At 66.1% G+C, this 57,671-nt stretch carries 43 protein-coding genes and 1 tRNA gene (2 of these 44 only partly in view); 20 read left to right on the top strand and 24 right to left on the bottom strand.

The features are described 5' to 3' along the window. From BSF38_RS13810 to BSF38_RS13790, 5 genes are all read left to right on the top strand, one after another. Window positions 1-102, top strand: the final stretch of a protein-coding gene (locus BSF38_RS13810; RefSeq protein WP_076346484.1) for an SDR family NAD(P)-dependent oxidoreductase. Its footprint begins 687 nt before the window's first position; 102 of the gene's 789 nt are visible here — the last part of the coding sequence; the start codon falls outside the window, past its left edge; its stop codon occupies window positions 100-102. A gap of 57 nt (window positions 103-159) precedes the next feature. Then, entirely contained in the window at window positions 160-582 is a 423-nt protein-coding gene (locus BSF38_RS13805; protein ID WP_076346482.1) for a cupin domain-containing protein, read from the top strand. A 53-nt stretch (window positions 583-635) separates the two neighbouring features. Further along, complete coding sequence (locus tag BSF38_RS13800) at window positions 636-1,967, top strand: MFS transporter (RefSeq protein WP_076346480.1); 1,332 nt, start codon at window positions 636-638, stop codon at window positions 1,965-1,967. A gap of 220 nt (window positions 1,968-2,187) precedes the next feature. Continuing rightward, window positions 2,188-3,315, top strand: coding sequence for a DUF1559 domain-containing protein (locus BSF38_RS13795; protein WP_076346478.1), 1,128 nt, complete (start codon window positions 2,188-2,190; stop codon window positions 3,313-3,315). A gap of 356 nt (window positions 3,316-3,671) precedes the next feature. After that, on the top strand, window positions 3,672-4,748 hold the full coding sequence (locus BSF38_RS13790; RefSeq protein ID WP_076346476.1) for a DUF1559 domain-containing protein: 1,077 nt from the start codon (window positions 3,672-3,674) through the stop codon (window positions 4,746-4,748). A gap of 82 nt (window positions 4,749-4,830) precedes the next feature. Here the strand turns inward: BSF38_RS13790 and cheB are convergent, their stop codons facing one another. The 9 genes from cheB to BSF38_RS13745 form a co-directional block, all read right to left on the bottom strand. Further along, the gene (cheB, locus tag BSF38_RS13785; protein ID WP_076346474.1) at window positions 4,831-5,964 is read right to left on the bottom strand and encodes a chemotaxis-specific protein-glutamate methyltransferase CheB; all 1,134 of its coding nucleotides are present in this window, start codon (window positions 5,962-5,964) and stop codon (window positions 4,831-4,833) included. Between the two features lie 6 nt (window positions 5,965-5,970). Further along, window positions 5,971-6,801 (bottom strand): CheR family methyltransferase, encoded by an 831-nt coding sequence (locus BSF38_RS13780; RefSeq protein WP_076346473.1) that lies wholly within the window; start codon window positions 6,799-6,801, stop codon window positions 5,971-5,973. Window position 6,802: 1 nt separating this feature from the next. Further along, on the bottom strand, window positions 6,803-7,300 hold the full coding sequence (locus tag BSF38_RS13775; protein ID WP_237170876.1) for a chemotaxis protein CheW: 498 nt from the start codon (window positions 7,298-7,300) through the stop codon (window positions 6,803-6,805). Window positions 7,301-7,419: 119 nt separating this feature from the next. After that, window positions 7,420-9,312, bottom strand: coding sequence for a methyl-accepting chemotaxis protein (locus BSF38_RS13770; protein ID WP_076346469.1), 1,893 nt, complete (start codon window positions 9,310-9,312; stop codon window positions 7,420-7,422). Beyond that, window positions 9,309-11,693 carry a chemotaxis protein CheA gene (locus BSF38_RS13765; RefSeq protein WP_237170875.1) on the bottom strand — a complete coding sequence of 795 codons (2,385 nt, stop codon included), beginning with the start codon at window positions 11,691-11,693 and terminating at the stop codon, window positions 9,309-9,311. The genes BSF38_RS13770 and BSF38_RS13765 overlap by 4 nt, the downstream gene beginning before the upstream one ends. 686 nt (window positions 11,694-12,379) lie before the next feature. Further along, window positions 12,380-12,745, bottom strand: coding sequence for a response regulator (locus tag BSF38_RS13760; RefSeq protein ID WP_076350874.1), 366 nt, complete (start codon window positions 12,743-12,745; stop codon window positions 12,380-12,382). Window positions 12,746-12,889: 144 nt separating this feature from the next. Further along, window positions 12,890-13,186 carry an STAS domain-containing protein gene (locus BSF38_RS13755; RefSeq protein WP_076346465.1) on the bottom strand — a complete coding sequence of 99 codons (297 nt, stop codon included), beginning with the start codon at window positions 13,184-13,186 and terminating at the stop codon, window positions 12,890-12,892. 122 nt (window positions 13,187-13,308) lie between these two features. Beyond that, a complete protein-coding gene (locus BSF38_RS13750) occupies window positions 13,309-14,475 on the bottom strand; it encodes a PP2C family protein-serine/threonine phosphatase (protein ID WP_076346463.1) in 1,167 nt (388 codons plus the stop codon). Window positions 14,476-14,660: 185 nt separating this feature from the next. Continuing rightward, window positions 14,661-15,761, bottom strand: a complete 1,101-nt coding sequence (locus tag BSF38_RS13745) for a ferrochelatase (protein ID WP_083712928.1) — start codon at window positions 15,759-15,761, stop codon at window positions 14,661-14,663. A 736-nt stretch (window positions 15,762-16,497) separates the two neighbouring features. On the opposite strand from BSF38_RS13745, the gene BSF38_RS13740 reads away from it, so the two are divergent. The 3 genes from BSF38_RS13740 to BSF38_RS13730 all read left to right on the top strand — a co-directional run bounded on the left by BSF38_RS13740 (window position 16,498) and on the right by BSF38_RS13730 (window position 19,656). Beyond that, the gene (locus BSF38_RS13740; RefSeq protein ID WP_076346461.1) at window positions 16,498-17,673 is read left to right on the top strand and encodes a XylR family transcriptional regulator; all 1,176 of its coding nucleotides are present in this window, start codon (window positions 16,498-16,500) and stop codon (window positions 17,671-17,673) included. 552 nt (window positions 17,674-18,225) lie between these two features. Next, window positions 18,226-18,471: a hypothetical protein gene (locus BSF38_RS13735; RefSeq protein ID WP_076346459.1), complete on the top strand. Its 246-nt coding sequence runs from the start codon at window positions 18,226-18,228 to the stop codon at window positions 18,469-18,471. A gap of 150 nt (window positions 18,472-18,621) precedes the next feature. Next, window positions 18,622-19,656: a DUF1559 domain-containing protein gene (locus BSF38_RS13730; RefSeq protein WP_076346457.1), complete on the top strand. Its 1,035-nt coding sequence runs from the start codon at window positions 18,622-18,624 to the stop codon at window positions 19,654-19,656. 94 nt (window positions 19,657-19,750) lie between these two features. On the opposite strand, the gene BSF38_RS13725 is transcribed toward BSF38_RS13730, so the two are convergent. Continuing rightward, the gene (locus BSF38_RS13725) at window positions 19,751-20,959 is read right to left on the bottom strand and encodes an iron-containing alcohol dehydrogenase (RefSeq protein WP_237170874.1); all 1,209 of its coding nucleotides are present in this window, start codon (window positions 20,957-20,959) and stop codon (window positions 19,751-19,753) included. A 72-nt stretch (window positions 20,960-21,031) separates the two neighbouring features. After that, entirely contained in the window at window positions 21,032-21,355 is a 324-nt protein-coding gene (locus BSF38_RS13720) for a tetratricopeptide repeat protein (protein ID WP_076346455.1), read from the bottom strand. Between the two features lie 625 nt (window positions 21,356-21,980). On the opposite strand from BSF38_RS13720, the gene BSF38_RS13715 reads away from it, so the two are divergent. The 4 genes from BSF38_RS13715 to BSF38_RS13700 all read left to right on the top strand — a co-directional run bounded on the left by BSF38_RS13715 (window position 21,981) and on the right by BSF38_RS13700 (window position 26,615). Beyond that, entirely contained in the window at window positions 21,981-23,351 is a 1,371-nt protein-coding gene (locus BSF38_RS13715) for a trypsin-like peptidase domain-containing protein (RefSeq protein ID WP_237170873.1), read from the top strand. A gap of 259 nt (window positions 23,352-23,610) precedes the next feature. Next, on the top strand, window positions 23,611-24,300 hold the full coding sequence (locus tag BSF38_RS13710; RefSeq protein WP_099091978.1) for a CPBP family intramembrane glutamic endopeptidase: 690 nt from the start codon (window positions 23,611-23,613) through the stop codon (window positions 24,298-24,300). 245 nt (window positions 24,301-24,545) lie between these two features. After that, entirely contained in the window at window positions 24,546-25,523 is a 978-nt protein-coding gene (locus tag BSF38_RS13705; protein WP_083712927.1) for a DUF6263 family protein, read from the top strand. Window positions 25,524-25,622: 99 nt separating this feature from the next. After that, window positions 25,623-26,615 carry a DUF6263 family protein gene (locus tag BSF38_RS13700; RefSeq protein WP_076346453.1) on the top strand — a complete coding sequence of 331 codons (993 nt, stop codon included), beginning with the start codon at window positions 25,623-25,625 and terminating at the stop codon, window positions 26,613-26,615. A 33-nt stretch (window positions 26,616-26,648) separates the two neighbouring features. Here the strand turns inward: BSF38_RS13700 and BSF38_RS13695 are convergent, their stop codons facing one another. Then, complete coding sequence (locus BSF38_RS13695; RefSeq protein WP_237170872.1) at window positions 26,649-29,732, bottom strand: sigma 54-interacting transcriptional regulator; 3,084 nt, start codon at window positions 29,730-29,732, stop codon at window positions 26,649-26,651. 771 nt (window positions 29,733-30,503) lie between these two features. Here BSF38_RS13695 and BSF38_RS13690 point away from each other — a divergent pair. Then, complete coding sequence (locus BSF38_RS13690) at window positions 30,504-31,382, top strand: alpha/beta fold hydrolase (protein ID WP_076346451.1); 879 nt, start codon at window positions 30,504-30,506, stop codon at window positions 31,380-31,382. Window positions 31,383-31,545: 163 nt separating this feature from the next. Here BSF38_RS13690 and BSF38_RS13685 read toward each other — a convergent pair whose 3' ends face one another. Beyond that, a complete protein-coding gene (locus BSF38_RS13685; RefSeq protein ID WP_210405718.1) occupies window positions 31,546-32,673 on the bottom strand; it encodes a glycoside hydrolase family protein in 1,128 nt (375 codons plus the stop codon). A gap of 180 nt (window positions 32,674-32,853) precedes the next feature. On the opposite strand from BSF38_RS13685, the gene BSF38_RS13680 reads away from it, so the two are divergent. Next, window positions 32,854-33,453 (top strand): HD domain-containing protein, encoded by a 600-nt coding sequence (locus BSF38_RS13680; RefSeq protein ID WP_076346447.1) that lies wholly within the window; start codon window positions 32,854-32,856, stop codon window positions 33,451-33,453. 1,002 nt (window positions 33,454-34,455) lie between these two features. Here BSF38_RS13680 and BSF38_RS13675 read toward each other — a convergent pair. From BSF38_RS13675 to BSF38_RS13665, 3 genes are all read right to left on the bottom strand, one after another. Continuing rightward, window positions 34,456-35,604: an IS630 family transposase gene (locus tag BSF38_RS13675; protein WP_076346445.1), complete on the bottom strand. Its 1,149-nt coding sequence runs from the start codon at window positions 35,602-35,604 to the stop codon at window positions 34,456-34,458. Between the two features lie 66 nt (window positions 35,605-35,670). Continuing rightward, on the bottom strand, window positions 35,671-36,645 hold the full coding sequence (locus tag BSF38_RS13670; protein ID WP_076346443.1) for a hypothetical protein: 975 nt from the start codon (window positions 36,643-36,645) through the stop codon (window positions 35,671-35,673). A 404-nt stretch (window positions 36,646-37,049) separates the two neighbouring features. Then, entirely contained in the window at window positions 37,050-38,777 is a 1,728-nt protein-coding gene (locus BSF38_RS13665; RefSeq protein ID WP_083712925.1) for a gamma-glutamyltransferase, read from the bottom strand. 1,371 nt (window positions 38,778-40,148) lie between these two features. Between BSF38_RS13665 and aroF the strand changes: the two genes are divergently transcribed. From aroF to BSF38_RS13645, 4 genes are all read left to right on the top strand, one after another. Next, window positions 40,149-41,162 carry a 3-deoxy-7-phosphoheptulonate synthase gene (gene aroF, locus BSF38_RS13660; protein ID WP_076346439.1) on the top strand — a complete coding sequence of 338 codons (1,014 nt, stop codon included), beginning with the start codon at window positions 40,149-40,151 and terminating at the stop codon, window positions 41,160-41,162. 499 nt (window positions 41,163-41,661) lie between these two features. Next, a complete protein-coding gene (locus tag BSF38_RS31355; RefSeq protein WP_076346437.1) occupies window positions 41,662-42,165 on the top strand; it encodes a hypothetical protein in 504 nt (167 codons plus the stop codon). A gap of 234 nt (window positions 42,166-42,399) precedes the next feature. Continuing rightward, window positions 42,400-43,092 (top strand): bacillithiol biosynthesis deacetylase BshB1, encoded by a 693-nt coding sequence (gene bshB1, locus BSF38_RS13650; protein ID WP_076346435.1) that lies wholly within the window; start codon window positions 42,400-42,402, stop codon window positions 43,090-43,092. Between the two features lie 39 nt (window positions 43,093-43,131). After that, window positions 43,132-45,453 (top strand): glycoside hydrolase family 127 protein, encoded by a 2,322-nt coding sequence (locus tag BSF38_RS13645; RefSeq protein WP_076346433.1) that lies wholly within the window; start codon window positions 43,132-43,134, stop codon window positions 45,451-45,453. A gap of 570 nt (window positions 45,454-46,023) precedes the next feature. Here the strand turns inward: BSF38_RS13645 and purN are convergent. The 7 genes from purN to BSF38_RS13615 all read right to left on the bottom strand — a co-directional run bounded on the left by purN (window position 46,024) and on the right by BSF38_RS13615 (window position 53,424). After that, a complete protein-coding gene (purN, locus tag BSF38_RS13640; RefSeq protein ID WP_076346431.1) occupies window positions 46,024-46,677 on the bottom strand; it encodes a phosphoribosylglycinamide formyltransferase in 654 nt (217 codons plus the stop codon). Further along, entirely contained in the window at window positions 46,674-48,722 is a 2,049-nt protein-coding gene (locus tag BSF38_RS32515) for an isoleucine--tRNA ligase (RefSeq protein WP_338044267.1), read from the bottom strand. Before BSF38_RS32515 ends, purN begins: the two co-directional genes overlap by 4 nt. Continuing rightward, complete coding sequence (locus tag BSF38_RS32510; protein WP_338044266.1) at window positions 48,692-49,522, bottom strand: class I tRNA ligase family protein; 831 nt, start codon at window positions 49,520-49,522, stop codon at window positions 48,692-48,694. Before BSF38_RS32510 ends, BSF38_RS32515 begins: the two co-directional genes overlap by 31 nt. Before the next feature lie 231 nt (window positions 49,523-49,753). Then, on the bottom strand, window positions 49,754-50,584 hold the full coding sequence (locus BSF38_RS13630) for a purine-nucleoside phosphorylase (protein ID WP_076346429.1): 831 nt from the start codon (window positions 50,582-50,584) through the stop codon (window positions 49,754-49,756). A gap of 126 nt (window positions 50,585-50,710) precedes the next feature. Continuing rightward, window positions 50,711-51,151 carry a TPR end-of-group domain-containing protein gene (locus BSF38_RS13625; RefSeq protein WP_076346427.1) on the bottom strand — a complete coding sequence of 147 codons (441 nt, stop codon included), beginning with the start codon at window positions 51,149-51,151 and terminating at the stop codon, window positions 50,711-50,713. A gap of 521 nt (window positions 51,152-51,672) precedes the next feature. Beyond that, window positions 51,673-52,026, bottom strand: a complete 354-nt coding sequence (locus tag BSF38_RS31350) for a hypothetical protein (protein ID WP_076346425.1) — start codon at window positions 52,024-52,026, stop codon at window positions 51,673-51,675. 393 nt (window positions 52,027-52,419) lie between these two features. Further along, a complete protein-coding gene (locus tag BSF38_RS13615) occupies window positions 52,420-53,424 on the bottom strand; it encodes a Gfo/Idh/MocA family protein (protein ID WP_076346423.1) in 1,005 nt (334 codons plus the stop codon). A gap of 390 nt (window positions 53,425-53,814) precedes the next feature. Here BSF38_RS13615 and BSF38_RS13610 point away from each other — a divergent pair. After that, window positions 53,815-53,887 (top strand) — tRNA-His (locus BSF38_RS13610). Between the two features lie 128 nt (window positions 53,888-54,015). Here the strand turns inward: BSF38_RS13610 and BSF38_RS13605 are convergent. Continuing rightward, window positions 54,016-55,401: a TolC family protein gene (locus BSF38_RS13605; RefSeq protein WP_076346421.1), complete on the bottom strand. Its 1,386-nt coding sequence runs from the start codon at window positions 55,399-55,401 to the stop codon at window positions 54,016-54,018. A gap of 885 nt (window positions 55,402-56,286) precedes the next feature. Here BSF38_RS13605 and BSF38_RS13600 point away from each other — a divergent pair. Next, window positions 56,287-57,671, top strand: the 5' portion of a protein-coding gene (locus BSF38_RS13600; protein WP_237170871.1) for an efflux RND transporter periplasmic adaptor subunit. Its footprint extends 28 nt past the window's final position; 1,385 of the gene's 1,413 nt are visible here — the first part of the coding sequence; it begins with the start codon at window positions 56,287-56,289; its stop codon lies off the right edge, out of view.

The following is a 57,671-nucleotide window of genomic DNA, read 5'->3' as shown; positions in this document are numbered from 1 at the left end:
AACGCCGTGCTCTTCCTCGCGGCCCCGGAGAGCAGCTACGTCCACGGCCACATCCTCACCGTCGACGGCGGCTGGACCGCCGGGTACACCCGCGAGTTCTGAGCCGTCCGCATCGAGACCAACACTCCGCACTCAATCGAATCGAAGGGAACCGCCTCCATGGCCAAGATCACCGAGTTCAAGGGCTACCAGGGGGACAAGCCGCCGACGATCCCCAAGCCGTCCACCCCGGTCGATCCGATGATCGTGACGGTGCAGGACGGCGTGCCGGTCGTTTATCCCAACTGCCACGGCGTCGGGGTCCGCGTCGTCCACCCGGTCAACCCCAAGGCCCCGGCCAAGAACCTCGGCCTGGTCATGTTCTACGTCCCCCCGCACGTCGTCCTCGAACCCGGCTCGCACGAGACCGAGGAGACCTACGTCATCCTCGAAGGAAAAGGGTTGATGACCTTCGCGAACTTCCAGCGCGAGGTCAAAAAGGGCGACTTCGTCTACCTCCCTCCCTGGTGCAAGCACGGCATCGAGAACACGGGGACCGAGACCCTCGTGGTCCTGATCACCACGTCGCCCCCCAACCCATGAGGTAGCATCGCATGGGGTGCCGTCGCGCCCCCCCGCCGAGAGGGAGGCTCGACTTGTCGCAACTCATCGAGGGATTCGCCGGGACGACAGAGAAGACCGGCGAGCAGCCCACCCGGGTCCGGTTCGTCGTGCTGGCGTCGCTGTGCGCGGTCTCGCTGGTCACGTACATCGACCGGGTGGGATTCGCGACCGGCGCGCCCTATCTGAAGAAGGATCTCGGCCTCAGCGACGAGCAGATGGGCTATTTGCTCTCGACCTTCTTCTGGGCCTACGGGGGCTTCCAGATCCTCGGGGGCTGGCTCGGCGACCGCCTCGGATCGAGGCACCTGCTGACGATCCTGGTGCTCGGCTGGTCGTTGACGACCGGGGCCCTCGCGCTGGTGGTCTACGTGCCGGGCTTTCAGGCCCAGCTCTGGTATCTGATCGCCTTGCGCTTTCTGTTCGGCGTATTTCAGGCGGGAGGGTTCCCGGTCCTCTCCCGGATCAACGCCGACTGGATGCCGGTGACGACGCGGGGGATGTCGCAGGGGCTGATCTGGATGTCGAGCCGGATCGGCGGCGCCCTGATTCCCCTGGCGCTGGTGCCGATGTTCGCGGCCTTCGGCACCTGGCGGACTCCGTTCTGGATCTTGGCCGGCGTCGGTGTCGTCTGGTGCACGGCCTTCTGGCCCTGGTTCCGCGACACCCCCGAGGAGATGCCGCAGGCCAACGCGGCGGAGCGGAAGCTCATCACCGCCGGTCGGGCCCATCGGGCGGCGGGAGCTTATTCGGTCCCCTGGTCGCGGTTGTTCGCCTCCCGGAGCGCATGGTGCCTCTGCCTGGCTTACGGATTCGGCGGGTTCGCCTCAAACTTCTTCGTCGGCTGGCTGCCGACGTACCTGAGCGACCACCGGCATCTCTCGGATTCGGACACCAAGCTTTTGACAAGCCTGCCCCTGGCCTTCGGGGTGGTGGCGTGCATCTCGGGGGGCGTGCTGTCCGACTGGATCATCCGCCGGACCGGCAGCCGGAGCTGGGGCCGGCGGATCAACGGCTCGATCGGCATGGCGATGGCGGCGGCGGCTCTGGGTTCGACGGTCTGGGTCGAGAGCGTCCCCTTGCTGGCGTTCCTGCTCTGCCTGACGTTCGTCTGCAACGACGTCGCCATGGGGCCGGCCTGGGCCGCCTGCGCCGACATCGGAGAACAGGCCGCCGGCACTCTCGGCGGGGCCATGAACATGATGTCCAACATCGGCGGCGCCGTCTCCGCCCTGGTCGCCGGCTATCTGTTCGGGCACGGCCACCCCTCGTGGGTCTTCGTCATCTTCTCGTGCTGCTACGCGCTCGCGTCGCTGAGCTGGCTGGGCGTCGACGCCTCCAAGCCGCTGACGGCCGCGACCGAGTAGCGCGACGTCGCGTCGCTCACGATCCTCCCCGACGTTCGGCATCGACCGCGCGCCGATCGTGTTCCGCTTGATCGGCGATTTCACGATTTTTTCATCATGCTCTCGATGAGCGGTCCGATGCGTGATAACTTGATGACAACGCCTGTCTCCTGTCTCGCTCTCGCGGTTCGTTCGGTCGTTACGCTTTTCGACTGTCCGGTCACAGCAAGGGAGCCACGTCATGTTCCGCCGCCCCAGCGGGTTCACGTTGATCGAGCTCTTGGTGGTGATCGCGATCATCGCGGTCTTGATCGCGCTTCTGCTGCCGGCCGTGCAATCGGCCCGCGAGGCGGCCCGACGCATCCAGTGCGTCAACAACGTCAAGCAGCTCGGCCTGGCCATGCACAATTACCATGAGTCGAGCAATTCATTCCCCTCCTCGAAGATCTTCAACTCAAACCGCGCCCCCTGCTCCGACACCAATTTCGGCAACAACTGCCAGAACACGCCGTGGTTCGTCTTGATGCTCCCTCTGTTCGATCAGGGAGGCATGTACAACGCGTTCAATTTTTCCATCGGCACGGAAGGCCCGATGACCGGGGCGGGGCCGTTGGGCTTCCTGGCGAACTCGACGGTGCTGACCACCAAGATCGGCATCTTCCAGTGTCCCAGCGACAACCAGAACAGCATCGACCTGCCCACGGTGCTGGCGTCGCTGGGGTTGTCCTTACCGCCGTTCCAGGCGACCAAGGGGAACTACGCCGTGAACTGGGGCAACACCGATTTCGGCCAGGGGGTTCATGACAGTTATTTCACCGCATCGCTTCACCTGCCCTCGGCGTTCGGACTCAACAACAGCGGCAGCGGGCCGGCGATGGTGTCGGTGGCGTCGATCACCGACGGGCTGAGCAACTCGGTCTTCATGAGCGAGGTCCTGCAAGGGGCGATCGACGACATCCGCGGCACGCTCTGGGTCGACAACCCGGGCGCGGGGTCGTTCATGACGCGGTTCACCCCCAACGGATCGATCGATTACGTACCCCTCGTCGCCCCCTGGAGCACCGCCGGGATTCCGACGCAGGGAAACAACATGGACAACCTGCCGACCTTCGGCGGGTCCGCCCCCGGTACGAGCCCCGCTCAGCCGGGCAGCTTTTGCGACAGCCAGCCGGCGCAGCGCCTGGCCTGCTTCTCGCAGGGGAAAGACGGCGGCTGCTTCTCGGGCGCGCGGAGCCGGCACCCCGGGGGCGTCAACTGCCTGTTCGGCGACGGCTCGGTGCGGTTCGTCAAGAACAGCGTCAGCGCCATGACCTGGGTCCAGATCGGCTCCGTGAGCGGGGGCGAGGTCGTCAGCGCCGACGCGTACTGATCCATGCCGAGAACGGGGCGGGTCGGCGGCTTCGCAACCCGGCGAAACCCACGTCCACGCCCCCGTCGGCGACGCCTGGGATCAACACGACGCGCGGCGTCGCCGGAACGAATTCCTACGGACTGCCTGGCCGCGTCACGAGACTAAAAACGCCGCGTGTTTATAAGTAAGCGGGTTGGCCGAGTCGCTTCCATCGGCCGATGTTTCCGAATGTGAAATCTTGTAATGCATACTCGCCAGAATGCTCGCGGAGTGATACTGTCTGTGCTGCCTCCTCCCGACGCTGGGAGAGTGTTCGTGTCTGGACAACTCGCAATTCGCATCGTCTCATCTATTCAGTGAGGAGTCGTGCTTCCATGTCGAGAACTTCGAGAGTACGCGCGTTCACGCTGATCGAGCTTCTGGTGGTGATCGCGATCATCGCCGTTCTGATCGCCCTGTTGCTGCCGGCGGTGCAGTCGGCCCGCGAGGCGGCCCGCCGCGCCCAGTGCATCAACAACATGAAACAGCTTGGCCTGGCCATGCATAATTACCACTCGGCGAGCGAGAGCTTTCCGACCGGCGACATCCGCGGTGTCGGGTCGCCGATGATGCCCAGCGCGAGCAACTGCGGGACGAACATCTTCAGCAGTTGCCAGAACACGCCCTGGTTCGTGCTGATGCTCCCGTACTTCGAACAGGGGAACCTGGCGAACAGCTACAATTACGCGTTGGGCGCGGAAGGGCCGATGATGCCCCTGCCGCTCGGCTACTTCGCCAACAGCACCGTGGCCAGCACGAAGATCAGCACGTTCCAGTGCCCGAGTGATCGCCAGAACCAGTTCCAGATCACCCCTGCCTATGCGGGCGGCGCCCTCAGCGGTCCGGTCTTGAGCAAGGGGAACTACGGCGCGAGCTGGGGCAACACGTTCTGGGGCCAGGATACGTTGGCGGTGGCCTCTTTCCCCGCGCCGATGATCGACCCCATCACCAAGACGGCGCCTGTGTTCATGAAGTCGGTCTTCGGCTTTTATACGTCCGGCCTGAACACGATCACCGACGGCAGCAGCAATACGGTCGCGATGTCGGAGATCCTCCAGGGCGAGACTTACGACGTGCGCGGGATGATGTGGTCGACGATCCCCGGCGGCGCCTCATTCATGTCGCGGATGGCCCCCAACAGCCCGGTCGACTACTACCAGACCGGCATCTACGGCGACTTCCTCAACCAGACCATCTTCTGCGTCACGGAACCGGCCCAGGGGCTGCCTTGCACCGGCCTGGCGGGCGACAAGCCGGCGTACGCCGGCGCGCGGAGCCGACACGCGGGGGGCGTCAACTGCCTGTTCGGCGACGGCTCAGTGCGGTTCGTCAAGAACTCCCTCAGCATGCCCATCTGGCTGGCGCTCAACACATGCAGCGGCGGTGAAGTCATCAGCGCCGACGCGTACTGATCGACGCGTTCCTCGTCCAGACGAAGGCCGGCCGAACCGCGACGGTTCGGCCGGCCTCTCGCGCTTTCCAGGCTCGCTCAGCTTAGTGCCAGGTGCCCGCCTCGGGATTGACGACCCAGGCCATGATGGTGTTGGCGATCGAGTCGAGCGGGACGACGTACTTGGCGGCGCCCCGGCGGATGGCTTCGCGGGGCATACCGAAGACGACGCAGGACGCCTCGTTCTGCGCGATCGTCAGCGATCCGGCCTCGCGCATTTCGAGCAGCCCCCCCGCGCCGTCGTCGCCCATGCCGGTCATGATGACGCCCGCGGCCAGGGGCCCAGCGGCTTGGGCGGCCGATCGGAAGAGGACCTCGACGCTGGGGCGATGCAGGCAGACCGGGGGGCCTTCCTGCAGCTCGACGCGGTATCCCGACCCCGTGCGCTTGACGAGTCCGTGAGTGCCGCCAGGGATGATCAAGGCGTGGCCGGGTCGGACCGGGTCGTGATGCCTCGCCTCGGAGACGCCGATCTTGATCCGGCTGTCCTTGTCGAGGCGGTCGGCGAACGCACCGGTGAAGTCGGCTGGCATGTGCTGGACGATGACGATCCCCGGGACGGTGAGGGGGAAGCCGGCCAGCAACTGCTGGATCGCCTGCACGCCTCCGGTGCTCACGCCGACGACCACCAGCGGCTCGGTCGTCGACCCGCCTCGCGGTGAATACGGCGTGGGAGGGAGGATGACGTCCGCCGTGTACCGGGGGTCGGCGCCGCTGGGACCGCGGTCCTCGCGGAACGGCAGGCGGCCGGCGCGGGCGGCGTTGCGAATGCTCTCCAGAAAGCTTTCCGACCACTCGGAAAGGCGGGCGGCGTCGAGCCAGTTGGGCTTGGCGATGACCTCGATCGCCCCCATCTCAAGGGCCGTGACGGCCCGATCGGCGACCGACGTGCAAAGCACGACCGGCATCGGGTGCTGCCGCATCAGCTTGCGCAGGAACGTCAGCCCGTCCATCCGGGGCATCTCGACATCGAGGACGATCACGCCCGGCACCGACTTGCTCAGCATCGCGACCGCTTCGTACGGGTCGGCCGCGAGCGACACCCGGAATCGCGGGTCGGACTCGATGATCGATTTCAGACGCTGCCGGATGACGGCGCTGTCGTCCACCACCATCACCTCGATCGACGGGGGATGGGTCGGCGGAGTCGGCGGTTTCGAACGGTCTCGCAGCGCCATGAACGATCAACCCTCCTTCTGGAAGATCGACGGTGAATGCTTCCGGAGCATCGAGGGGACGTAGGGAAGGATCTCGCCGTTGCCCATCACGAGCCAGCCGTTGGGTCGCAGGTGCTGCGAGAGCCGATCGAGCAGCGCCAGCCGTTCGTCGTCGGAGAAGTAGATCGAGACGTTGCGGCAGAAAACGACGTGGAAGTCGGTCGGCACCGGCCAGATCGAATTGCGGAGGTCGAGGTGCCGGAACTTGACCAGGTCGCGGATCTCCGGCACGATCCGAAACGAGCCCTCGCGCGGACCCCGACCGAGCAGGAAGAAGCGGCGGAGTCGAGCCGGGGAGACCCCCTGGACGTCGCGGGTCGTGTAGATCGCCCCCGCGGCGACCTTGAGCATTTCCAGCGAGAGGTCGCTGCCCCAGATCTCCACCTTCGACAGCCCGTGATGCGGCAACGCCTCGGCCAGAGCCATCGCCATGCTGTAAGGCTCTTGGCCCGACGAACAACCCGCCGACCAGATCCGCACCGGGCTCGTGGGCGCTTCCTTCAACCAGGCCGAAACCTGCTCGATCAGGAAGGTGAAGTGGGCCGGCTCGCGGAAGAACGAGGTGTGGTTGACGGTGCTCAGGTCGATCAGGAGCTGGGTGCCCCAGCCGGTCGGGTCGGGTTTGAGCACCTGATCGTGGAACTGCGCGAAGCTGCCGAACCCCTTACTCTGAAGCCGGGACCGCAGCCGGGCCTGGAGCAGGCCCATCCGGTGCAACTCCAACGAGATCCCGATCTGGTTGCGCAGAAAAACGACGATGGAGCCGAAATCTTTCTCCGACCATGGCTCGGGGTCCACGTTAAGCTCCCTCGCCGTTTATCGAAGCCAAGGCCGAAAAAACTCGGTCAACATCTAATACGAGCAGGAAGGCGTCCTGGTGACGGATCAAGCCCCTCACGAACGGAGTCGTCTTGCCGAGCCCCAGTTGCGGCGACGGCTGGACGTCGTCGGGAGAGAATTCCAGCACGTCGGACACTCGGTCGACCAGCAATCCCGTGATCTCCGCGTCGTTCCCTTCCTCGGTCTCCACAATGAGGACGCTGGGCGCCCGCAAGGGTTTGGGATCGACCGGCAGGCCGAAGGGAATACGAAGATCATACACCGGGACGACGTGGCCGCGAAGATTGATCACTCCCAACAGGCATCGCGACGCCCCAGGCACCTCGGTCATCGACAGCATGTCCAGCACTTCCTGAACGCGCATCACCTCCAGCGCATAGCCCTCGCCCCCCAGTCGGAACACGACGAACGATTGAGCCCGATCCCGATTTGCGTCGGTTGCGGCGTCGGCGACCACATCAACCATCGGCCAGTCCTCTACGCGGTCGACATTCCCGCAATCATGCAGGGGGTTCGTTCGTCGTGCTTCGCGGCGCGTCGCCCGGTGAAACGGGCCGGGCGACGCATTGTCACGTCTTATGAGAATCGCTCGAAATTGTCGTCGTCGTCAAGGTTAACCACCACGCCGCCGCGAAGCGGGGGGTTGGCGCCGGTCGGCGGCGACGACGGCGGAGGGCTCGCGGCGGGGCCCGGCTGAGGGTGGCCGTGGCCGTGCGCCGGCGGAGCGAGCCCCGGCGTCGAGTTGCCGCCGGGGTGGTGCGAGTGGTCGGTCGCGTGGTGGGTGGTCCCTCGCGGGTGCGCCGGGCGGGACGAAAGGCTTGGGCGCGGCCGCGGCGCACTCTTTAGCGGCCGCGCCGGCGGCGGTTGGGACGGTCCGTGAAATCCGTCGCCGGCCGAATCCAGATGGAAGAAGTCGACTTCGCGCTGGAGGCTCGTCGACTGCGACGCCAGGTCGTTGGAGGTCGCCGCGAGCTGGTGGCTGGCGGCGGCGTTCTGCTGCACGACCTCTTCAAGCTGGGTGACGCCCACGTTGATCTCGCGGATCGCCTGCATCTGCTCCTGGCTGGCGGCGGCGATCTCCGAGATCAGGTCGGACGTGTCGCGGATCATCGGCACGGTCCGTTCGAGGAGCTGACCGGCGTTCTCGGCGACCGCCACGCTTTTCTTGGCCAGGTCGCTGATCTGCTGGGCGGCGGCCTGGCTCCGTTCGGCGAGCTTGCGGACCTCGCCGGCGACGACGGCGAACCCCTTGCCGTGGGTCCCCGCCCGGGCGGCCTCGATCGCCGCGTTAAGGGCCAGGAGATTGGTCTGGTAGGCGATGTCCTCGACGATCAGGATCTTTTGTGTGATCTCACGCATGGCCGTGACGGTCTCGTGGACGGCCTCGCCGCCGCGTCCCGCCTGGGCGCTGGCCTCGTTGGCGGTGCGGGCCGTGTCGCGGGCGTGCTGGGCGTTGCGGGCGACCGAGCTGTCGACCGATTGCAGGCTGCTGGCGATCTCCTGGAGCGTCGCGGCCTGCTCATGAGCCCCCTGCGCCAGTTGCTGGGCGCTCGAATTCAGCTCGTTGCTGGCCGTCGACACCGACGAGGTCATGTTGCGGATCTTGCTGATGACCTCCGACAGCTTGCCGATCACTGAGTCGGTCAGATGCGCCAATTCGCCGACCTCGTCGGACCGGACGATGTTCGTGCGGTTGTACAGGTGCCCCGCGTGCAGGTCCTCGGTGACGTGGATGATGTCCGTCAGTGGGCGGATGAACCAGCGCCCGAACAGCACGCCGAAGAAAATCACCGGTATCGCGCAGAGCACCAGCAGCAGCCCGAGCTGGACCCAGATCGAGAAGATATTCTCATAGGCCAAGGCTCGCGGCAGCACGGTGAGGACGGTGTAGCGGCGGCTGTTGGCGTCCGCGTCGGGAGGAGGGGCGAGCTGGATCTGCGAGAAGCCGACAAGCTCGGGACCGACGTACTTGTCTCCGTTGGAGGACGGCAGCGAGGCCGTGCCGATCTTGCCGACCGCCTGGCTCAGGATGTCGCTGTATCGGGCGTTGGGTTGAGGATTGGCCTCGAACTGCCCGCCGCTGTGCAGTTGGATCAAGACCTTGTTGGTGGGGTCGTAGACGAGCACTTCGAGATTGTTGAGCCGGAACCGCTCGCCGAGTACTCGCGCGATCTCGTCCTGCACCCGCTTTTTGAAGGCGTCGCCGGTCGGCCACGGGGGCAGAGTCCTGGGGGCCTTATCGACCTCGGAGTCGGGCGGAGTGGTCGGGGCGGGAGAATTTTTCCGCGCTTCCAACGCCTCGGCATAGATCTTGTCGCTGATGGTGCACGCGGCCAGCCGGAGAATCTGGTCCGACTTCTCTTTGAATTCGTCGGTCGCCCAGTACGAGTACAAGGCCAGGACGAATGCGGGGACCAAGCCGAACACGATCAGTGCTATCGAGACTTTCCAGCGAAGTGATGATCTCATCGGATACTCTCCGCCCTCACGCCGGGCGCGTGCGTGTTACGTAGGCCGTTTTCGGCAATTCGCGATTCGGAGACGAGCGCCGCCAGGTCGAGGATCAGGGAGACCGAGCCGTCTCCGAGGATCGTGGCGCCGGAGAAACGGTTCAGCCCGTGCATGCCTTCGCCGAGGGACTGGATGACCGCCTGGACGCGGCCGACGAGGCGGTCGACGGCCACCCCGACGCGTTGACCGGAATGCCGGGTCAAAAGCAACTCCTCCCGGGCCGGCGCGGGGCCCTCGGTCCGGAACAGCGACCGCAGGGAGATCATCGGGATCAGCTCGCCCCGGACCGACACGCAGGGCCGTCCGCGCGACAGGGCGGGCTGCATGACGTTGAGCGCCACGCACTCCTCGACCTGGGCCAGCGGGACGACGTAGCGGCCGCCGCCGGTCTCGACCAGGAGGCCGTCGATCAGGGCCAGCGTCAGCGGCAGTCGGAAGATGAACGTGGTCCCCTTGCCCGGCGCGCTCTCGACGGCCAGACTCCCTCGCAGGGCGCGCACCGAGTCGCGGACGACGTCGAGCCCGACGCCGCGGCCCGACATGTCGCTCACATGGTCGCGGGTCGAGAATCCGGGCTCGAAGATCAGACTGACGACTCGGGGGTCTTCGGCCGACGTCCCCTGGGGGACCAGGCCGCGCTCGATCCCCTTGCGGACGATCCGCTCGCGGTCCAGGCCCCGGCCGTCGTCCTCGACCTTGATCGCGACCCGGTCTCCTTCGTGGCCAGCCGAGAGGGTGATCCGGCCCATCCTCGGCTTGCCCTTGGCCAGTCGCTCGTCGGGCGTCTCCAGGGCGTGGTCGACGGCGTTGCGGATCAGGTGGACCATCGGGTCGCTGAGCCGCTCGACGATCGTGCGGTCGAGCCGGGTCTCCTGGCCGGAGATCCGCAGCTCGATCTCCTTGCCCGAGCGGTCGGCCAGGTCGCGGACGACGCGCGGGAACCTTGAAAACAGCTCGTCGACCGGAACCATCCGGAGGTCGAGCGTGGTGTCGCGGATCTGTCGGCTGACCCGCAACAGCGATTCCAGCGCCAGCGCCCAGGACGCGACGCCGCTGACTTCGCGCAGGCCCTGGAGATTGTCGGAGATCACCGCAAGCTCGCCGGCCAGTCCGACCAGCTCGTCGAGCTGTCCGGCGTCGACGCGAATCCGGGCGTGCGGTCGCGGGGCCGGCGCTCCCGGCGAGACGACCGTCGCGCCGCGCTTCGCGCCGTTGGTCGACGCGGCTGAACCGTCGTCGGTCGGAGCGGCGGTTCCGTTGGCGGCTTGATCGGCGGTCGGGGGAACCGGGGCTGACGCCGCGGCCGGCTCGACGGGGCGACGCGTTGCGGGAGCCGCCGCCTTGGGCGGTTGCCGCAACGTCGGCGTTTCGAGCGCGACGAACGTGCCGTCGGGCCGCCGAGTCTCGATCTTGACCGTGCTGTCTTCGGCCACGAACAGGAAGACGTCGTCCAGCCGCTCGGGCTCGACCTCGGTCTTGAGCGTGCAGGACCAGCTCAGGTAGCAGCGTTCGGGGTCGATCTCGTCGAGGGTGGGGACGGCTTCGGGATCGACGTGGATCTCGGCGTCGCCCAGGTCGCGGATCTCGTCGAGCACCCCCAGCAGGTTGACGCCGCGCCGGAGGACTTCGGGCCCGGGCTCCAGCGAGATCCGATAGAGGGGCCGGCCCGCGCCCCCCTGCTCCGCTTCGCCGGCCTCCAGATCCATCGCCTGTCGCTTGCCCCTGGCGGGAGCCGGGGCTTTCGGCTTGCCCGCTTCGGCCTGGCCCTCGGGCTTCCGGCGCGTTCGTTTGGGCTTGGCCGACGCCCGCGGTTCATCGGGCTCGGGGGGCGGCCCGGCGGTCGTCGGGGCGGTCGCGGTCGGCTTCGGCGTCTCTTTCGGAGGCGCGGCGGCCGGCGGTGGCGAAGCCGGTGCGGGAGGCGGCGTTTTCGGGGGTTCCGACGGGGGTTTGGGAGGGGCCGCCGGAGGCGCGGGCGGAGGCGGCTTGGGACCGCCGAGCAGCGCGGTGAGTCGGCCGCTGAGGTCGCCCGAGCCGGGGATCGGCGAGTGGGCCGCTTCGCCCTCGACCATCGCCGCGAGGTGGTCGCGAGATTCCAACAGGGTCGTGATGATGTCGGAATCGACCGTCAGCGCACCGCTTCGTATCCGTTCGAGGACGGCCTCGATGCCGTGGGTGAATTCGGCGATGGACCCCAGACCGACCATCGCCGCAGCCCCCTTGAGGCTGTGCGCGGCGCGGAACGTCTTGTCGAGGTGCGCGCGGTCTCCTTGCCGCCGTTCAAGCTCCATCAACCCTTCTTCGAGGCTGATGAGAAGCTCGCGCGCTTCCTCGTAGAACATCTCGCGGAATCGGTCGTCCGAGCTGCCCAAAACCGGTTTCGCTTCCTGGGTTCGAGGAACATTCCGAAACGCCGGGCTCGATCGCCCGCCGCAAGTTCGACCTGACGACGTCGAGGTTCACCGACCGGCGGATTCGCCGTCCGCGTTCTTGGCGTCTCTATTGTATATGAATTTCAAGTGGTTCGTCTCGTGGCGGCCGCGGGTCCCTTCCGGGGCGGCTTCGCGGAGACGTGCGGCCCCGGAAATCTGCCCGATCCAACTCTACACGACAACTTGTCGAGGCGACGGGTCGGAGCGGCGAAACCGAGTCGTACAACCGGCGGGCTTCCCCCAGTCGGAACGCGCCGGGCGATCATTGCCAGTAGCGTCCCAGCCGGGCGCGACCGTAACTTTACAAGCCGCCCTAGTTAATCAGGACAATCGCACAAAGTGATATAAGTATCGAAAAGATCGTACCCGTAACCAGAATTACGAGCCTCACTCTGCCCCTTCTGCCCGTCAACGAGGGCGAGGTTCTATTAGACAAGGTGAATAGCAAGAGCCATACGTTGGTAGCGATGACCGCCGATAGGATGAGTGTCTCCATAATGCACTTGGCTCCAGGAAGAAGCGCGGCCGCAAGGAAACTACGGCGTTCGCGCGGTCGATCGGACGCGCGAAGCTCGACCTTCCCTTCGGCGCTGAGCTTATTCCGGCAAGACGCGGCGGACCCAGCGGCGAAGATGTTCCGAGTCGACCGGCTTGACCAGCCATCCCGTGACCCCCTGGCGGCGCAGGGGGTCGAATTCGGTGGGATGCTTGCTCGAAAGAACCAGAACCGGCAGGAACCGGTGGGCCGGCAGCTCGCGGACGGCGGCCAGCAGGCCGAGACCGTCGAGGTTGGGCATTTCGAGGTCGGTGAGCAAGAGGTCGCAGACCGATTCCTTGAGGTACTGGAGCGCGGCCTCGCCGTCGGCGACGGAGACGACCTTCAGGTCGAGCTCGCCAAGCTGTTCGGCGACCCAGCGCCGGACCGACGCGCTGTCGTCGGCGTGAACGATGGTTTTGGTCATGGGCTTACGCGCGATCTCGCGGCGGTTCGCGCCGTCCAGCCGCGAACGTCTTACCGACGGCGTTGTGTCGAAGGAAGCCGATTTCATGGTCCGGCCCACTCCCTGGCGAAACCGCCCTGGCGTCCCTGCACCTTGCCGAAATCATCATTTGACGGTGATCGAATCGAGCCACTGCGCAAGTCCCGCCCGCTGGAAGGCTTCGGCGCATCCACGAGGGACGTTCACGACTTCCACCGAGCGGCCGTCGGCGCGTGCGGTCCGGACGCAGGAGATCAGCAGTTGGAGGCCGGCCAGATCCCACTTCGTGGATTCTTCCAGCTCGATCCGCATGTCCTGCCGGTCGGCCAGGGCGTCTCGAAACGCATCGCGCAGCGCGGCGGCTTCGTAGATCGTCACCGGACCTTCGAGGGCCACTGTTTTCGGCTCGGCTGAGTTCGTCATGCGGTCATGAACCGAAGAGACAAGGTCCGGACGCGCCGGCCCGGATGGGCGGACCCGTCGCAACGGCCGGACGCCGTGCTCTTCATTCTATCACGCCGACGACGGGAAAGGGAGCAATCACTTCACTTGGCCGGACGCTGGACGACGATGATGTTGATGTCGTCGGCGGGACGTCCCGGCGCCGTGTAGTCGGCGACCGCGCCGTCGACCCGGTTGATGATCTCGGTGGGGTCGTTGCCGAAGTGGCTCTGGAGCAAGGTCGTGAGCCGGTCCTCGCCGAAGATCACGTCGGAAGGGTCCATCGCGTCGGTCAGGCCGTCGGTGTAGATGATCAGCGACTCGCCGGGTTCGAGGCGGTCGGAGGCGCCGGCCGTGCCGTCGACCATGCCGATCCCCAGCATCCCGGGATTCGACTGGAGCATGCGCGGGCCGTTGGGGCCGATGACGATCGCCGGAGGGTGGCCCACGCCGGCGTAGCGGACCAGGCCGGTCTCCTCGTCGGCGATCAGGTAGAACCCCGTGCAGAAGTAGCCTTCGGGGAAATACTGCTCGCCGGCGACGTCGAGGCCCGCCAGCAGCTCGCCCGGTTCGAGGACGGCGATCGACAGCCCGGCGGCGAGCGCTTTGACCATGCCCGAGAGCATGGCCGAGTTGACGCCGTGGCCCGATACGTCGGCGACCAGGATGCCCAGGCGGTTGTTCTCGAGCCGGTAGAAGTCGTAGACGTCGCCGCCGAGCTGGTTGGCCGGCGTATAACGGACGGCGACCTGGAGCACCCCCCGAGGCTTGGGAGGCCGGGGCATGAGCGCGAACTGAACCTTGCGCGCCAGCTCCAGCTCGAACGTCACCTTCTTGTGGGCCGCTTCGAGCAGTCGGTTCCGCTCGATCGCCTCAGCATTGAGGTCGGCGATCCGCAGTTGGGCGCGGATGCGGGCGAACATCACCTGGATGTCGTCGGGGCTCTTGGGCTTCTGAATATAGTCGTCGGCGCCCGCCTCAAGACCGGCGATCGTGTTGTGGGACTCGCCGAGCGTCGTCAGCATGAGCACCGGGATCGACCGCAGGTCCTTGTTCGCCTTGATGCCGCGACAGAAGCCGGGGCCGTCGAGCTCGGGCATTTCGTAGTCGGTCAGGATCAATTCGGGGCGAGGCTCTTCCCCGGCCCTGACGAGCCCTTCGGCGCCGTCGTTGGCCGTGCGGACCTCGTAGCCTTGTTCCTGGAGCATCATGCTCAACATCCGGCGCATCGTGGAGCTGTCTTCGACCAACAAAATGCGACGCGACGACATGGACGTGCACTCCTCGACCCGGCTCGTTCACCTCAGCACGCGCCCGGCTGCGCGACTTGTCTGAAAAGCGATTCAACCTGGCGGAAGGCGTTCCTTCGGCCAGGTCGAATGATCCATGTTACGTATGGACACGCGGTGCTGGCTAGTCCAGCCCGAATCGTGGCTCACCCCCGGCTCCGGCGCCGTCAGCTCTGGGCGTGGGCGAGGTTCTGGGGGCGCACCGGCGGCAGGCAGCAATTGAGAGGGCACTCGTCGTGGCTGGGGCCGAATCGGCCCAGGGCCCGCTTTTCGTCTTCCTGCGCGCCTTGGAGCCGCTCGCAGACCAGCTCGCAGAGCATCCGGACGAAACCCCGGTGGGTGCCCACAGTGCTCGATCGCACCATGTTCAGGCCGATTTTCTCGCAAAGCTGTTGCGCTTCCTCGTCGAGGTCGTAGAGCACTTCCATGTGATCCGAGAGGAAGCCGATCGGGTGGACGATGACCTCGCGGGCGCCTTGCTCGCGAACGTCGCGGAGGTGCTCGAGAATATCGGGCTCGAGCCAGAGGTCGCCGGGGCGGCCGCTCCGGCTCTGGTAAACGAGCGACCAGCGCCGGGAATCGACGTTCAATTCGGCGGCGACCAGGCGGCAGGTCTCGCGAAGCTGCTCCTCGTAGAGCGAATTGGCGGCCATCGCCGCCGGGATGCTGTGCGCGGTGAACGTGATCGGGACCTCGCCGCGGTCCTCGGCCGGGATCTTGGCGAGCGCCTCGCGGACGCGATCGGCGTTGGCGGTGATGAATTCGGGATGGTTGTAGAAGACGCGCGTCTTGGCGACTTCCGGGGCCGTCGGGCCGACTTCCTCGCGGGCTCGGCCGATGTCTTCGCGGTACTGGCGGCAGCTCGAATACGAGCTGTACGCGGCCAGCACGATCGCCAGCGACTTCTTGACGCCCGCCGCCGCCATCTCACGCAGGGTGTCGGGCAGCATGGGGGTCCAGTTGCGGTTGCCCCAGTAGATCGGCAGCGCGACGCCGTGTCGCCGCAACTCGGGGCCGAGCGTCGCCATCAACGAGCGGACTTGCTCGTTGATCGGGCTGACGCCGCCGAAATGATGATAGTGCTCCGCGACCTCCTCCAACCGCTCGCGCGGAATGTTGCGGCCGCGCGTCACGTTTTCGAGGAACGGCATCACGTCTTCGGGTTTTTCCGGACCCCCGAAGCCCACGATCAAGATCGCGTCGTACTCACTGGTCGTCTCGATTTCGCACTTCGTCCGCTGGTCGACGCTGAGTTCGGGTCGAATCATGCTTGATGTACCACCAGGTGCGGAAAAAGGACTGAACGGCTGATGCATCTTTAGCCATCAAGCCCGGGATTCTCAAGTCCACTCGAAACCGCCGGCCATCGAACGACGCGCCGCGCCAACCGCCCGTTCGCTTTCGATCCGCCCCCCCTTCCCCGATCAATCGGATCGGACCGATCGAAGGAACTGTTTGCCAATGATCAGGTTCGGCGCTCGGGCGAAGGGCCAGCCGTTGGTCGTGCCGTCGTCGATCTCCTCTCGATGTCTTCCCTGGCTGGCGCCTTGATGAGCAAAACCCGCGCCGCTTGCTTCTTTGTGTTGCGAGCGTCCGCTGCCGGGTGTCCAAGTTCTGCTGAAACGAATTCTTTCGGTGTTCCAGGGTCGCAATCGCCCCTCGGTCGGCGACAAGAGAACAGGCGATGTTCGGCAGCATGGCCGCCCAGGGGCGGCTCGCCCAGGGCGCGCCGCGAAGGCGTGTGCGACCTTCCGGTGGAGGGATCGCCTGGGGGGCCGTCTTCGTCGCAAGGCCCCGGGCCGATCCGTCTATTGGGATCGTACGCGCGTTCAAGCCGTTGGTGACGGACGTTGCAAAATCTCGTCGAGGCCGCCCGCGTCGTGCTCAAGAAAGGTGCAGCCGCTTGCATGAGGGATCGTGGCGGTCGAGAATGCACGTCAGTCTCCCGTCCGGCGGATTCCACCGCGCCCGCCGCCTTCTCGTTGAAGCCTTCTTTGCATCGTCATGGCTAAACGATCCCGCGTCGCCCTGGTCATCGAAACTTCCACCTCCTACGGTCGGCGAATCCTTCGGGGCATCAGACGGTATGCGCACACCCATCAATCCTGGTCCATTTTTCTGGAGCAGCGCGATCTGTCGGGTGAGCCGCCCCCCTGGATCAAGAACTGGGACGGCGACGGGATCATCTCGCGGATCACCACCCGGGGCATGGTCGAGGACGCCCGGCGATTGAAGATCCCGCTGATCGACCTGACCGACCGTCACGAGACCCTCTCGCTCCACCAGGTCTGGTCCAACGACGGGGCCATCGCCCGGCTGGGCGCGGAGCACCTCATCGAACGCGGTTTCCGCAACTTCGGCTTCTGCGGATTCTCTCATGAGATCTGGGCCGGCCGACGTCGTGACGCGTTCGTCGAGGCGGCCGGTCGGGCCGGCTCGGAATGCCGGATCTACGAGTCCCCCTGGTTCGGTCGCGACGCCCACCCGTGGGAGCTGGAGCAGAAGCAGATCATGGCCTGGCTGAGCGCGCTGCCCAAGCCGGCCGGCGTCATGGCGTGCAACGATTACCGCGGTCAGCACGTTCTCGACGCCTGCGGCCGACTCGATCTGGCCGTGCCCGAGGAGATCGCCGTCATCGGGGTCGACGACGAGGAAGAGCTTTGCGAGCTCTGCGAGCCCCCCCTGTCCAGCGTGGTGCCCAACGCCGAGATGGTCGGCTACAAGGCCGCCGAACTCCTCGATCTCCTCATGGCCGGAGGCCAGGCCGTCGAGCCGCGACTGGAGATCCCGCCGATCGCGGTCGTCACCCGCCAATCGACCGACGTCCTGGCGATCGACGACCCCGAGATCGCCGCCGCCGTCCGTTACATTCGCGAGAACGCCTGCCGAGGCGCGAAGGTCGAGGACATCCTCGACGACGTCCCCATCTCGCGGAGCATCCTCGAACGGCGGTTCCGCAAGTACCTCGGCCTCTCCCCCCAATCCCTGATCCGCCAGACGCGGCTGAAACGGGTCAAGCAACTGCTCGTCGATACGGATCTGACCCTGGCCAGGATCAGCACGCTCGCCGGGTTCCGCCACCAGGAACATATGTGCGTCCTGTTCAAGAAGGAGATCGGCGACTCCCCCGGCGCCTACCGCCGGAAAGTCCAGGGGGCGAGCCCCTTCATCGACTCCTGACCGCGGCGCAAAGACGATCAACCCATCCCCATTCCGCCGCACCGGTCCGTTCCCCTTCCTCCCTCTCGCCGGCCTTCAGGCCGTCCGTGGGGGCGTTATATACGGTCGAAGTGCCAGATGCGAAAGCCGTCGCGGCTCCTAGGGAAATCGTTTGCGGACCGCAAAGGAGAGTAATTTAAATCCGCTCATCTTCATTGACCCGGTCACGGCGGCTCACCACAATGTCACTAATCCATCGTCCGAAGACGAGACGCCGTCATCGAGGTGGACCGAAATGATCGTGCGCTCCACTGCCGCGGACGCGCGTGCCCTTGCATGCGCATTTTCCGCCCGTGTCGACGACGGAACGACGACGTCGTATCGATCGCGAGTTCCTGGTTTCCGTTCCTGATCTGATCCCGAGCAGGCCGGCTGAGCGCGACGCGAGTCGCACCTGGTCCTGGTCGTTGGGCCAACCTGCGCCCGTCTCGCGGTCGTCGGCCGCAAGCGTTCACCGCCGCGCCCTGGGAACTCGCCGGGTTCGTGCACTTGAAACGCAAAGGAAACGATTCCATGCATCTTTTGAAGACCTCGTCAACGACCCGCTTCGCCGCGGCGGCTCTCGCGCTGGCGTTCCTGGCGGGCTGCGGCGATCAGACGGGGGCCGGGACGACCTCGGAGTCGGCCGCCCAGTCGAGTCAGGCCCAGAGCGACGCCTGGGCTCAGCTCAAGGCCGAAGGGAAATCGGGGAATTCCACCAAACCGGGCAAGAAAGACCAGTCGAAGCCGTTCGGAAACTACGGTCGGAACAAGCGATGAAAGCCGTCGGATGTGGTGGCGCGCGGCTTTGGAACGATGGGACGCCCGCATCGCCATCAGGTGTTGAGCGTTGGTTCTCGGGGCGGCCGTGATCGCCCCTCATTCGAGACGGTCGGTATTCTCTCAATCCTTGTCGAGGAGTTCGCCATCATGAGGTCTTCGGAGCGTCGTGGTTTCACCCTGATCGAGTTGTTGGTGGTCATCGCCATCATTGCGGTTCTCATCGCGTTGCTGTTGCCCGCCGTCCAGTCGGCCCGGGAGGCCGCGAGGCGGGCGCAGTGCGTCAATAATCTGAAGCAGCTCGGCCTCGGACTGCACAATTACCACAGCGCGATCAATACCTTTCCGCCCGGCGTGGGGTACACCGAGGTCGCGAACAACCCTCCTTACTGGGGGCAGTGGAGCGGACAGGCGATGATGTTGTCGTACCTGGAGCAGCAACCGCTTTTCGCCTCCTGCAATTTCAGCCAGCGGGTCGACAACGGCGGCGGGACCAACACGGGAGCGAACACGACCGTCAACCTGGCGTTCGTCGGCATGTTCATGTGCCCGTCCGACGGCAACGCGGGAAGGGTTTCCGGCAACCGGAATTCCTATTTCTTCAGTGAAGGGACGACCTCGCTGACGCCGAGCACCGTCGCCTACGATACGACGGGATTGTTCACGTTTCAGAAGTCGTACGGGATCCAGAACGTCTCCGACGGCACGTCTAACACGATCGCCGCTTCCGAGGGGTTGGTGAGCAACGCGACCAACACGTTGAAGCGGGGCCAGACGATCATGAACGTCGGCGAGCCGACGTACTTCGACGTCTTCTCGACCGTCCCGATCGGCCAATCCCCTCCCGGCGCCACGCTGACCTCCGCCCTGGCCATGTGCGTACAGGGGGCGCAGTTGCAGGGGGGCAAGGGGAACCAGTGGGCGAACGGCGACACCAACTACACGATGTTCAACACGATCATCCCGCCGAACTCCAAGCAGTACCAGTTCGGCGCCTGCAAGTCGGGCGGCGGCGGCGTCGACGACGCCGAATACGTCGTGGCCAGCAGCAACCATCCCGGCGGCGTCAACTGCCTGTTCGCCGACGGCAGCGTGCGGTACATCAAGGATTCGATTGCGTGGCAGGTCTACTGGCAGCTCGGAACCAAGGAAGGGGGCGAGGTCGTCTCGTCCGACAGCTACTGAGTCGCTCGTTCGGTCGCGAGCTTGACGAGGCCGGCCCTTGCGACGGGTCGGTCTCGTTCACGCGCTCGTTGGGCTCGAAAAAGGCGTCGGTGCGCTACCAGGCGCGGTCGAGCAGTTCTTCGAGATTGGCCTGGGTGCAAGGGCGGGGGTTGGTGAGCCGGCAGTGGTCGAGCATGGCGAGGCGCGCGTACGCGCTGATCCGGTCGCGCTCCAGGCCGTCGATCTGGCCGAGGCGTCGGGGCAAGGGCATCCGCGCCATGATCAGCTCGACCAGGGTGATGAGGTGGCCCGGCCCGTCACCGGCCCTTCCCAGGCCGACCCGCGAGGCCAGCTCGGTCATCCGCGGTTCGGCCGCCTCGCGATTGAACCGCAGGGCGTGCGCCAGGAGCACGGCGTTGAGCGTTCCGTGATGGACCCGGCCCTCGCTCCCCATCGCGTGCGAGAGCGCGTGGACGACGCCGAGCCCCTTGTGGAAGCTGATCCCGCCGAGCAAGGCGCCCATCATCATCGCCGTGCGCGCCTCGTGGTTCGAGCGGTCGTGGACGGCGGCTTCGAGCCCCCGGAAGATAAATCGCAAGCCTTCGAGGGCGATCCCGTCGCAGATCGGGTGGAAGGTCGTCGAGAGGTAGCTTTCCAGGCAATGCGTCAAGGCGTCCATGCCGGTTCCGGCCGTCAGGACCGGCGGGAGGCCGAGGGTGAGGTCGGGGTCGCAGACGGCGACGCTGGGGAGCAAGTACGGGCTGAGGACGGCGGTCTTCCGACCGGTCGCCGGGATCTGGATCAACGCCCCCCGGCCGGCCTCGCTGCCGGTTCCGGCCGTCGTCGGGATCGCGGCCATCGGGACCATGTCGGGCTTGATCCGGTCGATGCCTCCTCGGTTGACGTCGTAATCGGCGAGCGGGCCGGGATGCGCGAGCACGAGGCGAATCGCCTTGGCCGCGTCGATCGGGCTGCCCCCTCCCAGGCCGATCACGCCATCGCAGCCCGACGCTCGAAACCGCTCCGCGCCGGCCAGGACGTCGTCCTCGGTGGGGTTGGCCTGGACTTCCGTGAACAGCACGGGGGATTCCAGCAAGTCGAGCACCGCGTCGGCCAAGCCCGATTCGATCAGGCCGGGATCGGTCACCACCAGCGGGCAGGCCACTTTCAGGCGGCGAAGCTCCCCGGGCAGCGAGCGCAGGCTGCCGGCACCGAAGACGATCCGATTCGGGAAGGTGAAGATCGAAGGCGGAAGCGGGCTTGGAGCGTCGGACGACGGCTGGGCCGAGGGAGGGCCGTCGCCCGTCGGAAATGGCTCGATCACTACCTTGCTCCTCTCGCCCTGAATTCCCGACACGCCGTGAAACGACGAGGCCCGCGTTCCCCGTCGCCGTTCTTAGTCGAGCGAGTCAAGCAACTGCCCCATTTCGGCCGCCGCGTGATCGTCGCCCCGCGCCAGGGCCTTGGCGATCCCCGTCCGCAGGGTCGAGGCCGCCGCGTCGACCTCCTCGGTCTCGGCGTACGACTGGCCGAGCTGCTGATAGGCCGCCACCTGATCGTCGGGGTGATCGGCGATCAACGCCAGCAGCCGCGCCCGGCCCTCCTCGACGTCCCCCTCCCGCAGGCACTGAAGCGCCAGGCCGTAGCGGAGAAACGTATCGCTGGGGTCCTCTTGCAGGCTCGCTTCCAGTTTGACGCGCCGTTCCGATTTCTCCGCCATTCGACCACTCCTCCGCTAACCTCTGACCGCCCGACACATGTCCCGAGCCCTAGCAATACAAGCCCGAAGCGCCAGCGAGTGCATGGTTTTGCGTTCGCTGATTCAGCACGCTGGCTGGGAGAATGCACTCGCTGGCGCTTCGGGCTTGTATTCGGCCCTGATGGGTCGCAGTAAAAGTGTCGGGGCGTGAGCCCCAACCTGAAAAGACTCGCTTTATAAGTTGTACACCGCCCCAGGGTTTTCGGCAGGACGGTTTTTTTCGGACCCCGTCCCCAACAGGAAAATCGTGCAATCGAACAACCGACCTGGAGGCCTGCGCCTCTCTTAGGGGTGATAAAATGGGCAAGAAGTATCTATCGTATGGATAAATGCGGGACGAGGGGAAGATAGGTGGGTTTGGCACGACTAAGTTCAAGCTGGAAAGGAGGGTAACCGATCCAAAAGCAGTCAGGACGAGGCGAGCATCGGCGACGAGGCTTGGCGACTCCCGATGGTCTGCGGATGGGATGCCGAAGATCACCCTTGGTCCAACGCATTGGGGACGATCACCGTGCCACTACCCTGGGTTCGCCGGAAAGAGGGGCATCGACCTCTGAGCCTGATTGCACCCTACGTGAGCTCCGGCTTGATCCTGAGCGTACTGGCGATGGCGGTTCCCGCGGCGAGGACACACGCGGGGAACATCGCGGCGGTCGGGGTGCGGAAGACGGCCGTCGTCGAGGCGGTTCGCAAGACGCAGTCGTGCGTGGTGAACATCTCGAGCGAGAAGAAGGCCGCGTCGAGCAGTCGCTGGCCGTTCTCGCCCGAGGAGAACCAGCGGCCGCGAGTCAACGGAATGGGCAGCGGCGTGATCGTGGACGGTCGGGGGTACATCCTGACCAACCACCACGTCGTCGACAAGGTTCAGGGCGTTCAGGTTCAGCTCCTGGACGGCACGAGCTATCCGGCTCGCGTCCTTCAGTTCGATCCGGTGATGGACTTGGCGCTGATCAAGATCGAGCCCACGACCTTGCTGCCGGCGATCGCGATCGGCACCTCGGCCGACTTGATGGTCGGCGAGCCGGTGATCACGATCGGCAACGCGTTCGGGTACGAGAACACGGTCTCGGTGGGGATCATCAGCGCTCTGCACCGCGACGTGACGCTCTCGGACGACCAGGTCTACCGCAATCTGATCCAGACCGACGCGAGCATCAATCCCGGCAACTCGGGGGGGCCGCTGATCAACATCGAGGGCGAGTTGATCGGCATCAACGTGGCCGTCCGGGCCGGGGCGCAGGGGATCGGTTTCGCCCTGCCGATGGACGAGGTCAAGCGGGTCGCCGCCGAGATGCTCAGCATTCGCCGGCTGACCTCCACCTGGCATGGGCTCGCCGCCGCGGAGGTGAACCGGGGCGGTCAGCATCTGCTGGTGGTCTCGGACGTTCAGCGCGGGAGCCCTGGCGAGGCCGCTGGTCTAAAGACGGGCGACGAACTGGTGAAGATCGGTTCGATGCCGGTGGGCAACGCCCTGGACGTGGAGCGCGCGTTTCTCGACGCCCGCCCTGGGCAGCCGTCGAAGCTGGTGATCCGCCGCAACGGCGCCGAAGCCGCTCTGGCCCTCGACGTCCAGCCGCTTCCCGAAGGGGGCCAACTGGCCGGCCCCGCGCCGACCGACGCTGTCTGGGATTATCTGGGAATGAAGACTCTGCCGGTCTCCGGCGAGGACGTTTCGGCGGTGAATCCCAAGCTGCGAGGCGGACTGTTCATCCAGGCCGTCTCCCCCGGCAGCCCCGCCGAGGCCGCGGCCCTTCAGAAGGGCGACATTCTGGTGGGGATGAACGTGGGCGACCGCAACTGGGAGACGATTCGGACCGACAACATCCTCTACGTGCTCCGCCAGCCCGAGGCGGTGCAGACCGACAGCGCCCTGCTTTACGTCATCCGCCGCAACGGCCTCCAATCGCGGCGGATCAGCCTCGCCGACCCACGCGTCAAGAACATCATCAGCCAGTGACGCTCCCGGACGCTTGATTTACGTTCCCACGACGGTCCCGGCGCTCTCGTCTCGACGAAGCGTCCGGGACCGTCGCGTTTCGCCCCCTCCCCCGCTCGAATCGCCCGAAGCGTCGGAACCGCCTTTGGGTTGAGCATCGACAGTCGCGATCCAACCCGCTAGTTTGGAGGGTGAGCTAGGATTGGAGGGTGAGCCGTGAGGCCGTGCTCATTGCCGTGTCGCCGTGCGACGAATTCCATCGGGCTTGTGGATACGCGGAATGGAGAAGCGCAGCGATCTGATGGATTCTGACGTGCTCATGGGACCTGACGATGATCCTCCGGGGCACGACGTAATCGTCTTGTTCGCGGTCTTCTTCGAGGGCGGGCTGGCGCCGCTCGCCTTGTTGATGGGGTGGTGGTTCGGCCACACCCCGCTGCTCCATTTCACCTGGAGCGTCTCGGACGCCTGGATGGGCGCCGCGGCGGCGATTCCGCCGGTGCTCTGCTTCCTGGCCATGCTCCGCTGGCCGCTGGGGCCGTTCGCGAAACTGAAGACGTTTTGCGAGCAGGAGTTCGTCCCCCTGCTGGCCAACAGCTCGTGGGCGGACATCGCCTTGATCGCCCTGTCGGCCGGCGTCGGCGAGGAGATGCTGTTCCGCGGCGTCTTTCAGTCGGCTCTGTCCGCATCAACGGGCGTCGCGTCGGGCCTGGTCATTTCCAGCCTCCTATTCGGCATGCTCCATCCGATCTCGGTCCCCTACGCGCTGGTCACGTTCGCGATGGGAATGTACCTCGGGGGCCTGTTCCTGTTCACCAACAACCTCCTGACCGCGATGGTGACGCACGGGCTCTACGACTTCATCCTGATGGCCTACTTGTTGCGCATCAAGAATTTCGGCCGGCCCGCCAGCAACCCGATCGCCGAGGTCGACTCGGATCGGAAGATCGACGATTACGGCGGCCCTTGATGATTTCCGCGGTCGCGGCGACTATGGTTGATGGGGGATTCATGTTGATTTCGCCGCCGGGCCCTGGTAGGCGCCCGCCAACCGAACCGGCGCGTCGACGTCTCCGGCGGCGGCGGTTCGTGAACTCTCCCCGATCCGAGCTGGTCGCGGCGCCCCGGACGTCGGCCCTTGCCCACGACGGTCTGGGTGGTCCGGCTCGCAGTCGCGGGTTCGGATCGTCGAGTCGTTCTTAAGAGGATCGTTTGATGAAGCTGACGACCACGGGAATCGCCGCGTCCCCCCCCCGCCGCTCCTCGTCGTTCCGGCTGCTCGCCGCCGGGTGTCTCCTGGCCCTGGCCTGGACGGCCGTCGGCGGCGCGACGGCCCGCGCGGCCACGACCCTGCGCTGGAAGCTCAAGCCGGGCGAGGTCCTTCATTACACCATGACTCAGAACACCACCAACGCCTACAAGCCGAAGAACGGGCAAGAGGCGAGCACCGCGATGAGCCAGGTGCTGAACCTCCACTGGACCGTCAAGAGCGTCTCCGCCGACGGCGTCGCCGAGGTCGCCCAGGCTGTCGACCGCGTCCAGATTCGGATCGAGGGCGCGGCGCAGCCCTCGGCGTTCCAGTTCGACTCCGACGCGAAGCTGCCGCCCCCCGAAGGCCCGATCGCCGCCCAGCTCGTCCCCCTGCTCAAGGCCCTTGTGGGCGCCGAATTCACGTTCAAGCTGAACGGTCGCGGCGAACTCAGCGACATCAAGGTCCCCGAGAAGCTCATGGAATCGGTCCGCCAGGCCAACCCCGGCGGCGGCTCGATGTTCTCCGACGAGGGCATGAAGAACCTGATCACCCAGTCGGGCCTGACCCTCTCCGAGTCCGCCCTGGACCCGGGGAAGACCTGGACCCAGCAGTCCAAGCTTTCCTTGCCGATGCTGGGGGTGATGATCCTCGACAAGACCTATACGTTCCAGGGGCCTGACGAGGCCGAGGCGGGGCGAGTCAAGATCGCCCTCGACACCAAGGTGGCCATCCAGCCCGCCGCCGATGCCGCCATCACCATGAAGATCGACAGCCAGGGCGGGAAGGGCGTCTTCTCGTTCGACCTGGAACGCGGCCGGGTCGTCTCCTCGCGCGTCGAAGACCTGCTCGCCATGACGCTCTCGGTCCAGGGGCAAGAGATCGGGCAGACGACCAAGACCGTCACGGAAATGAAACTGTCGCCCGAGAAGACGTCGAAGTGACGTGACGTTTCCAACCGCAACCGCCGTTTGATCGCGATGGTCCGTCCCGACGTCGTGTCGCGGATTCGACCCGTGGATTCACCCCAAGAGGTTCGATCTATGCCTTCAACGACCGCCAAAGCCCCCCACCACTCCCGCCCGGCGCGCCCGGCGGCCTTCCGTCGCCTCAACGCCGGCCGACTGGCCGTCGCGACCCTCCTCCTGACGGTCGGCCTCCAAGGCGCGGCGACGGCCGACGCCCCCCTGCGATGGAAATTCAAGACCGGCGAAACCGTTCGCTACAGTCTGGTGCAGAAGACCGAGACGACCATGAAGCTGCCCGACGGTCGGACCGGAGGCTCGAAAGTCAGCCAGGACAGCGACATCCACTGGACCGTCAACAACGTATCGCCCGAGGGCGTCGCCGAGATGACCCAGACCATCGACCGCGTCCGGGTTCGGATGGATTCGGTGCCCGGTCAGCCCCCTTTCGAATTCGACTCCGCCTCGAAGGATCCGGCCCCGGAAGGCCCCGTCGCGGCGCAGCTCGTCCCGGTCTTCAGGGCGCTGGCGGGACTTGAGTGCACGCTGATGATGGATGCGCGCGGCGAGATTCGCGACGTCCGGATCGCCGACAAAGTGGTGGAATCGCTCCAGAAGAGCTTCCAGGGGGGGCTCGGCAATCTGTTCACGAAAGAGTCGCTCAAGAACATGGTCGGCCAGTCGAGCCTGGTCCTGCCCGAGGAGGCCGTCGCCAAGGGCAAGAGCTGGAAGGAGCAATCCAAGATTCCGGCCGCCCAGCTCGGCACGATGGTCACTGACAAGACCTACACGTTCGAGGGCCCCGAAGCCGCCGACGCCTCGCGCGTTCGGATCGATCTGACCTCCAAGACGACCCTGGAGCCGGACGCGAACGCCCAGATCGAATTCGCGATGAAGAACCAGGACGGCAAAGGGAGGTTCGTGTTCGACGCGGCCAAGGGACGGATCATCTCGTCGCACGTCGACATGACCATGACCCAGTCGATCAAGGCGCAAGGGCAGGAGCTGGAGCAGACGATCGTCAACAAGATCGAGATGAAGCTGGCGCCCGAGCCGTCGGCCGCCAAGTGAATCGAACAGCCGCGGCCGGCCGGGTTCGACGCGTCAGGCGAGCCCGTGCTTCTTCAGCTTGCTGAAGAACGTGCTTCGCGGCAACCCGAGCAGGCGGGCGGCGATGCTCTTGTTGCCGCCCGCCTCCTCAAGCGCGTCGAGCAAGCGCTGCCGCTCGTAGGCGAAAAACTCCGAATTCCATTCGTCGCCCGCCGCATCGGTCGAGCCTGTCGGCAAGGCCGCTGCGCTCGGGGGCCGCTCGGCGATCATCCCCGCCGAGGAGGCGCTGGCCGCGGCGCTCGACCCGGCCGACGGACCTGCGGTCGACGCCAGTCGAGTGCGCGAGCGATAGCGACGGCGGATCGGCTGGCGGACTTCCGGCGGCAGGTCGCCGACGGTCAGCGACGGGCCGTCGGCCAGAACCACCGCGCGCTCGACGACGTTCTCCAGCTCCCGGATGTTGCCCGGCCAGTCGTACGCCATCAGCGCCTCGACGGCCTCGGGGTCGATGTGGGTGAGGAGCTTCCCGGTCCGCGCCGCGTGGACGTCCAGGAAGTAGACGGCCAGCTCGAAGACGTCCTCGCGACGGTCCCGCAGCGGTGGCGCCGTCAGGCAGATGACGTTGAGTCGGTAGTATAAGTCCTCGCGGAACCTTCCTGCCTGGATCAACGCTTCGAGGTTCTGGTGAGTCGCGGCCACGATCCGGACGTCGACGTTCACCGGCTGCGAGCTTCCCACGCGCTCGAACGACATCTCCTGGAGCACGCGCAGCAGCTTGGTCTGAACTTCGAGGTTGATGTCGCCGATCTCGTCGAGGAACAGCGTGCCGCCGTTGGCCTGCTCGAACCGACCCATGCGGTCGCGGTCGGCGCCGGTGAACGCCCCCCGGACGTGGCCGAACAGCTCGCTCTCCAGCAGACTTTGCGAGAGCGCAGCGCAGTGAACCTTCACGAACGGTCGGCTCGCGCGCGGACTGCCCGCGTGGATCGCCGCGGCCAGCACCTCCTTGCCCGACCCGCTCTCGCCGCGGATCAAGACCGCCGAGGGGCTCGCGGCCACCTTCCGCGCCAGGCTCGTCATCCGGCGGACGGCCGGGCTCGACCCCTTGATCCGGTCGAACGCCTCGACCACGGCGTCGGCCTCGCCGCGACCGGGATCGCTCGAATCGGTTCCCCCGTGGTGGCCCGCCATCTCGCGCTCGGCCCGGTCGCGCAACTGTTCCTGGAGGATCAGAATCCGCCGCTGCTGCACGGAGATCTTGTCGACCTTGTCGCGCAGCTCGTGGTTCAACGATTCGAGCGTCTGCTGGATGTCGGCCGAGTGCAACGCCAGCGCGGCCACCGAGCTGATCGCGCCCAGGAAGGCCATCTCCTCGTCTTCGTACGGCATGCCGCTCCGCTTGGGGCCGAGGACCAGAACACCAGCGAGTTGGCCGTCCCCCCCCACCCCGCACGCGGCCTCGCCCCCCAGCGCGATCATGGCGTCGGTGGCCGGGTCGGACGTACCCGCCGAACCCAGCGCGTGCGACTGCCGCACCGACGACGTCTGCCGGAGCCGCGTCACCAGCGGGTTGGCCGCCTCAAGCACATGGTCGTCGGGCGTCGGACCGTGGCTGGCGGCCAGCTCGAACGTCCCGGTCTCGACCTCGGCCAGATAGAGCGCCCCCCATTCCAGCCGCATGACCTCGGCGGTCCCTTCCAGCAGCCGACGGCCCAGCGTCGTGCGGTCGACCAGGCTCCCCACCGCCAGCCGCATCTTCTGCATCGCCTGGTCGAACTTGTACTTCTCGCGGAAGAACCGTCGGTCCAGCACCCGCTGGAACCGCCCGCGCGCAATCTCCGACAGAATCAAGACGACGATCACCGACACGGCCGCCACCACCGCGCCCCACGACGTCGTCCGCTCGGCCAGGAGTCGGTCGCCGATCACCTTGCCGCCGACCAGGAGCAGCCCCGAATAGATCAGCCCCGCCGTCACGCTGAAGGCGAAGTAGACCACGCTCCGGTTGATGATCTCCTCGACTTGCAGGAGCTTGTACCGCGTGATGCTGAACGCGTGCGCGATCGTGTACAGGAGCGAGACGATGAACATCGGCCACGCGGCGCTGTCGCGTCCCAGGTTCGCCGGATCGCTCAGCGTCTGCCACATCATGTAGCCGATCAGGACGGTCGAGACCACCGTCGCCATCAAGATCCATTTGACCTGGTTGCGCTCGCCGCGATGCCGCGCCCGCCGATAGCTGAAGACCAGGCAGAAGAGGCACAACGCGAAGAAAAAGACCGCCACCCAGACGTAGCTCAGCGCCAGGATGCGGATCAACTGGAGCGCCGTTGTGCTCTCGGTCGCCGCGTCGCGATCCCGAAGCCAACGCGACGCGTACATCCCCCCCCACAACGCCGCCAGGAACGCCGCCGGCACGCCGTAAAGGACCGAGAGAACCCACCGGCGGTAGACCAGAAGGATCGGGTTGGGCCTGGGGAAGACCAGGTAGAAATGCAGATTCACCGCGGGCACCAGCAGGGCGAAGAACACGAATGGATAGATCAACAACGGGCGGAGGACGATCTCCGTCCAGTGGTAGCCCCCCATGAACGCGCCGACCGTAACGATGCAGAGCAGGAAGAACAGCCGAGCCGAGTCGTCGTTGGGACGCTTCCAGAACACCCTCGCGCCCACGCCGAAGATCAACAGCTCCTGAAGGAACCAGACGCACGACCAGACGTACGAACGGGTCGGGGCGTAACGCACCACCGCCTGGGCCTCGCGCGTCGCGCCGGTCTTTTGATCGACCCAGCGGACGTCCACCGTGTCGTCGATCCGGTTGCTCAGCCCGCGTAGGGCCTTGATGTAAGCCGAGTAATCGCCAGCCCGTAAGTCGGTCCCGTCGATCGACGACAGCACGTCGCCCACCTGGGGAGGCTCGACCCGAACCCCAGCGCTCTTCCAGACGAAATCGCGGGAGACCTCTTCCTCGACGATCGTCCCGAACATGCAGCGAACGCCGATCGTCCCCATCCACACCACGTGCGCGAGGACCATCACCGAATACAGCAGCACGACCGCCGAACCGACGAGGAACAGAATCCGCAATCCCGCCCAGCGCTCCGAGATCCACGACGAGCCCTTCTCATCCGGCACCCCGGCCCAGTCTCTCGAACCGTCGAAAGTCGGATACGAAGCCGACGTCGAACGTCCCAGAGCCGGGAGCGAAAAGCGAGCCCAGAAGCGTGAGCGTCGTATCATCGGAGCCCGTCCTGGCGAGTCGAAAGAAGACCCGAACGCTCGTCCGCCGACACGCTCCGACAGCATCGATCGAAAGTCGTGGCGAGCGACTCAATCCTGATCGCGTGGGATGGTTCGTTGGCGTGTCACTCATGCGGTCGCAACGATTTAGTCTATCGATTCGGCGCTGAAACGCAATGCTGTCGTTAACGAAACCTCGTCAGGCGTCGGCGCTGACGAGGTTTCGGCGGCTCGGCGAGTGGCTTTATTCCAACTAGGGCTGCGCGACTTTCGCGGTCGGGGTTCTGGGGTGTCATGAAGCTGTTTCGCCTCGGAAATCGGCTTTAGACGTTAATTTGAAGAATGTAGATAAAATAGGGTGGGTGTCGGGTCGGTTTCAGTGCCGATCGAGGTCTATTTCGGCGCTGAAAGCTCGATAGGCCGTCGACGGCTCGACGGCGAAATTAGGACTCTTGGCCGGTCGGGTCGTAGGTCCCTCGTCGATCTTTGTGCGAAAAAAGAACTGGGCACGCCATGTGCTCTCTAGGGTCTGTCGCAATCGCGGTCGTCGGGGCTTTTAAAAGCGTCAGGCCGACCCGCTCGAATCTTCGCATCGACTTCGGTGGTGTTCAGCAGCCCGATTCTTGGATTCCGACGACGGGACCGACGCGGGTCTGGAGAGGCAGCATGCGGCTTTCAACCAAGTGGCGGGATACCTGGTCGACGATCGCGTCCGACGTCGATTCACGGCGCAGCGAGCGCGTCACGATCGAAGGCGACGTCTTCGATGTCGTCCGGATGGGTCGCGGCGAGCCGCTCGTCCTGGTGCCGGGGTTGGCGGGAAGCTGGAAGCTGTTGATGCCGCTGGCCCGTCGGCTGGCTCGCGAGTACGAGGTAGTCAGCTACAGTCTTCGCGGCGATCGGTCGCGGGGACGGGGCGGGCCTGGCGATTCGCGCCGGCGGCACGTCGACGTCGGCGGCCACGCCGACGACCTCGCGGCCTTGATCGATCGGCTCGGCATGGAATGCCCCGCGGTCTTCGGCGTCTCCTTCGGGGCGGCCGTGGCTCTCGAACTGGCCGTCGAGCAGCCGGGCTGCCTTGGCTCGTTGATCGTTCAGGGGATCGAGGAGCGGTTCCGGACGACGATCGGCTCGACGATCGCCCAGCACGTGCTTGAGCGATACCCGCTGCCCGCGAACAGCCCGTTCCTCAATCAGTTCCTGAATCTGCTGTACGGGACCAAGCCCGAGCCGGGGCCGCGCACCGATTTCGTCGTCGATCGGATCTGGGAGACGCCGCAGGCCGTGATGGCCGAGCGGCTCCGCCAGCTCCGGCAGTTCGACGTCGCCGATCGACTCTGGCGGATCGACGTGCCGACCCTCGTCCTCGCCGGCTCGAAAGACGCGATCATCCCCGCGAGCCGCCAGAAGCGGCTGGCCCAGGGAATCTCCGGCGCCCGCTTCGAGAGCATCGAAGGTGCCGGCCACATCGGCTTCGTTACCCACGCCGACGCCGTCGTCCGCCAGGTCCACGACCACTTCCAGCGCGTCAAGGCGTCGGTCTGACGACGCCAGGACCGCAACGAAACATCCTCAGGAAGTCTCTCCTCCGTCGGATTCGGCCCCTTCGGAGGGGAGCTTTCTGTTCTCCAGACATCCTCAGGAAGTCTCCCCTCCGTCGGATTCGGCCCCTTCGGAGGGGAGCTTTCTGTTTTTACGAGGGTTGGGTTCAGGGCTTGATCGCCTTGTAAAATCGGCCCATCTCCTCGACCTTGGGCCACTGGGGATGCAGGGTCGACCACACGAAGACCGTGACGCCCGTTGCCGGCTTTCGCGCGCCATGGTCGAGAACCGCCGCGACCTGCGAAGTCGGAACCCGCGGCTCGTCCCAGTCCGAGAGCTGGACGATCGGCCAGATCTTCAGCCGTTCGCCGGCGACGCCGCGAATCCCCAGATGGCGGCCCAGCCAGGCGGTCTGCCTTGAGATCCATGCGGGGTCGTCGGCGTGCCCGAACCGCGCGTGGTAGGTCATGATGCTGAACACGTCCAGATATTTCGCCTGACCGACCAGGTCGATGGCCAGCTTGGCGCGCAGGGCGTCGTCGCGCTCGTCGTCGGACCAGGGGCAATGGAACGTCCCGAGCAGGGCTTGCGGGCGGGTCGCGTCGAGGATCGCGCGGAAGTCGCCAACCCAGGCTGTGAAGACGTCGCACCGCCACTTCACCCAGCTTGCGCGCTCGGGGCCCAGCAGCCGTCGGGCCAGTTCGGGAGTGGGGCTGTCCGGCAGCACGACGCCGGTCTCCTTGCTGAACAGGGCGAGGCAGCGCGGGCAGAAGCACGTGTCGGGAAGGTTCGGCTCGGCCTGTTCCCAGCTCGCGTGGGCATGGTGGTAATCGAGCCAGATCCCGTCGATGGGGGCCGCGGCCAGCGTGCGCCGGAAGGCCTCCATCCGCTCGCGGCGATAGCCCGGATGGGTCGGGCAGACTCCTTGCCAGCCGTCGGGGGCTGGGCAACGCTTGCCATCGGCGCCCACCGGCGCGGCGTCCGGATGCTCGTCGAGATAGCCCGCCTCGTGCATCGTGTTGAACTCGGCGAACACACGAAGGCCGGGGCTCTGCTGCTTCAATCGCTCGACGACCTCGCGGGTGACGCCGCCGGAGCCGATCCAGACCGCGTTCACGCCGTAGTCGTCCAGGGTCTGCTTGCGGTCGAAAACCTGGCTGGGAACGCCCCCGTAGACACCTCGAATCGCGATCCACGGCCTCGGTTCGGCCGCCTTGCAGTTTTCCGTCGCCACGGTCTGGAGGATCGCGGCGGTGAGCAGCACGCCGCCAAGGTAAGCCGGTACTCGCGCCATCGTCGCGCCTCGTCGTCAGGGAATGGGGGAAGGACTCCGTCGAGACGACCATGATGTTCGCCGAAGCCGCTTGCGAGCAAGAGGCCGGCGCGGCTTGAGGAGTCGGGCGCGCGGACCGTAGAATCATCCGGCGATCACGGGCTGAGGGGGTCGATCCTTACGAGCAAGGAGCCGTCGTCGATGTCGGATCTCAGTCTCTCGTCGTCGCCGGGAGCCCCCCTGTTCTCGCTCCGCTTCGAGGACGCCCTGCGGTTCGCGGCGACGTCCCACGAGGGGCAGACGCGACGCGCGAGCGAAACGCCCTATGTGCAGCACGTCGTCGCGGTCGCCTGGATTCTCGGTCGCTCGGGATTCGGCGAGGACGTGGTGATCGCGGGGCTGTTGCACGACGTCGTCGAGGATACGGCGGTCACGATCGAGGAGGTTGCGGCCCGGTTCGGCCCAGTCGTCGCCGACCTTGTGGAGCGCTGCTCGGAGATCAAGAACGACGCGACGGGTCGGATGCGGCCGTGGATCGATCGCAAGCGCGACCACCTGGCGGCGCTGGCCGACGCCCCCGTCGAGGCCCGCGCCGTGATCCTGGCCGACAAGATCCACAACCTGACGTCGATCGAATACGACCTCAGCCTGGGCCGCGACGTCTGGCCCGCCTTCCACGCCGACCGCGCCGAGGTGCTCTGGTACTACCAGGCGATCCTCGATTGCTGCGGCCGCGACGACCCCCGCCTCGAACGGCTTTCCGCCTGCTGCCGCGAGATCCTGGCGCGGGTGTCGCTTTGAGGCGACGCGTGCTCCGCGTCGGCCCATCCTGATCTCGCCCGTTGGGCCGGGGAGTGGAGGAAAGCCGTGGGCTTGGGCAGGAATCTCGCCAAAACGTCTTTGGTTCGTCTATTGAAAAGCGCCTCTTTCCGCCCCTAACCCGTTTCCGCCTCATGGAGTCAACTCTTCTATCCGTACTTGGATCGTGTAAGTATTTGGCGTATGACACAGGAACTGAGACGCGACTCGCGGGCTCCCGACTCTCTTTCGGAGATCGCAATGAAGACACGAGTTGAACGGTATCTGTCCATGCGCTTTGAAGGAAGCCAGGTGCGGCACCCGTTGCACTGCCTGATCGCATTGGCAGTCATGGGGTCGGTGATGGCGGAACGATCATTCGGCCAGGACGGGGAGATGCGGCAGCACGCCGGGCTCGTTCGGATCGAATCCGTCACGGTCGGTCGGCCTCGCGCCGCGGAGATGATCCCCGATTCCCTGCTCAACTTCACCGATCCCGCGGGGACGACGCAGAGTGGGTCGCTCTGGGCTTGGGGTGCCCCGGGCAGGCCGCTGGCGATCCATGAACTATCGAAGGAGAAGGCCGGGTCGAATGCCGTACGATGGGTCGAGGGCGTAACGTCGTTTTCGCCCGATCTGATCACGGCGACGTGGGACGACGGCCATCAATGGCAGTCTTCCGCCCCCGGTTTGACGATGAGTCCAGTCGCTGATATCGCGGCCCCCGCGGAGTCGGAGTCCGCAAGGCTACGCCAGATGAAGACGATCACCCGCAAGTTCGTCCTTCGCGAGGACGCTGGTCCCGTGAAGGGCATGAAACAGCTGCGGCTCCTTCCCAACCCGATCCATCGCTACTCAGACAAGACTTCGGGCCTGCGAGATGGCGCGATTTTCGTCTTCGCGTACGGGACGAACCTGGAGGCGTTCCTGGCTGTCGAGGCGCGATCCACTGGCGACTCCCTCCCGGTCTGGCACTATGGGGTCGCCAGGGTCACCGGCGGCGCCCTAGTGTCGCCGGACAGAAGTAATGCAAGGAATTCGGGGGGCATGCTCGTCGAACCAGCGGCGCATCTTCGGATTCGTCCAGGTCCACTCGATGGGGTGGGCGTACAGCCGGTTGTACTCCGGCCAGGAGGCCATCACATGGGCGATGTAGGCCTCCCGGCTGGTCCACGACCCCCGCTTCAGGTAGCGGAGCCCGAAGGCGTGGTTGAGGATCTCCCCCTGATTGAGCCACGAGGCATGCGCCGGCGTCAGGCGGGGACGCCACCACTCCTCGCACCCGGCGAAATAATCGGCCGTCTCGCCGGCGATATGGCTCCCACCGCCGTCCAGGACGAGGAAGACGCCCCGGAGCCGATAGTGCCCCCGCCGGAACGCCTCCAGCGCCGGGATGAGGTGCTCGGCGCCGTTGGTCTCCAGGATGGCCGCCTCCATCCGCCCGGTGGGGACCACCAGGAAGGTCAGGATGTTGACCGTCCCATGCCGGGTGTACTCGAATTCCTGCTGCTCGATCGAGCCGGGGATCGCCCGGCGGATCTGGCAGCGCTCCAGCGCCTGCTTGTTGGGCATCTCGTCGAGGCAGACGACCCAGATGCCCCGCTCGGCCAACCGCTCGGCGTTGGCGTAGCACCAGAAGACCTTCTCGGCCCGGTCCTTGAACTCCTCATCCAGCCGGGACGTCCTCCAGTAGCGGGTCCGATGCGGCTGGAGATCGACCCGGTCGAGGATCCGCCGGATGGTGCGGGGCGAGATGCTCGGGACGACGCCGTCGGTGACCGCCTGGCGGGCCAGGTCCTCACTCGACCAGTGGGTGATGTGCAGGCCCTTGGCCACGGGCTCCATGCAGGCGAGCCGGACGATCTGCGCCCGCTGGAGGGGGGAAATCCGCCCGGGGCTGCCGGGTCGGGCCGGTGGGGCCAGCAGTCCGGTCAGGCCGCCGTGCTCGTAGCGCCGGCAGGTCCTCCAGACTGTGGCCTCGTCGCACTGCATCTGCAAGGCGACCGTGCTGGTCGGCACGCCCTGGGCGTTGGCCAGGACGATCCGGGCCCGCCGGACCTGATACCAGGGCAATGAGTCACTCCGGGCGACCCGCTGGAGGATCGGCAGGTCGCCCGGTTCGATCGAGAGCCGTCGGGGTCGTCGTCCGCGCATCGGGCCACCTCGTCTCGCCGGGTTGTGGTGGATCCCAGCGTACTCGGTGGCCCCGCATTCCTTGCATTACTTCTGTCCGGCGCCAGGGGCAGCCGTTTGCGACCTCGCGGCAGGGCCGTCGGGCGAGCTGGGGTTCGGGGAAAGAAACCTTGCCGGGCTCGCTTTAGGCAGGCTCAGCACGAGATCCCAGCCGGTCTGACCCGCCGATCGGACTTCGGCATGCTCGATGGGCCGTCCCCGGATCGTCTTGACTTCTCCCTCGTTGAAATACGCCCCACTCGAGAATCCGATGTCCACGGAACTCACGCGCCATTCGGGTTGCCCCTGCTTCACCATCCCCGCGAATGAGGGCCACAATTTGGAGAGCATCGGGTCCTTCGCGTCGCGCTCGGTGCGGGCGTGGACGTTTCCGCAGATCGTCAGAATCCTGTCCGTCGACTTGAGCGACTTGGCCTCCCTCAGCAGGTTCGCCGCCATCGCAGCGTCGCCCTCCCGCCACAGGGAGATCTCATCGTCGGCCTGCAATTGAGGGGAATCCGCATCCCCAGTCCGTCTCTTCTGGACCAGGGCCGCATACCTCTTTTCAAGGATCGCCTCGCTCTCGTCGAAGCAGACGACCTGCCACCGGAATGGCGGCGAGACCGCGGTGCGGACCAGTTCCAGGAGCTGGACGTTCCCACGACCATCTCCGTTGGGGTTCGCGAAGAAATCCGGGACCCTCTTGGTCTCCCCGCGCGCCCACGCCAACAAGGGGGCTTGAGCGTCGTTGGGCACCTCGATCGCCAGGGCCCGATAACCTTGTTTATTCAGGGCTGCCAGCAGACCCGCGACGAGCCCCGGTACCTCCCGGGTGCCGTGGATTTCGCCGAGGATCAGGACGTCGCAGCGCGCCGCCAGATGCTCGATGGCGGACCTCGCTTCGGGCGGCAACGGGTACGGTTCGAGGTCGCCTGCGTATGAGCTGCCCCGGATCGCGAGGCAGCCCAACAGACAGGCGAGAACGATAGCCGGATGGCGAACGCCCACTCTATCGCCGCTCATGGTAGCGACCCTCCTGACTGAAGAGATCCATCAGTTCAACCCCACGGCTTCGGCCGGAATCCGAGTCAACGGATCGGCGCCCCGGGAAGGGGTACGGTCCTCCCGTCCGAAACGAGATCTCGAGGGCCTCCATCGCCTCACCGCCGGACCGCGATCGGAGGCAGCTAAGCAGGTGGACTCGATCCTTCTCGACTTTCGTGGTTCGCGAGCCAGAGATCGTGCGGCGGCACGGTCGGGACGCGTTGGTCTCGGCTCGACCCGAACGGTCGGGACGCGTTGGTCTCGGCTCGACCCGAGAGGGCGCCGGCACGATGAGCCGATCATCCGGCGCAGCTGGCCCGCGCCCCTGCGATCCCGGCAGCGACCCACGCCGGACGGACTCCGCCATCTCGGCGGGCTCGAGCTTAATACCCTTCGGCATGGCTGGGTAGCTCGCCGGTGCCGGCCCCGCGGAGGCGTCGGCTTTGCGGGTCGATGGCGATGCCGGCCCAGTAGCCGACGAACATGTCACTCTCCTGCCGCCCTAGTTCCTTGACCTCCTGGCCGAGGGTTCTGACGCCTTCGAGAACCTTGGGATCGAACGCTCCGGTCCGTACCTGGGCGACAGTTTTCGGAGAGGCGGACCAGTCGGGGAGCAGGAATGCGGGCGCGTCGACCGCGGCCTGCGCGTCGAGGTCGAACTCCAGCACGCCGGCGATCACCTGCAAGTTGCGCTGGTGTACCCCCCCGCCGATGGCCGTGCTGGCCAGGACGGGCCGTCCGTCCCGGGCGACGATCAGCGGATTCATCCCCTCCGGCAGCCGGCGGCCCGGGCCGGCCTGCTTGATGGCGTCCTGCTGGAACGAGGCGGAATCGGGGATTGACACGCCCGCGACGAAGATCCCCGTGTTGCCCCAGGCCACGGTATTGATCGAGTGGGTCACGGCCGCGACGTTGTCCCAACGATCCACGGCCACGACCCCCGACGAATGGCCGGGGCGGGCGTTCGTCCCGGCCCCGGCGGCCGGCCTGACGGCATAGAGCCACTCACCTTGCCGCATCCGCTCCCAGAGCCAGCGGGCGTGCTCCTTCGTGGCCCGCGTCCGTGGCGCGAAATCCCGCCCTGGGTATCGCTTCGCGGCCTCCTCCGGGCCGTAGCTGAGTAACTGGTTGTTGGCGATCTGCATCAGCCAGAACAGGCTCTCCGACGACCGCGACGGCTGGCCGGATCGCCCGAGGTCGGCGAGTTCCAGCAGGTTGAGCGCCTCGACCGTGTCGACCCCACCCCGTGAGGAGAGCCCCGGCGCATAGACCTGCCGGCCACGGAAGGTGGTTTGGAGCGGATCTTCCCACGTGGCTCGATAGGATTTCATGTCTTCCAGCGTGATCTTCCCCCCCTCCTTCCGGACGGCGGCGACGAATCGGTCGGCCCAGGCGCCGGTGTACATGTCGGCCGCGCCCCGCTCGGCCACGCGCCGGAGCGTCGCGGCCAGCTCCGGCTGGCGGAAGCGATCGCCCTGCCCGTAGAACGCGCCGCCCTCCTTGGTGAAGACTCGCTTCGTCTCGGGCAGGCGGCCCAGCACGCCCTTGCGGTACTCGATCGAGCCGGCGAGATGCGGGGCGACCTCGAACCCTTCGTCGGCCAGCGCGATAGCCGGCTCGACGACCTGTGCCATCGGCAGCTTGCCGAACCGATCGTGGGCCGCCTGCACGCCGGCCATGAACCCAGGGACCAGCGCGGTCCTTCCGCTGGGCGTCCCGCCCCCGGTCCGCGGGTCCATCCCGGGAATTGAGAGCGGGTCGGTCTCCTCGATCGGCGTGTTGTACCCGGCATTCAGATAGTAATATTCTTTCCTTGATGCGTCGTAGTAGACCATGCTGAGCATGCCGGCAAAACTGACGAATTCCCCGGCCGCCTCGACGACCTGAGTCATGGCGGTCGCCATCGCCGCGTCGACCGCGCCGCCACCCCGCTTCAGGATTTCGATTCCCGAGTGCACGGCTCGCTTGCCGGTGATCCCCGCGACCAGCCCGTCCCGCCCTTCGGCTAGGAATGAGTGTGATGCGACCCGGTCGGGCTCATTGCCCTCCGCCGGAAACCCTCCCGCGACAACCGCGCAGACGGTCATCAAGGACACGATTCGGGCTCTCATGAAGACCTCCCTGAATTCGCGAGATCACCGCGCCTGACCCCGAATGCACCGCGAGCCGAGGCTTTCGACACGATCAGCCCGAAGGGCCCCACGGCACGCCGAGCCGATCCCGCGCCACTCCCCGCGGTCGTGAACGACGAGCTGAAAGTGTAGCAGAAGCATGTCCGTCCGCTTAGAGGAAATAAAGGCCTTCCACTCTCGCAATATGAGGAAGAGCTACCGCTGGCTGGAGGACCCGAGGCAGTCCACGGAGCTACCGGGCGACCCGTCCCGGTGCGTCCACGTCGGCGACCGCGAGAGCAACATCCGCCGCTGGTTCGCTGAACACGCTCCTTGAATTCCTTGCATTACTTCTGTCCGGCGACACTAGCTGCGGAGCTGGACGGGCAAGAAGTCTGGAAAGTGGGAGAGGCTGATCCGCCCCACACGGGCCCCTCCTACATGAACCGGTTTCGTTCCCTGCTCTCGTCGAAGTGACTCGCTCCGGACGAGACCGGGAAACGGGTTGAACCTGGTTCTGAACGATGTTTGGGCGATCTGGATAGAACAGTGACCAACCTCCGTTCGTCGCGTCGTCGGGTTGGAGTTTGTTGGGGAAGTTGAAATCGCCGGCCGTGGCGGTGTCCGGTCGACGATCGTGCCGAGTGAGGTCGTCATAAGACTCGGGGGCGGGGCCGTCGCTTCGCGTCGGCGTATTTGGATCTTGCCTGTTGATCCGCACGGCCTCGGTGGATACAGTTACGTTGTCGTTCCGAGCCTGAACACACGCTCGGTCGACTTTCGGGTCGTGCGACCGTGGCACGACGGACTAGAGCCTGTTGTCGCGCGAGGCTGGACTCTCGCGGCGGCGGGGTGGCTAGATCGAAAGGAGGTGATTGCGTGTGTAGTCATAACCAGGGGCGGCTGGCCTAACGGCAGCCGACGGGTTGCCCGTCGGGCAAGCCGCATTCTTGGAACCTTCATAGGTTTGGTTCGACCAGGCTCGGATCGCAAGTTCCGGGCCTGGCCGAATTCGCCTTTTTTTCCGCTTGAGAATTGGTCTGACGACCGCGTTTGCAAGGGTTTTTCGCTTGGCTCGCACCGTGTTCGCGACTTATTATCCGGCCTCGTATCAGGGCTGGTGGGCCTGGGTGTTTACCGGGCTCACAACAGGTCGCCGGGCGGAGTGCGGAGGTCTCGCTTAGAACCCCTCTCGACATTCAAGCATACACCGAAAGGCCCCGGGACCTGTTATCAGGCACCGGGGCTTTTTTTGTTGGCTCAAGCCTAAGCTCGAAACGGACCGGGGTCGCAGACCCTGGCTAGATCCTGAATTGTGGCTGGCCTCCATGAGGCCGGTCCCATGACTTTATTCAAGGGAGGGCGTCGATCGTGATCGTGGTTATGAAGCCGGACGCGACCGGGGCGCAGATCGAACACATGCGACAACACATCACTTCGCTGGGGATGACCCCGCAGGTCATTACCGGGCAGCATCAAACAGTCATCGCGGCGCTCGGCGAGGAACGCGCCGGGCTGACCGAGGCTCTTGAGCCCGGCGAGGGGGTCGAGAAGGTCTTGCCGATCATGGCGCCGTACAAGCGGGCCTCGTCCGAGCTGAAGCGCGAGCGGACCGTGGTCAAGGCGCTCGGCTTCGAGGTCGGCGGCAAGAAGGTCGCGGTGATCGCCGGCCCGTGCTCGGTCGAGAGCGAGGAGCAGATCGTCAGCATCGCCCGCAAGCTCAAGGAGCTGGGCGCGACCGCGCTGCGCGGCGGCGCGTTCAAGCCGCGCACCAGCCCGTACAGCTTCCAGGGGCACAAGGAGAAGGGCCTCCAGATGCTGGCGGCGGCCCGGGCCGAGACCGGCCTGGCGATCGTGACCGAGGTCATGGCGCCCGAGCACGTACCGATGGTCGCCGAGTACGCCGACGTCCTCCAGATCGGCGCCCGCAACATGCAGAACTACCAGTTGCTCCAGGCCGTCGGCGACTCGGGCAAGCCGACCCTCCTGAAGCGCGGGATGAGCGCGACGATCGACGAGTTCCTCCTCGCCGCCGAGTACATCCTCGATCGCGGCAATCCCAACGTGATCCTCTGCGAGCGCGGCATCCGCACTTACGAAGAGCACACCCGGTTCACGCTGCCTTTGGCCACGGTCCCCTACCTCAACGACAAGAGCCACCTGCCGGTCGTGGTCGACCCGTCCCACGGAACGGGCAAGGCGAAGCTGGTCGCGCCGATGTCGAAGGCGTCGGTCGCCGCGGGCGCCGACGGCCTGATCATCGAGGTTCACGAGGACCCTGAACACGCCGCCAGCGACGGCGCCCAGACCATCACCCCCGCCGCCTTCGGCCAGCTCATGGCCCAGTGCCGCCGTATCGCCGAGGCCGTCGACCGGACGATGTGATCGGCTCCTCGATCGCACTCGACTCCGCATCCCATCGCCGCGCTTCGCCTGCTTTCCCTCACGCGAGGGAGAGCGCGAAGCGCGGCGATCGGCCTCTTGTTCCCCCTTCCCCTCGTTCAACTCAACGCACGTCGCACGTCTTGCCGCTCGGCCACTCGATGGACGTTTCAAAATCGGTGCGAATCATCAAGAGAGGATCTCACGGAGGCTGTTCGTGAGCTACAATTCCCCAAGCGACTTTGTTTCCACGCGCACGTCGGCTGACGCGGCGCCCACGAATGCAAGGTTGTCGGACGTCCTGATTCGGCACTCGATTTGCTGAACTGAGATTTGCTCATTTGATTTGCTGAGTCGACGGCCGCGCGGCGAGGTCGCTCTTCGGCTGACGACGAGAAGGGACGCGAGCCCTCCACTTGTTTCGCGAATTGCGTTCGCGGAGGGCGTGATGCGCAGGGAGGGTGCGGTTGCTCTGTCCCGAGTCCCACTTCGAGAGGTCGCGATGAGTCGAACCAAGAAAAGCAAGGGTGTGTTGGAGAGCGTGAAAGAGACGGTCGTCGATGCGGCCGTCGCAACGACGAAGGCCGTGAAACGCCTTCCGAGCAAGGCCGGCGAGACGCTTCAGGCCGCGGGAGGAGCGATCGCCGCCGGCGCGGAGACGGCCCGAGACCTCGGCGCTGACGCGATCCACGCCGTGACCGCCGCGCTGCCCGGCGGCAAGCCGGCGGCGAAGGCCAAACCCAAGGCGACCGCGCCCAAGGCCGCGGCCAAGACCAAGGCAGCGGCGCCTAAAGCCAAGGCCGCGCCCAAGGCCACGGCCGCATTGAAGACCTCGGCCGCTCCGAAGGCCAAGGCCGCGGTCAAGAAAGCCGCTCCCGCCCCCAAGGCCAAGGCCGCGCCGGCCGCTGCCAAGGTGGAGGCCGCCGCCCCGAAGACGAAAGTCAAGGCCAAGAGCGCTCCCGCCGCCAAGGCTCCGGCGAAGAAGCCGGCCGCCAAGAAATCCTGACGCCGACTCCTCTCGGCTCGAAGTGAGCTCGCCCGGCGAGCGGGGCGGATTCGTCCCCGCTCGCTGGATTCCTCCCCCCTTCTCCACCGACTCGCCGACGCCGTCGACGGCCGGCCGAGTCCGGCTCCTTCTGTATCGGCCTCGAACCCGGTATTTTGGTTGGATCGAACGGTGAGCCGAGCCCCTGGCGGCTCGTCGCGCACGAGCATTCAACCAACCAGACGGGTCGCTTCCATGCTTGACGCCTTGGTCGTTGCGCCTCATCCCGACGACGCCGAACTCGGCGTGGGTGGAACGATCGTCCGCCTCTCCAAACAGGGCTGGAAGGTCGGCGTCCTCGACCTCACCAGCGGCGAGCCGACGCCCCTGGGAAGCCTTGAGCGCCGGGCCGCCGAGACCGCCGCCGCCAATGCGCACCTGGGAAACCCCTGGCGGAAGAACCTGGGGCTGCCGAATCGCAGCCTCGAACCCACCCTGGCCAACCGCCGGGCGCTCGCGGCGGTCTTCCGGCAGGTGCGGCCTCGGTTGATCTTCGCCCCTTACTGGGAAGACGCCCACCCCGACCACCTCGCGGCGACCAAGCTCGTCGAGGACGCCCGGTTCTGGAGCAAGCTGTCGAAGTCCGACATCCCCGGCGAGCCGTTCCACCCCGCCCGGATCTTGTACTACTTCAGCGTCCACCTGCGGATCGTCGAGCGGCCCAGCCTGGTTCTGGACGTCTCCGACGAGATCGACGCCAAGGTCGCGGCGATGCGCTGCTACCGGTCGCAGCTCGTCGACAACCAGCCCGCGGGCCGGCCCGGCGTGATCGATTCGGTCTGCGACCGCACCCGATTCTGGGGGCACATGGTGGGCGTCGGGCACGCCGAGCCGTTCGCCAGCCGCGAGCCCGTCGGCCTCGGCCGGTTGGATTCACTGCTCCTCTGAGCGCACACTTTTCCTCTCCCAAGCGAAGGCGACTTGAGCATGAAACCCGCGACGCGATCTCTCCTTTCCGGCCTGATGGTTCTTTGGTTGGCGACCTCCGCCCGGTCGGCGCCGATCGAGCCGGTTCCGTTCCGGGTTCCGGCGAAGCTCGCCGATGTGGCCCAGGTGGTCTCGCCGGCGCGCATCCAGCTCGACGGCTGGCTCGGCGCGCGGGTGAAGGCCAACGCCACCAAACGCCTTCTCAACGTCGACGTCGAGCCGCTGCTGGCGGGCTATCGCAAGAAGCCGGGGAGCCACCCTTGGATCGGCGAGCACATCGGCAAGTGGCTGCACGCGGCGACGTTGGCCTGGGTCAACAACGGCGACCCGGCCTTGAAGGACAAGCTCGATAAGGTCGTCGCCGAGCTGGTCGCCTGCCAGGAGCCCGACGGCTACCTCGGCACCTACGTTCCCGAGAAACGGTTCGGGCTTTACCAGGAGGCCGACTGGGACGTCTGGTCGCACAAGTACAACCTGATCGGCCTGCTGACCTACCACCAGTACACCGGCAGCCAACCCGCGCTCGACGCCTGCCGTCGGATGGCCAATCTCCTGGCGTCGACGTTTCCCGCCAAGCGGAGCATCCTTGCGGCAGGGACGCAGGTCGGCATGGCGTCGACGAGCGTTCTGGAGCCGATCGTTCTGCTCTACCGGTTCACGGGCGAGGCCCGTTACCTCGACTTCGCCCGCTACATCGTCAAGTCGTGGGACGAGCCGAACGGACCCAAGGTGCTGGCCTCGCTCGCGGCCGGAAAAGGGGTGAACGAGACCGGCAACGGCAAGGCGTATGAGATGCTCTCGAACCTCGTCGGCCTTTGCGAGCTGGCACGGGCCACGGGCGACCGGAGCTATCTCGACCCGGTGATCCATGCCTGGGAGGACGTCGTCGCCAACCGGCTGTATCTCACCGGCTCGGCGAGCGACGGCGAGCACTTCCACGCCGACCACGTCCTGCCGAACCGGGTGAGCGCCCACGTCGGCGAGACCTGCGTGACGACGACCTGGATTCAGCTCTCGCTTCAGTTGCTCCGGCTGACAGGTGAGAATCGCTACGGCGACGAACTCGACCGCGCGTTCTACAACCATCTAACCGCCGCCCAGCACCCGGACGGAGACGACTGGTGCTACTACACGGCCCTCGAAGGCCGCAAGCCGTACGACGCGGGGATCACCTGCTGTCACTCCAGCGGCCCGCGCGGGATGGCCCTCGCCGTGCAGTCGGCCTATCTGGAGACGCGCTGGGAGGACTACGACGCGGTCCTCGTCAACACCCTTGAGACGTCGCGCGCGACCCTGACGCGCGACGGTCAGGAGATCGTGGTCGAGCAAAAGAGCGGGTTTCCGCGCGAGGGGCGATCGACGCTCGCCGTGCGATCGGCCAAGCCGGCTCGGCTCGCGATCCGGATTCGGAAGCCTTCTTGGAGTTCGCGCTTGACGGTCTCGTCCAAGGGCTCGTCAGCGTCGCTGAACATCCTACCGGACGGCTCGGTCGTGGTCGTCTCGGACGCCTGGCAACCCGACACGGTGACGGATATCCATTTCGAACTGAATTCCAGGCTCGTTCCCGGCGGCATCTCGAATCCGGGGCGAGCCGCGATGACCTGGGGGCCGTTCGTTCTGGCTTACGACGAGGCCCGGAACCCCGGCGGCGTCCCGGCCCGAACCGTGGGGTTGGTGGAGAACGAGCGCCTGGAGTTGCTTCCGGGACCCAATCTCGCGTTCCGCGGGCCGGCGGTCGGACGCGATTCGGGCGATCCCAGGCCGGCCGTGTTCGTCCCGTTCGCCGACGCCGGCTCGACCGGCGAGGTTTATCGCGTCTGGCTCCGGGCCCCCGGCGTCGCGCTGGCGAAAAATGAGTCGCTCCTGGCCGACGCGGAGGAAAGCGCCTCGCGCGACGGCAACGTCGGTGGGGCGATCAACGACGGCGATCCCGAGAACTTCGTCGTGACCTTCAACGGTCGCAAGGCGACGGAAGACTGGTACGCCCTGTCGCTCCGCGAGCCCGCGACGATCGCCCGCGTCGTCTACCGCCACGGCCAGTCGTTCCACGACGGCGGCTGGTTCGACGCCAGCCACGGCAAGCCCCGGGTGCAAGTCCGTCGCGAGAAGGACGGCCCCTGGGAGACCGTCGGCGAGCTGGCCGACTACCCGGCCGCGACCTCGGCCAAAGCGCCCGACCTCAAACCGGGCCAGGCGTTCGAGCTGCGCATGAAAGAGCCCGTCACCGCCCGCGCCATCCGCATCATCGGCACGCCGGCCTCGGGCGACAACCCCGATCAAGCCTTCTCGTCCTGCGGCGAAATCGAGGCGTTCGGGAAGTGAGGCGGGACTTCGCGATCGGTTTTCTCATTCAGGCGACTTCGGCGCATAGTAAGGATGGGGGATTCTCGGATTCCCCATTCGCTCCTTCTCAATGCGCCCGTTGGATAGAGACCGAGGCGGCGAGCAACACGGCGAAAAAGCGCGCGATCGAAGCCAAATTCCGTCGAGCCGCCCGGCTTCGTCATCGTCCTGGAAACCCGTATTTCCGCGCGATCGAAGCCAATTTCCGGCGAGCCGGGAACGCGAGTCGTTCCGCTTCGTCCCTGGCCCAGAGCGCCTTTGGAAACCCGTGTTTCGCGCGTGATCGAAGCCAATGGGCTCGGGGAGACTCTTCGTAGGGTGGGCATTGCCCACCGTCGATAACTGTCGATGTTACAACGGGTTCGGATGGTGGGCGGCGCCCACCCTACGGGACGAGAGGGCGTCGGCCGCCCGAGTTTTCCGCGCGATCGAAGCCAATTCCCGACGGCCGGGGCGTAAGCCTCCGGGCGTCGGCATTGGCTCGGCGGGGCAGTCGTGACGACCCACTTTTCCGCGCGATCGAAGCCAATTTCCGGCGGCTCACGATCGTCAGGGTCGGGGGTCGCCGGGAGGGAGGATGCGGACGCGCCGGCCTTCGATCTTGAGGCGGCCGGCGGCGAAGAGGGCGACGGCTTCGGGGAGGGCCTGGCATTCGGCCTCGAAGACCCGGGCGGCCAGCGCGTGGGCGTCGTCGGTTTCGAGGACCGGGACGGAGCGCTGGAGGATGATCGGGCCGGTGTCGTAGGTGTCGTCGGCGAAGTGGACCGTGCAGCCGCTCACCTTGACGCCGTAGTCGATGGCCGCCTGATGCACCCGCTGGCCGTAATACCCCTTGCCGCAGAACGACGGGATCAGGGCGGGATGGATGTTCATCACCCGTCCTTCGTAGTCGGCGGGGATGTCGACCAGGGCGAGGAAGCCGGCGAACAGGACCAGGTCGGCCTTGTTCGCCCGGATCGGGTCGAAGACGGCGGCGGTGTATTCGGCCGGCGCGTGTTTCGCCGACACCGCGACGGCGACCGGAATGCCAGCCTTCTCGGCCCTGGCGATCGCGCCGATGTTCGGCCGGCTGGCCACGACCTGCACGACCTCGGCGTCGAGCTGGCCGGCGGCGATCCGGTCGAGCAGGTTTTGCAGCGACGTGCCGCCGCCCGACGCGCAGACGGCCAGGCGGATCGGCGACTTGCGGCCTGTGTCGGTCATTTGGCCGGGCCTTTCTCGGCCTGGGCCGTGATCACCCGGGCGCACCGCTCGCAGAGCGTCGGGTGCTCGGTGTTCTGGCCGACCGTCGACCGGTAGTTCCAGCACCGCTCGCACTTGCCGTGCGGCGACCGGACGGCCGCAACCTGGAACCGCTCGCCCCCTGGGGCCGGCGTCGAGGCGGCTTTGACGTCGAGTTCCGACACGATGCAGAGCGTGGCCAGGAGGTCGCGATGCGCTTCCAGGAGCGGCAGATCGGCCTCGGCGGCCGAGATCACCACCGAAGCTTCCTGGGCGCTGCCGATCGTCTTGTCCTTGCGGAGAGCTTCCAGCGACTTGAGGACGGCGTCGCGGGCTTCGAGGAGCGTCGTCCACCGTGCGTCGCGGTCGGCGTCGTCCCAGCGCGGGTCGGGCTCGGGGAACTTCGCCAGGTGGACGCTGGCCGGATAGCCCTGCCCGGCGGGGAGGTAGCCCCACAGTTCCTCGCCGGTGTGCGGGATGATCGGGGCCAGCAGCCGGACCAGGACGTCGTGCAGCCGCGACAGGACGAACTGAGCGGCGACGCGGTCGGGGCCGGCGGGCGCTTCGGCGTAGAGGCGGTCCTTGAGGACGTCCAGATAGAAGCTCGAAAGCTCGACCGAGAAGAACTGGTAGATCCGCTGATAGACCCGGTAGAACTCGAACCGCTCGTAGGCCGCGACCACGTCGCGGACTACGTTGTTGAGCTGTCCCAGCGCCCAGAGGTCCAGCTCGTGCAGGGTCGAGACGTCGACGCTCGACGGGTCGAGGGTCTCATAGTCTTCGAGGTTGCCGAGGAGGTAGCGGAAGGTGTTGCGGATTTTTCGGTACGATTCGGATGTCTCCTTGATCGCCCGTTCGCTGATCCGGATGTCGTCGGCGAAGTCCATGCTCGCGAACATCAGGCGGAGGACGTCGGCGCCGTATTGCTCGGTCGCCTTGACGGCGGCCACGGCGTTGCCGCCCGATTTCGCCATCTTCGCGCCCTTGTCGTCGACCACGAACCCGTGGGTCAGGACGGTCTCGAACGGGGCCTTACCCCGGGTCCCCACGGAGGTCAGGATCGACGACTGGAACCAGCCGCGATGCTGGTCAGAGCCTTCCAGGTACATGAACGCGGGGAAGCCCAGCTCGAAGTCGCCGGCGAGCACCGCGCGGTGGCTCGACCCGCTCTCGAACCAGACGTCGAGGATGTCCCCCTCCTTGCGGAAGCTCGTGCCGCCGCAACTGGGACACGACGCCCCCGGCGGCGCGATCTCCTCGGCCGACTTGGTGAACCAGGCGTCGGCGCCCTCGGCCCGGAAGAGGTCGCGGAAATGACGGACCGTGTCGGCGGTGAGCAACTGGGTGTGGCAGCTCGTGCAGCCGAGGGCGGGGATCGGCACGCCCCACGACCGCTGCCGGCTGATGCACCAGTCGGGCCGGAGCGACACCATCGCCTCGATCCGCGACTGGCCCCACGACGGCAGCCAGTTGACGTCGTTGCGGATCGCTTCGAGGGTCCGACCGCGCAGGTCGTTGCGGTCGACGCCGACGAACCATTGCTCGGTCGCCCGGAAGATCACCGGCTTCTTGCAGCGCCAGCAGTGGGGGTAGCTGTGCGTCAGCGGCTGCTCGAAGTAGAGGGCGCCCGACTGCCTCAGATGCTCGACCACCTTGGGATTGGCGGCGAACACCTGCTGGCCCACGAGCCACTCGGGGGCCTCGGCCGTGAACTTGCCCGCGGGGTCGACGGGGCTGAGGACCGGAAGCTGGTAGGCCCGGCCGGTCTGGTAGTCCTCGCCGCCGTGCCCGGGCGCGGTGTGGACCAGGCCGGTGCCGTCCTCGACGCTGACGTAGTTCGCCAGCACGATCGGCGAGATCCGGTCGATGAACGGGTGCCGATACTGGGCGTGTTCAAGTGCCCTCCCCTTGCAGCGGCCGACCTCGGTGAAGTCGGCGATCTTCCGCAGGCCCATGACCTTGGCGACGAGGTCGGCGGCCAGGATGACGCGGACCGTCATGCCGGTGTCGGGGTCGTTGTACCGCACTCCCGCGTAGTTGAGGTCGGCGTGGGCGGCGATGGCGACGTTGGCCGGCAGGGTCCAGGGGTGGTGGTCCAGATCATCGCCCGCCAGTCGGCGTCGGTCGAGCCGTCGGCCTCGGTCCAGGCGGCGGGGACGCCCGAGACCATCGCGAAGTTCACGTAGACGCTCGGCGTGGTCTCGTCGTGGTATTCCAGCTCGGCCTCGGCCAGCGCCGTGCGGTCCGAGATGCACCAGTGGATCGGCTTGAGCTGGCGGAAGACGTAGCCGCCGTCGAGCAGGTCGGCCAGGACGTCGAGGATGCCGGCCTCGTAGCGGGGATCGAGGGTCAGGTAGGGGTTCTCCCAGTCGCCCATCACGCCGAGGCGGCGGAACTGCTTGCGCTGGACGTCGACCCACTTCAGCGCCTCGGTCTGGCAGAGCGACCGGATCTCGGCCTGGCTCAGGGTCGCGGCCTTGGAGCCGAGATCCTTGACGACCTTGTGCTCGATCGGCAGGCCGTGGCAGTCCCAGCCGGGGATGTACGGGCTGTCGAACCCGCGCATCGTGAGCGAGCGGACGACGAAGTCCTTGAGCATCTTATTGAGCGCGGTGCCCATGTGGATCTCGCCGTTGGCGTACGGCGGTCCGTCGTGGAGCACCCGGCGCGGGCTCTTGGCCCGGGCCTGGCGAATCTGCCCGTAGAGGTCCTGCTCCTGCCAGAGAGCCTGGATCTTCGGCTCGCGGACGGTCAGGTTCGCCTTCATGTCGAACTCGGTCGACGGCAGGTTCAGAGTCTCTTTGTAGGGCTTGGCGTTGGTGGACATCGTGCTCGAATCTTCCTGGGGCCAATCGTCATGTCGCCAGTTTGGGACACCCGACCCTATGAAAATCAGGGCCGATTCACGTTACTTTTTGGGGTGCCACGGGTTCCGTCCTCGGAACCCGTGCGCCGCCGGGCCTGGCCTTCACGGGTTCCGAGGACGGAACCCGTGGCACCCTTGACTCTTGCGGCGTCTTTTTGCAGCGATTGTATTTCGGAGCGAAGCCGCCGCCGCTCAGGCCCGCCAGCGTTCCAGCACGCCCCGGACGATGGTCCTGAGCTTGGCCTCGGCCTGGTTGGCGACGGCGATGATCTCTTCGATGCGAACCGGCTTCAGGGCGTCGGGCAGGCACATGTCGGTGACGATCGAGAAGCCCAGCACCTTGATCCCGGCGTGAACGGCGGTCACCACCTCGGGGATCGTCGACATGCCGACGACGTCGGCGCCGATGCCGCGGAGGAACCGGTACTCGGCCCGGGTCTCCAGGTTGGGGCCGGTCACCGCCACGTAGACCCCGCGATGCGCCACGATGTTCGCCTCGAGCGCGACCCGCAGCGCCAGGTCCTGGAGCGCCCGGTCGTAGGGCTCGATCATGTCGGGGAACCGGGGGCCGAGGCGATCGTCGTTGGGACCAATCAGGGGGTTGGCGCCGAGGAGGTTGATGTGGTCCTCGATCACCATCAGATCACCCTTCGCAAACTGCGGGTTCAGCCCGCCGCAGGCGTTGGAGACGATCAGCAGCTCGCAGCCCAGCTCCTTCATCACCCGGATCGGGAACGTCACCTGGGCGGGCGTGTAGCCTTCGTAGAGGTGGAACCGGCCCTCCATCGCGACCACCGAACCGCCGGCCAGTTCGCCGCAGACGAGCTGGCCCTTGTGGCTCTCGACCGTCGCGCGCGGGAAGTGGGGGATCTCGGGATACGGGATGGCGACGGCCGACTCGATCTCCCCGGCCAGCGCGCCCAGGCCGGTGCCCAGCACGAGGCCGATCTTGGGACTCCCCCGCCATGCCGACCGCACCGTCCGCGTGGCCTGTTGAACCTGCTCCCAGTCGTGATGGGTCATCGCGCTTTCCGTGGGCTGGAATCAATCAAAGGGAGGGCGGGCGTCGCCCACCGGCCGGGAATCGACGAACCCCGACGATTCTCGGGTGCGGATCGCGGGAGACCGGCTCGTCAGTCGAAGGTCCAATCAGAAGATGAATTCGAACCGCCGGATCAGGCGGTAGAACCGAGGGTCCTGACGCAGCGTCTTCAGGTCGGCGTCGTGTCGCAGCCGCTCCTGACAGCGATAGCCAAGTTCGAGGGCCCGTTGCAGGCCGGCGAAGGCGGGATCGATCATCCCCAGCAAGGCGTAGCTACAAGCTAGGTTGTACCAGGCGATTGCGTCTTCGGGCAGGAGCCGGACGAGGCGGCGGTCGAGTTGCAAGGCGCGGGAATATTGGCCCTTGGCCGCCAGGTTGGTGGCGTGAACCCGGAGGGCGTCGACGAAATAAGGGTCGCGCTCGAGAATCCCAGCCAGGAACTCGATTTCGAAGTCGCGCTGGGATTGTTCGCGCAGCCGACGCGTGGAAGTGTCGCGAGACGGGCGATCCGCAGAATAATCTCCCGTCCAATCGTTCGGTTCGCCCATCGCAACTGCTCCCTTCATGCCATCCAGGCGGAGTCTCGACTCGTCCAACGAGAACACGGAACGAGGAGGCCGACCTGGCAAGACCTTTAAGGATAGCCGGAACGAAACTCGGGCGACAAGACGCATTCCCCGAAGCATCCTGAAGAATTCTCAGGTCGTTACGTAACAAGACATTAAGTTGAGTTGAAAAAAGCCGAAACGGCCTTGATGGAGGCGAGGAGGATTTCGATTTCGCCTGGCTTGGGCGAGTGCTTGCATTTATTCTTTGGTCTGGTCGAAGGGCGCTCAAAGACCAGAACGTATTGTAGCGAACGCACGCCAGTCCGACCGCGACGAGGCCGATCAGGGCCGTCAACTTCCAGAGGGGTAGCCAATGGCGAGCAACGACCACCTGGATCGATTGGTCTCGCGGTCCGGGCCGTCGGGAAACGCACGGGGGCGTGATGAGTCGGATCACGCCCCCGCCAGGACCGCCATGACGCGATCCAGCACCCTGGATCGCGTTGTGGACCTCGAATCAATCAGTCGATGTCTTCTTCCTCTTCGTCGTCGAGGTCGTCGAACTCGTCGTCGTCGTCATCGTCGAATTCGTCGTCTTCCTCAATGTCGATGTCGTCGATCTCTTCGTCGATTTCGTCGTCCACTTCGTCCTCCTCATCGTCGTCGAAGTCGTCGTCGATGTCGTCTTCTTCCTCGAACTCGTCGTCGAACTCTTCTTCTTCCGAGTCGATGTCGTCCTCTTCCTCGAATTCCTCTTCTTCCTCGCCGGGATGACGCGCGTCGAGGAGGGATGTCGAGGTCTTCCAGCCGTCCCAGGATTCCTCAGGAGTCGTCGGAGCTTCCAGGGTCGCAATCGTCGTCGCAAGTTCGAACATGAATCCGGTCCTCAGGCCAGGGGATGCCGGAAGGAGCGTTCGCTCGAAACGAGGAGTCTCGAAACGTCGCTTCGTTCCTTCGGTTGATCGATGGAGTCAATGGGGGGTAGAGGCTCAGTCCTAGTCAACGTCACGTATCGTTGTCAAGTATCGAAATCGCCGAGGTTGACCACCTCGATGCGAGAGCCCGCGGGTCGGTTTCCGGGCGGTGTTCCGCCGTCCTGAAGGGCGACCCCGAAGGCGTACTCCGGTTTGTTCGGCAAGACCCGCCCAGCGCCTTGAAAAGAGTCGTACGCTGTTGCGGGGGCTGGTTCAAGTCAGACTCCGGAAAATCCCTGCAACCGGACCTTGGGCCGCACGCGAGCCCGGATCGAGTGGACCAAAACGAGACGATCAGACCACCTGGACGACTTGCCCGGCGGCCGCCGATCGGGCGATCGCCTCGCTCAGACGCACCGTGTCGAGCGCTTCGTCGGCCGGGCATGAGAGCGGGGCTTCGCCTCGCAGCGCGGCCAGGAAGTTGCCGTCGATCGATTCCCCGGCGGCGGGGAGGTCGACCTGCCTGGCGGCGGCCCCCTCGCCGTCGTCGATCTCGAAGACGACGTCGGTGGCGCGGATCCGTCCTCGCTCGCCGAAGAAAGTCAGCTCGAATAGGCTGCCGCGCGAGACGCCCGAGAGGGCCAGGGTCGCAGGAGCGTCCCCCGCCAGGCGGATCGTCGCGGCGGTCACGACGTCGAGGCCCGTGGGGAGCTTGCTCTGCACCGCGAAGACCTCATGCGCGGCGCGGCCCGACGTCCACAGCAAGGCGTCGATCAGGTGGTCGCCGGCGTCGGACAGGAGCCCGCCGCCGGCGATCTTGGGATCGAACCGCCATGAGCTTTCGGCCCCCTGCCCTTGCTGCTTGGCCAGCCAGGGCTGGGCCATCACGGCCGTGACCAGGCGAAGCGGGCCGATGGCGTCGGCCGCCAACCGCTTGCGAGCCTCGATCAGACTGGGGCGAAGGCGGTACTGGTGCCCGACGCCCACCTTGCGCTGGCGGCCGCGGGCGAGGCTGACGATGTCGGCGGCCTCCTGCGAGTTCGTCGACAGCGGCTTCTCGACGAAGACGTGGCAACCCGCCTGGAGAGCGTCCATGGTCAGCCGGTAGTGGAACAGGTGCGGCGTGAAGACGGCCAGGGCGTCCAGAGGCAGTTCCAGCAGCTCGCGGTAGTCGCTGAAGACGGCGGGCGGCTTGCTCGACTTTTCGGCGATCCGACCGGCCAGCTTCTCGGCCGACTCGCGGTGAGAATCGGCGCAGCCGACGATCTCGAGGTCCGGCTGATCGAGCAGCCGATCCACGTGAATCCGCGCAGCCTGGCCGCAGCCGGCAATCCCGATCCGCAGCACGGAAGTCGCCATGTTCTTCGTCGCCCCGTCTTGCCTCGAAAGGGTCTGCCAGAGAACCCGTCCACTCACGCGAACCCGACGCTGGGAACCTGCCCCGGACGTCCGCCTCATACCAGCACCACGACACGCCAGCGTCAAGAGTTTATGACGGCTAGTCAAGAGCTTAAAGCGATTTTCCCGAGCCCCTGCGCAGCCGACTTCCCAGCGCCCGAACGAGAGCGTAAAGCGATTTTCCCGAGCCCCTGCGCAGCCGACTTCCCAGCGCCCGCCGATTCTCCATCGCGACGACCAATCGCCTCCCCTAGATCGGAGCCCGGCGATGGAACTCTGAGCTTCTGCAATTCGTCGGCTTGACGCGAACCCGGCCCTGAGTTTATGGTGTCTCTAGAGCACTGAGCGATGGTGGCTGTGGCCTAGCGGTTAAGGCACCAGATTGTGGATCTGGATATCGCGGGTTCGAATCCCGTCAGCCACCCTGAATCTCTCCCTTCCTCCCCATCCGTCGACCGCGCCGCCCGGCTCGGTCGCACCGGGCGACACGATCAAGCCCTGGACGAAGTCCCCGTCCTCGTAGCGGCGGGGAGATTCGGTTACGCCGATTAATTAATCGGGACGGAGACCGATCGCCCGCTTGAGCCGGAATTGGGCGCGGTTGTACGTCAGGACGGAATCCAGGTAATCGGTTCGGGCCTGGACCAGCGCCTGGATCGGCTGGAGGACTTCGATCGGCCGGGTCGCTCGGGGAAGGTTGGCGCCTTGGCGGATGTCGATCACGTTGAGCTTGAACGACTCAACGGCCTCGACGACCGTGTTTTTCGATTCCTCGATCTGGAGGATCGCCGCGCTTCGGGTCTCGTACGACGCGGCTACGTCGGCCGTAACCTGGTTGACCATCTTGATCAACTGGAGATTCGCGACCTCGCGGTCGGCGGACTTGCGGCGCATGATGGCCCAGTCGCCGAACCCCAGGTTGTGCAGCTCCCAGAACAGGCTGGCCGCCGAGTCGCCCCGCATGCCGAAGTTGCCGAAGAACGAATTGTTGCCGCCGCCGAAACCGCCCCCCGAGACTGTCAGGCCGAGGCTGGGGATCAGCGGCCGGAGCCGAGCCTGCTTCAGCCGAACGGCGGCCGCGTTGAGCAGCTCGCGATACTGAGCCAGTTCCGGCCGTCCAACAAGCGCCTGGGACAACAAGGCCTCAATGGGCTCGTCGTCCGGGATCAGGTGGATGATGGCTTCGGCCGGCTCGACCGGGGCGATGATCAGCTTGGGATCGAGCAAAAGCAGGCGAACCAGGTCGGTCGAGGCGACCTGCAACTGGCCGACGAGCAACCGGACCGACTTCCGCTGGTGATTCAGCTCGGCGAGCGCCCGGTGGTGGTCGGCGGTCTTCCCCTGGCCGGACTCGGCGTAGGCGCCGGTGATTTCCGAGAGAAGCTCCGCGTTGGCGGCCGCCTCGCGGGCGATCGCCAGTTTGCCGCTCGCCTCCTGGAGGGTGAAATAGGCCTCGGCGGTCTCCAGCAGGGCGTCGTTGATCTGCGCCGATAGGTTCGCCCGGGTCGCCTCGGCGTCCCGTCGCGCTGCCATCGGCTCGTAGATCGCATCCGAGAACCGCAAGACCGACGACATTCCGTTCACGGCCGGATAGCCCGTACCCGGCGACGGCGCCGCGAATCCATTGGCCGTCGACATCAGCCCGCCGATGTACAGCGAATTACGGTTGACGTTCTGCACCTGCCCCGTGACCGTCTGGACCTGCCCGTCGGCGCGATAGAAGGTCGGGCCGAAGAAGATGGACGGCAGCCAGAGCGCCCGGGCTTTTCCCAGATCGGCCAGCGCCTGGTTGATCTGCTGCCTGGCGATGGCGATGTCCACATTGCGCGCCCCCGCCAGCCGAAGCGTGCTGACCAGGTCGATCGGCTGGAGCACCCGGCCGGGGGGAAGATCGATCCGGAGCGTCGCCGACTGCTTCTTGGCGGCCTCCTCGATCATGGAATCGGGAGACGTCGATCGTCCGGGATTCGGAGATCGCACCGTAGTCGCATCGGCGGGAGAAGTTGGGAGGGGCTCCAAGCCGGTCGTCGTGGATCGAGAGACGGCCGTCGTGGTTCGGTCGGCCGCGTGAGTTGGTCCATCGGGAGCCGCCGCGCCGGCGGCCGACGCTCGCAACGCCACCATCAGGGCCAGTCCAGCCCGCGCGAGCCCTCTGATTCCAGAGTCTCGTCTCATGAGAATCCTCCATCCTGGAAGCGACCGCACGTCTTCGCGAAGGCGTCCTGCCTGAAGACCGATCGTCGGAGTCGCCTTGTGCATTCCGTCAATCAAGACGCCGGTGCTCGACGCCACGAAAGTCCCGCCTGGGCTTCGTCTTCACGAATTCTTCATGATATTCTCGTGCGTATCCTGCATTAAGCCGCGCCTCCACGCCTCGCCCCTTGGGTTCGAGCGCTCTTACAAGGCTCATTCGACCGGTGTCAAGCAAGCGAGTCAGTCGATTCAACCTGAGCGGCATGGGCTGGCTGGGGTAATCTGTGGATCTGGTTTGTTCAGGAGAACCGGCAATCTTTCTCGGGGGGGCGTGCGTGGCGCGTTGGCTCGTCGTCCTCACTCCCGACCCGACGACCGGCTGGGCTGTCGAGGCCGGTCGTCCCCTCCTCGAACGTCTTCGCGTCCTCAAAGGCTCACACCACCCTGATCGGTCTTCTGCCTGCCCCGCCTTCGTGGGTTAACAGGACTTAATCTTCAGCTAATGTTCAGCGATCCTGGCCTGGTACTATGAATGTGAAGATTTAGAGAAGGCTCCGCGGCGTCCCCGACGGGCGATCATTCAGGACGGGCCGGTTCGCTCCGGTTCCCTTTTTGTATAGGCGGTGAATCGTGTCGAACCCAAGTGAAACAATCGCCTCCGCCCCGGCACGCGTGGGGCGTCCGCGACGGAGCCGGCGATGGTGGATCGCCGCTGGGCTGGGGGGCCTGGCGGCGGTGGTGGGAGGTAGGCAGATCGCGGGCGTGGGGGCGTCGTTTTCGGGAAGCGCCGCATCGAAGCCGGCGTCGGCGTCGGCGTCGAGCGACCAGCGCCCGCGCGTCGAGGTCGTCCATCCTCGGAAGGGGGGGATCGAGCGGACGACGGTCCAGCCGGGCTCGGTCCACTCGTTCGAGACGGTCGACCTGTTCGCGATGGTGTCGGGTTACCTGAAGATCCAGAACGTCGACATCGGCTCTCGCATCAAGAAGGGGGAGATTCTGGCCGAGATCGACGTGCCGAGAGAGACGAGCGCGGCGGCCGAGGCCGAGGCGCTTCTGGAGCAGGCCAAGAGCCAGGCGCGCCAGGCGGAGGCCAAGGTCAAGGCGATGGAAGCCGCCCATGAGACCACGCGAGCGGCCGTCGCGCAGGCGGTGGGCGACATCGATCGGTTCGTCGCCAACCGCAGGCTCGCCGAGAGTCAGTACGCGCGGGTGAAAGACCTGAGCGATCAAAAGGCCGTGGATATCAGGCTGGTCGACGAGCAGCGCCGCGACATGGAGGCGGCCGTCGCCGCCGAGAAGACCGGCCGGCTGGCGATCCTGACCGCCAAATCCAAGGTCGTGGAAGCCGCCGCCAACATCGAGGGGGCGCGGGCCGACGTGGCCGCCGCCGAATCCGCCGTCGCGGTGGCGGAATCGCGACTCGCCAAGGCCAAGGTCGACCTGGGGTATGCGAAGATCGTCGCCCCCTTCGACGGCGTGGTCACGAGGCGCAACTACCACGCCGGGTCGTTCATCCGTGATGCGTCCGGCAGCGCGGCCCTTCCCTTGCTCACGGTGAGCCGGACCAACCTGATGCGCGTGGTCGTCCGGGTTCCGGATCGCGACGTGGTCCTGGCCACGGCCGGCGACCCGGTGGTCGTCAACATCGACGGCCTGGAAGGGCGGCCGTTCCGGGGGACCATCTCCCGGGTCGGCGAGTCGGAGGACCACACGACGCGGACGATGCGCGTCGAGGTCGACCTGCCCAACCCCGACGGCCTGCTTCGCGAAGGGATGTACGGCCGCGCGAGCATCGCGCTCGAGCCCCCCTCGGAGCGGCTCACGGTTCCGGCCGCCTGCGTCCTCGACCGCCCCGGCAAGGGGCAAGGATTGATCCAGATCGTCCGCGACGGCAAGGTCGACCGGCTGACCGTCCAGCTCGGCGCCGATGACGGGAAACGGGTCGAAGTGGTTTCCGGGATCGGATTGAAGGACGAGGTCGTTCTCCGTTCCAAGACTGTATTGGAGCCCGGCGC

This window comes from Paludisphaera borealis (assembly GCF_001956985.1).
GTDB classification, from domain to species: Bacteria; Planctomycetota; Planctomycetia; order Isosphaerales; family Isosphaeraceae; genus Paludisphaera; species Paludisphaera borealis.
This window is presented reverse-complemented; position numbering and strand designations above follow the sequence as displayed.

Excerpts from the sequence above, each read along its gene's own strand:
- BSF38_RS13765 (WP_237170875.1), bottom strand. The coding sequence starts at position 11,693 with ATGTTCTACGAGGAAGCGCGCGAGCTTCTCATCAGCCTCGAAGAAGGG.
- BSF38_RS31350 (WP_076346425.1), bottom strand. The coding sequence starts at position 52,026 with ATGTTCGAACTTGCGACGACGATTGCGACCCTGGAAGCTCCGACGACT.
- BSF38_RS13770 (WP_076346469.1), bottom strand. The coding sequence starts at position 9,312 with ATGAGATCATCACTTCGCTGGAAAGTCTCGATAGCACTGATCGTGTTC.
- BSF38_RS13625 (WP_076346427.1), bottom strand. The coding sequence starts at position 51,151 with ATGGGCGAACCGAACGATTGGACGGGAGATTATTCTGCGGATCGCCCG.
- BSF38_RS13805 (WP_076346482.1), top strand. The coding sequence starts at position 160 with ATGGCCAAGATCACCGAGTTCAAGGGCTACCAGGGGGACAAGCCGCCG.
- BSF38_RS13735 (WP_076346459.1), top strand. The coding sequence starts at position 18,226 with ATGCATCTTTTGAAGACCTCGTCAACGACCCGCTTCGCCGCGGCGGCT.
- BSF38_RS13690 (WP_076346451.1), top strand. The coding sequence starts at position 30,504 with ATGCGGCTTTCAACCAAGTGGCGGGATACCTGGTCGACGATCGCGTCC.
- BSF38_RS13630 (WP_076346429.1), bottom strand. The coding sequence starts at position 50,584 with ATGACCCATCACGACTGGGAGCAGGTTCAACAGGCCACGCGGACGGTG.
- BSF38_RS13795 (WP_076346478.1), top strand. The coding sequence starts at position 2,188 with ATGTTCCGCCGCCCCAGCGGGTTCACGTTGATCGAGCTCTTGGTGGTG.
- BSF38_RS13760 (WP_076350874.1), bottom strand. The coding sequence starts at position 12,745 with ATGACCAAAACCATCGTTCACGCCGACGACAGCGCGTCGGTCCGGCGC.
- BSF38_RS13745 (WP_083712928.1), bottom strand. The coding sequence starts at position 15,761 with ATGATTCGACCCGAACTCAGCGTCGACCAGCGGACGAAGTGCGAAATC.
- BSF38_RS13790 (WP_076346476.1), top strand. The coding sequence starts at position 3,672 with ATGTCGAGAACTTCGAGAGTACGCGCGTTCACGCTGATCGAGCTTCTG.
- BSF38_RS13730 (WP_076346457.1), top strand. The coding sequence starts at position 18,622 with ATGAGGTCTTCGGAGCGTCGTGGTTTCACCCTGATCGAGTTGTTGGTG.
- BSF38_RS13675 (WP_076346445.1), bottom strand. The coding sequence starts at position 35,604 with ATGCGCGGACGACGACCCCGACGGCTCTCGATCGAACCGGGCGACCTG.
- BSF38_RS13710 (WP_099091978.1), top strand. The coding sequence starts at position 23,611 with ATGGAGAAGCGCAGCGATCTGATGGATTCTGACGTGCTCATGGGACCT.
- BSF38_RS13740 (WP_076346461.1), top strand. The coding sequence starts at position 16,498 with ATGGCTAAACGATCCCGCGTCGCCCTGGTCATCGAAACTTCCACCTCC.
- BSF38_RS13700 (WP_076346453.1), top strand. The coding sequence starts at position 25,623 with ATGCCTTCAACGACCGCCAAAGCCCCCCACCACTCCCGCCCGGCGCGC.
- BSF38_RS31355 (WP_076346437.1), top strand. The coding sequence starts at position 41,662 with ATGAGTCGAACCAAGAAAAGCAAGGGTGTGTTGGAGAGCGTGAAAGAG.
- BSF38_RS13680 (WP_076346447.1), top strand. The coding sequence starts at position 32,854 with ATGTCGGATCTCAGTCTCTCGTCGTCGCCGGGAGCCCCCCTGTTCTCG.
- BSF38_RS13720 (WP_076346455.1), bottom strand. The coding sequence starts at position 21,355 with ATGGCGGAGAAATCGGAACGGCGCGTCAAACTGGAAGCGAGCCTGCAA.
- BSF38_RS13755 (WP_076346465.1), bottom strand. The coding sequence starts at position 13,186 with ATGACGAACTCAGCCGAGCCGAAAACAGTGGCCCTCGAAGGTCCGGTG.
- BSF38_RS13665 (WP_083712925.1), bottom strand. The coding sequence starts at position 38,777 with ATGAGAGCCCGAATCGTGTCCTTGATGACCGTCTGCGCGGTTGTCGCG.
- BSF38_RS13750 (WP_076346463.1), bottom strand. The coding sequence starts at position 14,475 with ATGTCGTCGCGTCGCATTTTGTTGGTCGAAGACAGCTCCACGATGCGC.
- cheB (WP_076346474.1), bottom strand. The coding sequence starts at position 5,964 with ATGGCGCTGCGAGACCGTTCGAAACCGCCGACTCCGCCGACCCATCCC.
- BSF38_RS13685 (WP_210405718.1), bottom strand. The coding sequence starts at position 32,673 with ATGGCGCGAGTACCGGCTTACCTTGGCGGCGTGCTGCTCACCGCCGCG.
- bshB1 (WP_076346435.1), top strand. The coding sequence starts at position 42,400 with ATGCTTGACGCCTTGGTCGTTGCGCCTCATCCCGACGACGCCGAACTC.
- BSF38_RS13705 (WP_083712927.1), top strand. The coding sequence starts at position 24,546 with ATGAAGCTGACGACCACGGGAATCGCCGCGTCCCCCCCCCGCCGCTCC.
- BSF38_RS13670 (WP_076346443.1), bottom strand. The coding sequence starts at position 36,645 with ATGAGCGGCGATAGAGTGGGCGTTCGCCATCCGGCTATCGTTCTCGCC.
- BSF38_RS13645 (WP_076346433.1), top strand. The coding sequence starts at position 43,132 with ATGAAACCCGCGACGCGATCTCTCCTTTCCGGCCTGATGGTTCTTTGG.
- BSF38_RS32510 (WP_338044266.1), bottom strand. The coding sequence starts at position 49,522 with ATGTCCACCAACGCCAAGCCCTACAAAGAGACTCTGAACCTGCCGTCG.
- BSF38_RS13605 (WP_076346421.1), bottom strand. The coding sequence starts at position 55,401 with ATGATCGAGGAGGCCGCCAAGAAGCAGTCGGCGACGCTCCGGATCGAT.
- purN (WP_076346431.1), bottom strand. The coding sequence starts at position 46,677 with ATGACCGACACAGGCCGCAAGTCGCCGATCCGCCTGGCCGTCTGCGCG.
- BSF38_RS13615 (WP_076346423.1), bottom strand. The coding sequence starts at position 53,424 with ATGGCGACTTCCGTGCTGCGGATCGGGATTGCCGGCTGCGGCCAGGCT.